This is a genomic window from Sphaerotilus natans, from assembly GCF_900156335.1.
In the GTDB taxonomy this organism is placed as follows: domain Bacteria; phylum Pseudomonadota; class Gammaproteobacteria; order Burkholderiales; family Burkholderiaceae_C; genus Sphaerotilus; species Sphaerotilus natans.
In genome coordinates this window covers 1-55,300 of the sequence record NZ_FTMZ01000007.1, presented here as the reverse complement: position 1 = coordinate 55,300, position 55,300 = coordinate 1, and the positions used below count along the sequence as shown (strand labels likewise).

Annotated in this window: 52 protein-coding genes and 1 pseudogene (1 of these 53 cut by a window edge); 23 read left to right on the top strand and 30 right to left on the bottom strand. The window is 71.1% G+C overall.

The window, feature by feature from the left end; genetic code table 11:
- Positions 1-406, top strand: partial view of a methylglyoxal synthase gene (locus BW996_RS08455; protein ID WP_051631430.1) — the 3' portion only. 11 nt of this gene lie to the left of the window's left edge; only the last 406 of its 417 coding nucleotides appear in the window; its start codon lies beyond the left edge, outside the window; its stop codon occupies positions 404-406.
- Here the strand turns inward: BW996_RS08455 and BW996_RS08450 are convergent, their stop codons facing one another.
- Complete coding sequence (locus BW996_RS08450) at positions 407-1,213, bottom strand: mechanosensitive ion channel family protein (RefSeq protein ID WP_037477362.1); 807 nt, start codon at positions 1,211-1,213, stop codon at positions 407-409.
- 78 nt (positions 1,214-1,291) lie between these two features.
- Positions 1,292-1,822, bottom strand: a complete 531-nt coding sequence (locus tag BW996_RS08445) for a HugZ family pyridoxamine 5'-phosphate oxidase (protein ID WP_037477385.1) — start codon at positions 1,820-1,822, stop codon at positions 1,292-1,294.
- Positions 1,823-1,978: 156 nt separating this feature from the next.
- Between BW996_RS08445 and BW996_RS08440 the strand changes: the two genes are divergently transcribed.
- Positions 1,979-3,178, top strand: coding sequence for a GGDEF domain-containing protein (locus BW996_RS08440; protein ID WP_051631428.1), 1,200 nt, complete (start codon positions 1,979-1,981; stop codon positions 3,176-3,178).
- Positions 3,179-3,192: 14 nt separating this feature from the next.
- Here BW996_RS08440 and BW996_RS08435 read toward each other — a convergent pair whose 3' ends face one another.
- The 11 genes from BW996_RS08435 to BW996_RS08385 form a co-directional block, all read right to left on the bottom strand.
- Positions 3,193-4,167 carry a Tim44 domain-containing protein gene (locus BW996_RS08435; protein WP_037477360.1) on the bottom strand — a complete coding sequence of 325 codons (975 nt, stop codon included), beginning with the start codon at positions 4,165-4,167 and terminating at the stop codon, positions 3,193-3,195.
- Between the two features lie 120 nt (positions 4,168-4,287).
- Complete coding sequence (locus BW996_RS08430; RefSeq protein WP_037477359.1) at positions 4,288-4,518, bottom strand: RNA-binding S4 domain-containing protein; 231 nt, start codon at positions 4,516-4,518, stop codon at positions 4,288-4,290.
- A gap of 42 nt (positions 4,519-4,560) precedes the next feature.
- Positions 4,561-4,893, bottom strand: a complete 333-nt coding sequence (locus BW996_RS08425) for a YkvA family protein (protein ID WP_051631427.1) — start codon at positions 4,891-4,893, stop codon at positions 4,561-4,563.
- Positions 4,894-5,021: 128 nt separating this feature from the next.
- On the bottom strand, positions 5,022-7,232 hold the full coding sequence (locus BW996_RS08420) for a polysaccharide deacetylase family protein (RefSeq protein ID WP_051631426.1): 2,211 nt from the start codon (positions 7,230-7,232) through the stop codon (positions 5,022-5,024).
- 69 nt (positions 7,233-7,301) lie between these two features.
- Complete coding sequence (locus tag BW996_RS08415) at positions 7,302-8,561, bottom strand: hypothetical protein (protein ID WP_037477357.1); 1,260 nt, start codon at positions 8,559-8,561, stop codon at positions 7,302-7,304.
- Positions 8,558-9,424, bottom strand: coding sequence for a hypothetical protein (locus tag BW996_RS08410; RefSeq protein ID WP_037477355.1), 867 nt, complete (start codon positions 9,422-9,424; stop codon positions 8,558-8,560). The genes BW996_RS08415 and BW996_RS08410 overlap by 4 nt, the downstream gene beginning before the upstream one ends.
- Positions 9,425-9,437: 13 nt before the next feature.
- A complete protein-coding gene (locus BW996_RS08405; RefSeq protein ID WP_162177940.1) occupies positions 9,438-10,223 on the bottom strand; it encodes a YaiO family outer membrane beta-barrel protein in 786 nt (261 codons plus the stop codon).
- Between the two features lie 32 nt (positions 10,224-10,255).
- Complete coding sequence (wecB, locus tag BW996_RS08400; RefSeq protein ID WP_037477352.1) at positions 10,256-11,437, bottom strand: non-hydrolyzing UDP-N-acetylglucosamine 2-epimerase; 1,182 nt, start codon at positions 11,435-11,437, stop codon at positions 10,256-10,258.
- Between the two features lie 50 nt (positions 11,438-11,487).
- Positions 11,488-13,425: a polysaccharide deacetylase family protein gene (locus BW996_RS08395; protein WP_083701036.1), complete on the bottom strand. Its 1,938-nt coding sequence runs from the start codon at positions 13,423-13,425 to the stop codon at positions 11,488-11,490.
- Positions 13,426-13,458: 33 nt separating this feature from the next.
- The gene (locus BW996_RS08390) at positions 13,459-15,033 is read right to left on the bottom strand and encodes a bactofilin family protein (protein WP_037482061.1); all 1,575 of its coding nucleotides are present in this window, start codon (positions 15,031-15,033) and stop codon (positions 13,459-13,461) included.
- Entirely contained in the window at positions 15,030-16,493 is a 1,464-nt protein-coding gene (locus BW996_RS08385; protein ID WP_081838110.1) for a glycosyltransferase family 2 protein, read from the bottom strand. The genes BW996_RS08390 and BW996_RS08385 overlap by 4 nt, the downstream gene beginning before the upstream one ends.
- A gap of 344 nt (positions 16,494-16,837) precedes the next feature.
- Between BW996_RS08385 and BW996_RS08380 the strand changes: the two genes are divergently transcribed.
- Complete coding sequence (locus BW996_RS08380; RefSeq protein WP_051631928.1) at positions 16,838-19,228, top strand: putative bifunctional diguanylate cyclase/phosphodiesterase; 2,391 nt, start codon at positions 16,838-16,840, stop codon at positions 19,226-19,228.
- Between the two features lie 237 nt (positions 19,229-19,465).
- On the top strand, positions 19,466-20,125 hold the full coding sequence (locus BW996_RS08375; RefSeq protein WP_037482063.1) for a PEP-CTERM sorting domain-containing protein: 660 nt from the start codon (positions 19,466-19,468) through the stop codon (positions 20,123-20,125).
- Here BW996_RS08375 and BW996_RS08370 read toward each other — a convergent pair.
- Positions 20,108-20,476: a carboxymuconolactone decarboxylase family protein gene (locus tag BW996_RS08370; RefSeq protein ID WP_037482132.1), complete on the bottom strand. Its 369-nt coding sequence runs from the start codon at positions 20,474-20,476 to the stop codon at positions 20,108-20,110. The two genes, BW996_RS08375 and BW996_RS08370, sit on opposite strands and share 18 nt — an antisense overlap.
- A gap of 208 nt (positions 20,477-20,684) precedes the next feature.
- Here BW996_RS08370 and BW996_RS08365 point away from each other — a divergent pair, with 208 nt between their 5' ends.
- Positions 20,685-23,084 carry a YgiQ family radical SAM protein gene (locus BW996_RS08365; protein ID WP_051631929.1) on the top strand — a complete coding sequence of 800 codons (2,400 nt, stop codon included), beginning with the start codon at positions 20,685-20,687 and terminating at the stop codon, positions 23,082-23,084.
- Positions 23,085-23,103: 19 nt separating this feature from the next.
- On the opposite strand, the gene BW996_RS22105 is transcribed toward BW996_RS08365, so the two are convergent.
- Positions 23,104-24,213: a hypothetical protein gene (locus tag BW996_RS22105; RefSeq protein ID WP_051631930.1), complete on the bottom strand. Its 1,110-nt coding sequence runs from the start codon at positions 24,211-24,213 to the stop codon at positions 23,104-23,106.
- 116 nt (positions 24,214-24,329) lie between these two features.
- On the opposite strand from BW996_RS22105, the gene BW996_RS08355 reads away from it, so the two are divergent.
- The 4 genes from BW996_RS08355 to minE all read left to right on the top strand — a co-directional run bounded on the left by BW996_RS08355 (position 24,330) and on the right by minE (position 28,294).
- Positions 24,330-26,189: an ABC transporter ATP-binding protein gene (locus BW996_RS08355; protein WP_037482066.1), complete on the top strand. Its 1,860-nt coding sequence runs from the start codon at positions 24,330-24,332 to the stop codon at positions 26,187-26,189.
- A gap of 143 nt (positions 26,190-26,332) precedes the next feature.
- The gene (gene minC / locus BW996_RS08350) at positions 26,333-27,145 is read left to right on the top strand and encodes a septum site-determining protein MinC (RefSeq protein ID WP_037482069.1); all 813 of its coding nucleotides are present in this window, start codon (positions 26,333-26,335) and stop codon (positions 27,143-27,145) included.
- Positions 27,146-27,210: 65 nt separating this feature from the next.
- Positions 27,211-28,026, top strand: a complete 816-nt coding sequence (gene minD, locus BW996_RS08345; RefSeq protein ID WP_037482072.1) for a septum site-determining protein MinD — start codon at positions 27,211-27,213, stop codon at positions 28,024-28,026.
- 4 nt (positions 28,027-28,030) lie between these two features.
- Entirely contained in the window at positions 28,031-28,294 is a 264-nt protein-coding gene (gene minE, locus BW996_RS08340) for a cell division topological specificity factor MinE (RefSeq protein WP_037482075.1), read from the top strand.
- Here minE and BW996_RS21900 read toward each other — a convergent pair.
- Positions 28,285-29,697 carry a CapA family protein gene (locus BW996_RS21900; protein WP_241461970.1) on the bottom strand — a complete coding sequence of 471 codons (1,413 nt, stop codon included), beginning with the start codon at positions 29,695-29,697 and terminating at the stop codon, positions 28,285-28,287. The genes minE and BW996_RS21900 overlap by 10 nt on opposite strands.
- Before the next feature lie 16 nt (positions 29,698-29,713).
- Between BW996_RS21900 and BW996_RS22100 the strand changes: the two are divergent.
- Positions 29,714-30,157: pseudogene (locus BW996_RS22100) on the top strand (hypothetical protein); the annotation flags it as partial.
- Here the strand turns inward: BW996_RS22100 and BW996_RS08325 are convergent.
- Complete coding sequence (locus BW996_RS08325) at positions 30,128-32,518, bottom strand: penicillin-binding protein 1A (RefSeq protein ID WP_076458841.1); 2,391 nt, start codon at positions 32,516-32,518, stop codon at positions 30,128-30,130. The pseudogene BW996_RS22100 and the gene BW996_RS08325 overlap by 30 nt on opposite strands.
- Positions 32,519-32,630: 112 nt before the next feature.
- Here BW996_RS08325 and BW996_RS08320 point away from each other — a divergent pair, with 112 nt between their 5' ends.
- A complete protein-coding gene (locus BW996_RS08320) occupies positions 32,631-33,788 on the top strand; it encodes a DNA alkylation repair protein (protein ID WP_037482144.1) in 1,158 nt (385 codons plus the stop codon).
- Between the two features lie 19 nt (positions 33,789-33,807).
- Here BW996_RS08320 and BW996_RS08315 read toward each other — a convergent pair whose 3' ends face one another.
- From BW996_RS08315 to pedF, 10 genes are all read right to left on the bottom strand, one after another.
- The gene (locus BW996_RS08315) at positions 33,808-34,194 is read right to left on the bottom strand and encodes an ArsC family reductase (protein ID WP_037482079.1); all 387 of its coding nucleotides are present in this window, start codon (positions 34,192-34,194) and stop codon (positions 33,808-33,810) included.
- 11 nt (positions 34,195-34,205) lie between these two features.
- Entirely contained in the window at positions 34,206-35,084 is an 879-nt protein-coding gene (gene queF, locus BW996_RS08310) for an NADPH-dependent 7-cyano-7-deazaguanine reductase QueF (RefSeq protein ID WP_051631931.1), read from the bottom strand.
- A 36-nt stretch (positions 35,085-35,120) separates the two neighbouring features.
- Positions 35,121-35,735: a response regulator transcription factor gene (locus tag BW996_RS08305; RefSeq protein WP_037482082.1), complete on the bottom strand. Its 615-nt coding sequence runs from the start codon at positions 35,733-35,735 to the stop codon at positions 35,121-35,123.
- Positions 35,713-37,176: a cache domain-containing protein gene (locus BW996_RS08300; protein WP_051631932.1), complete on the bottom strand. Its 1,464-nt coding sequence runs from the start codon at positions 37,174-37,176 to the stop codon at positions 35,713-35,715. The genes BW996_RS08305 and BW996_RS08300 overlap by 23 nt, the downstream gene beginning before the upstream one ends.
- Before the next feature lie 9 nt (positions 37,177-37,185).
- Complete coding sequence (locus BW996_RS08295; protein ID WP_037482085.1) at positions 37,186-37,533, bottom strand: protein tyrosine phosphatase family protein; 348 nt, start codon at positions 37,531-37,533, stop codon at positions 37,186-37,188.
- A gap of 53 nt (positions 37,534-37,586) precedes the next feature.
- Positions 37,587-38,033: a GatB/YqeY domain-containing protein gene (locus tag BW996_RS08290; protein ID WP_037482086.1), complete on the bottom strand. Its 447-nt coding sequence runs from the start codon at positions 38,031-38,033 to the stop codon at positions 37,587-37,589.
- A 108-nt stretch (positions 38,034-38,141) separates the two neighbouring features.
- Entirely contained in the window at positions 38,142-38,354 is a 213-nt protein-coding gene (rpsU, locus tag BW996_RS08285; RefSeq protein ID WP_037482088.1) for a 30S ribosomal protein S21, read from the bottom strand.
- Positions 38,355-38,535: 181 nt separating this feature from the next.
- Positions 38,536-39,753, bottom strand: coding sequence for a BaiN/RdsA family NAD(P)/FAD-dependent oxidoreductase (locus tag BW996_RS08280; protein ID WP_037482090.1), 1,218 nt, complete (start codon positions 39,751-39,753; stop codon positions 38,536-38,538).
- 61 nt (positions 39,754-39,814) lie between these two features.
- Complete coding sequence (locus BW996_RS08275) at positions 39,815-40,690, bottom strand: transporter substrate-binding domain-containing protein (RefSeq protein ID WP_037482092.1); 876 nt, start codon at positions 40,688-40,690, stop codon at positions 39,815-39,817.
- Between the two features lie 118 nt (positions 40,691-40,808).
- Positions 40,809-41,282, bottom strand: a complete 474-nt coding sequence (gene pedF, locus BW996_RS08270; protein WP_037482094.1) for a cytochrome c-550 PedF — start codon at positions 41,280-41,282, stop codon at positions 40,809-40,811.
- Between the two features lie 345 nt (positions 41,283-41,627).
- Between pedF and BW996_RS08265 the strand changes: the two genes are divergently transcribed.
- Positions 41,628-43,832 (top strand): sigma-54-dependent Fis family transcriptional regulator, encoded by a 2,205-nt coding sequence (locus tag BW996_RS08265; RefSeq protein ID WP_037482096.1) that lies wholly within the window; start codon positions 41,628-41,630, stop codon positions 43,830-43,832.
- 10 nt (positions 43,833-43,842) lie between these two features.
- Here the strand turns inward: BW996_RS08265 and BW996_RS21660 are convergent, their stop codons facing one another.
- On the bottom strand, positions 43,843-44,802 hold the full coding sequence (locus BW996_RS21660) for a hypothetical protein (protein WP_162177975.1): 960 nt from the start codon (positions 44,800-44,802) through the stop codon (positions 43,843-43,845).
- Between the two features lie 313 nt (positions 44,803-45,115).
- On the opposite strand from BW996_RS21660, the gene BW996_RS21655 reads away from it, so the two are divergent.
- From BW996_RS21655 to BW996_RS08210, 10 genes are all read left to right on the top strand, one after another.
- Positions 45,116-45,958, top strand: a complete 843-nt coding sequence (locus BW996_RS21655; protein WP_051631933.1) for an MBL fold metallo-hydrolase — start codon at positions 45,116-45,118, stop codon at positions 45,956-45,958.
- Positions 45,959-46,082: 124 nt separating this feature from the next.
- The gene (gene pedB, locus BW996_RS08250; RefSeq protein WP_037482103.1) at positions 46,083-46,802 is read left to right on the top strand and encodes a lanthanide ABC transporter ATP-binding protein PedB/LutE; all 720 of its coding nucleotides are present in this window, start codon (positions 46,083-46,085) and stop codon (positions 46,800-46,802) included.
- Positions 46,803-46,849: 47 nt separating this feature from the next.
- Positions 46,850-47,836: a PQQ-dependent catabolism-associated beta-propeller protein gene (locus BW996_RS08245; RefSeq protein ID WP_076458840.1), complete on the top strand. Its 987-nt coding sequence runs from the start codon at positions 46,850-46,852 to the stop codon at positions 47,834-47,836.
- A 5-nt stretch (positions 47,837-47,841) separates the two neighbouring features.
- Positions 47,842-49,035, top strand: a complete 1,194-nt coding sequence (locus tag BW996_RS08240; RefSeq protein ID WP_051631934.1) for a type 1 periplasmic-binding domain-containing protein — start codon at positions 47,842-47,844, stop codon at positions 49,033-49,035.
- Positions 49,035-49,880, top strand: a complete 846-nt coding sequence (gene pedC / locus BW996_RS08235; protein ID WP_037482107.1) for a lanthanide ABC transporter permease protein PedC — start codon at positions 49,035-49,037, stop codon at positions 49,878-49,880. Before BW996_RS08240 ends, pedC begins: the two co-directional genes overlap by 1 nt.
- A 1-nt stretch (position 49,881) precedes the next feature.
- Positions 49,882-50,589 carry a MotA/TolQ/ExbB proton channel family protein gene (locus tag BW996_RS08230; protein ID WP_051631935.1) on the top strand — a complete coding sequence of 236 codons (708 nt, stop codon included), beginning with the start codon at positions 49,882-49,884 and terminating at the stop codon, positions 50,587-50,589.
- 1 nt (position 50,590) lies between these two features.
- Complete coding sequence (locus BW996_RS08225) at positions 50,591-51,193, top strand: hypothetical protein (RefSeq protein ID WP_037482110.1); 603 nt, start codon at positions 50,591-50,593, stop codon at positions 51,191-51,193.
- Positions 51,194-51,197: 4 nt separating this feature from the next.
- A complete protein-coding gene (locus BW996_RS22455) occupies positions 51,198-51,698 on the top strand; it encodes a hypothetical protein (protein ID WP_037482113.1) in 501 nt (166 codons plus the stop codon).
- Position 51,699: 1 nt separating this feature from the next.
- Complete coding sequence (locus tag BW996_RS08215; RefSeq protein WP_037482116.1) at positions 51,700-52,428, top strand: hypothetical protein; 729 nt, start codon at positions 51,700-51,702, stop codon at positions 52,426-52,428.
- Entirely contained in the window at positions 52,419-53,447 is a 1,029-nt protein-coding gene (locus BW996_RS08210; RefSeq protein WP_037482118.1) for a tripartite tricarboxylate transporter substrate binding protein, read from the top strand. Before BW996_RS08215 ends, BW996_RS08210 begins: the two co-directional genes overlap by 10 nt.
- Here the strand turns inward: BW996_RS08210 and BW996_RS08205 are convergent.
- Entirely contained in the window at positions 53,434-53,778 is a 345-nt protein-coding gene (locus BW996_RS08205; protein ID WP_037482120.1) for a zinc ribbon domain-containing protein YjdM, read from the bottom strand. The two genes, BW996_RS08210 and BW996_RS08205, sit on opposite strands and share 14 nt — an antisense overlap.
- 71 nt (positions 53,779-53,849) lie before the next feature.
- Entirely contained in the window at positions 53,850-54,869 is a 1,020-nt protein-coding gene (locus BW996_RS21005; RefSeq protein WP_245801907.1) for a DUF3427 domain-containing protein, read from the bottom strand.
- 150 nt (positions 54,870-55,019) lie between these two features.
- Between BW996_RS21005 and BW996_RS08195 the strand changes: the two genes are divergently transcribed.
- On the top strand, positions 55,020-55,300 hold a 281-nt coding region (locus BW996_RS08195), incomplete at its 3' end, for a transposase family protein (RefSeq protein WP_139330812.1).

Here is a 55,300-nt window from a genome sequence, read left to right as displayed (position 1 = left end):
GGATCCTGCCGGCGTGTGCCGGCCGCTGCGCCTGGCCCTGATCGCCCATGACGGTCGCAAGGACCGCATGATCGCGCTGGCCCAGGAGTTTGCCCCGCGACTGCGGGGCTGCACGCTGTGCGCGACCGGCACGACCGGCGGGCGGCTGGCCGTCGAGCTCGGTCTGGAGGTGGAGCGGCTGCTCAGCGGCCCGCTCGGCGGCGACCTGCAGATCGGCGCGCGGCTGGCGGTCGGCGAGATCGATGCGGTAGTCTTCCTGCGCGATCCGATGACGCCGCAGCCGCACGAGCCCGACATCAACGCGCTGGTGCGCGCCTGCGACGTGCATGACGTGCCGTGCGCGACCAATGCCAGCACCGCGCGGCTGCTGCTCGAGCAGCTGCTGCCGCGCGCTGCTTCGGCCTGATCAGGCCTGGACCACCTTGTGGTGGGCGGCCGGCACCGGCCAGCCGGCTTCCTGGCCGACGCGGGCGATCGCCTCGTTGGTGTCGAAATAGACCTGCCAGTAGTGGTCGGTGTGGGTGTAGGGCCGCACCGCGATCACCGCGCCCTCCAGCTTGAAGTCGAGCAGGCTGACCTCGGGCGCCGGGCTCTGCGCGACATTGGGGATCTGCGCGACGGCCGCCTTCAGGCGGGCGATCGCGTCCAGCGGATCGACGCCCTGCGCCAGCTGCGCGGTGCGCTCGACGCGGCGCACCGGCAGCGCCGAGTAGTTCTGCACCGTGTCGCCGAAGACCTTGCCGTTGCCGACGATGGTCATGACGTTGTCCGGCGTGATGATCGTGGTGCCGAACAGGCCGAGCTCGTGCACCGTGCCGGTCACGCCGCCGATCGAGACGAAGTCGCCGACCTTGAACGGGCGCAGCACCAGCATGAAGGCGCCGGCGGCGAAGTTGCCCAGCATGCCGCTCCAGGCCGCGCCGATGGCCACGCCGGCGCCGGCCAGCATCGCCGCGAACGAGGTCGTCTGGATGCCGAAATAGCCCAGGATGCCGAGCACCAGGGTGATGTTCAGCGCGATGGTGATGATCGAGCCGAGGTACTTGGTCAGCGTCGGGTCGATCGAGTTGCGGTTCATGCCCGCCTGGATCAAATGCACCACTTTGGAGATCAGCCAGCGGCCGACGATCCAGAAGATCAGTGCGGCGCCGATCTTCATCAGCAGGTCGATCGCAGTGGTGCCCAGGAAGGTCTGGATCGTGTCGATGTTCATCAGAAATCCTCCTCGAATGTGCAATATTGCACGTCTCGAATGTGACGGATTTCCGGTTGTGGCGCCACCTTCCTTGGGCTAGGTCGCCGAGTTGTCGCTTTCGCGCAGCAGCTCGCGCAGGCGTGCGGCGCTGACGTCGCGTGCCGCACCGAAGCCGGCAATCTGGCGTGCCGCCTGCACCCGCAGCCGCACCACGCGGAAGTCCGGCAGGCTGGCGAGCATCTCCCCGGCCGGATGGCGCGCGATGTAGGTCGCCAGCGCCGCGCGGGCATCGTCGCTGCCGGGCTCGGGGTGCAGCGCCTCGACCTGCAGCGTGGCGCGCGCCAGCGCGTGCACGCTGTCGGTCGCCTCTTCGTCCGCGCAGATCAGGGCACTGGCACGTGGATGCGTCATCAGTTGCCGGGTGTGCGCGGCCAGGGCGCTGATCAGGACGATCAGGTCGGGTCCGGCCGGATCCAGCGCCCACGGCGCCATCGAGACGGCCGGGGCGCCGGTCTCGTCGAGCGTGCCCAGCGCCAGGGTGCGCCGGGCGCGCAGCAGCTCCACCAGCCGCCGATCCATGCGGCTGGGCGTCAGTGCTGGCTTCATGCCGTCAGGGGTATTGTTCATCGTGAAATCTCTGGCAAACAGCAGCACTCGGGAACGGTTTCTTGCACTTTTCGGGTGTGCCGCATGACTGCAGCGCCATACTTCGGCACAGGTTCACGATGAAGCGACAGACCGCAGCACGGGATGGCCCGAAGCGGCACGCAGGGAGTGCGGACCATGACCAAGGATATTGCCACGCTGCTGCTGGCGCTGCTGCTTTGCCAGCTGCTGCTGCTGTCGCATCTGACCATCGTGCGCGACACGGTGCTGGGCCGGCGTCCAGAGGTGCGGCTGCTGCTGCTGGTCTCGCTGGCCATGGCTGTCGGTGATCTGCTGCTGGCCCTGCGCACGCAGCTGTCCGGGCCGTTCTGGCTGGTGATCTCGAACGTCGTCGTGGCTGGCGGCGTGCGGCTGCTGGCGGTGGCCACTCGGCAGCTGCTGCGCGGCCAGGGAGCAGATCGCGGGGATCTTCAGTCCATGCTGCTCGGGGCGGCAGTGCTGTCGCTGCTGGTGCTGCTGTCTGCACCGTATGCCTGGATCGTCACCTGGGTCAGCCTGTGGCTGGCCCAGCCGATGCTTTGCATCGCCTTGCTGGTGTGGCGTCAAGGGCGGGGGCGCGAGCGGGCGCTGTCCATGGTGCTGCTGGGTGGCCTGTTCGCCCTGGGCGGGGGGCTTGGGCGTGCACTGGAGGCGCACCTGGGACCGGAGCGCGCTGATTCCCTGCTGCAGCCGGCCAGCGTGCTGACGACCTGGCTGTTCCTGGTGATGACCTTCGGGGCGCTGGCCGCCCAGATCGGCTTGCTGATGGCCAGCTTCGAGCGCACGGCGCTGCAGCTCGAGCAGATGGCGACCACCGACGGGTTGACCGGCTGCCTCAACCGATCCGCCGCACATGCGCTGGTGGGCCACGAGATCGAGCGCAGCCGGCGCGACAGCCGGCCTCTGGCCTTGGTGCTGCTCGATCTCGATCATTTCAAGCAGGTCAACGATCGCCACGGCCATGCGGCGGGCGACGCGGTGCTGCGTGGCTTTGCGCAGGTGGTGCGATCACGGCTGCGCCATTCGGACATCTTCGGCCGCATGGGCGGCGAGGAGTTCTGCGTCGTGCTGCCCGCCACCGACCGGGCCGGCGCGCACGAGGTGGTCGATGCGCTGCGTCATGCGGTCGAGCGTGCCGCCGTCGCGCAGACCGAGCGGGGAGAGACACTGCGCGTGACGGTCTCGGCCGGCACGGTGATCTTCGACCCGACGGTCGAGCGGCTGACGCCGTCGCCCGATCAGCTCTTTGCACGGGCCGACATGCTGCTCTATCGGGCCAAGCATGCCGGCCGCAATCAGGTCCAGACCAGCGGCTGGGTCAGTCTGAACCCGCTCTGAGTGCCGTCTCTAGCTCAGTGGCTCTGCTGGATGCCGGCGATCAGCCAGCTGCCGTCGCTGCGCGCATGCTCGCGCACCAGATGCCAGACCTCGTCGAAGGCCTGGGCATCGCGGCCGGTCTCCTCGCGGATCAGGCCGCTGTAGCGCACGCTGACGATGTCGCGGTCGCTCTCGCGGGCGAAGTCGATCGCCTCGGCACGCACCTCGACCACATCGGTCTGCTGCGCCGCACCCTGGCGGTCCTGCAGGTCGACGCGGATCGCGGCGAACATCTCCGGCGTGGTGAAGCGACGCAGGTCCTCGAGGTCGGCGCGGTCGTTGGCCGACTGCATGCGGATGAAGATCATCCGGGCCGCGCGCTCGAAGCCGGCACGGTCGAAATCGGCCGGCAGCGACGGGGCGAAGGCGGCTGCAGCCGGCGCGGCACCGAAGCTGGCCGCCGCGCTGCCGGGCATGGACACCGACGGGGTGCTGCCCGACTGGGGAGCCGCGCTCGGCCAGCTGGCCTCATGGCTGCCACGTTGCATCGGCTGGCCGCCGAAACCGGCACCCGCCCCTGCGGGGGCCAGCGTCGGGGCGGTCTTGCGATTGCGGTTCATCAGCCAGCGAATGGCGAAGACCGCCACCAGCGCCAGCAGCGCGATCATCATCATGTCGGCGAAGGCCTCGCCCAGACCGAAGTGGCTCAGCAGCGCAGCCATGCCGATGCCGGCGGCCAGACCGGCCAGCGGGCCCATCCAGGAACGCTTGCCGGCGGCCGCGGCTGCGCCGGTGGCGGCCGTGGCCGCGCCCGGCACGGCCTGCTGCACCGGCGCCTGGTTGGGCGTCTGGGCGGGCGTGCCCGGCTGCTGTGCGGGTTTTGGGGCCGGTGCGCTGCGCTGCATTCCGGAGGAGCCGCCGCCGCCCAGACGCTTGGCTTCGGCCAGCGTCGGAGCCAGGGCGGTGGACAGGGCCAGCACGCACACGGCAGTGCGCAGGAAGGTTTTCATCGCGGTCTCGTCGGGAGTGAGGTTGAACACGCCAGATGAGACCGATTTCGCGGTTCGCAAGTTCCCTGGGATAACCCTTATCTCTGCAGGGCTGACATCCAGGCGGATGTCCGAGCGGATTCAGAGCGGGGGCGCATGCACCCGGATGCGCACATGGGCGGCCTCGACCACCACCTCCTGGCCCGCGCGGATCTTGCAGGTCTTGCGGGATTCGGGTTGGCCGTCGACCCGGACCTGGCCATCGGCCACCAGGGTCTTGGCCGCGCCGCCGCTGTGCGCGACGGCGGTGGCCTTCAGCAGGGCATCGAGCGGGATGAAGTCGCCGCGCAGTTCGAAGTCGATCAGGTTCATCGGCCCGATGGTAGCCGGTGCGCGGCGCGCCTGGCGCCGGGCTCAGTCGACCCGCTTGACCAGCGGCGGCCGGACCGGATGGCGCGTGTCGCTGGCCGGATGGCCAGCAGCACGCCGACGCGCCTCCTGCAGCACCTCGGCGGGCAGCCGAGACAGCAGCCAGTGCAGCGCCAGCGGCACCAGCACCAGATCGTCGGCCAGGCCGAGCAGCGGCAGGATGTCCGGAACCAGGTCGACTGGCGAGAACAGGTAGAGCCCCAGGCCGATCACGCCGGCACGGAACCAGCCCGGCGCATGCGGGTGCCGGAAGGCATGCCACGCCACCTTGGCGTCACCGCGCACCAGCGACCAGATCAGGGTCAGACGCTTCCACATCACGCAACCTCCATGACGGCAGGATGAAGAGACGGCCGCGATTCTGCGGCAGATCGTCTTCATCCCGCCTGAAGCCGGCGGGTGTCGCCACACGCCGTCAGGTCATCGAGAGGGGGCGGGCTGCGGGTTCAGCGCTGGGCAGCGACGAACTTCAGCGCGGTGCCGCCGTTGGCGGTGATGATCCAGTTCGTGCTGTCGTAGCCGACCTGGCCGTAGCCGCTGGTCACGATCGGCAGCATGTACTTGTCGCGTGGCAGCAGCCAGGTCATGTCCTTGAGCGAGCTGGCGTGGCTGGCGCTGAAGGTCGCGAAGCCGTTGCTGGTGCTGGCCGTCCACTGCACGTCCAGACGGCGGTTGCCGAACTGGGCCATCTCGGTCATGGTGTACCACTTGAACTTGCCCATGGACTGCAGCCAGTCCGCCCGCTGCAGCATCGGGGCGAGAGCCGGCAGGTGGCCGCGCGCGCCCGGCGGATGGTTGTAGAACATCCGGTTGGTGCGCTGGTTGACCACGAAGCTCTGCAGGTCGAGCAGCCACTGGCCCGACTGCTGGTCGCTGATGCCGAACTCCTCGAACTCCTCGAAGGTGGCGTACTTGCCCAGCGGCACGATCGGGAAGCTCCACATCGAGCGCGTCAGCCGGTTGCCGGCGCGCCAGGAGCGCACGCCGGCCGCGCCGGTGTCGCCGACGAAGTACATGCCGACCACGCCGCGGTTCTCCAGCCAGTTCACCGCCCAGGTCGGGTTGTTGCCCTGCGGTGCCGAGTATTCGGTGGCGCGCTTGCCGTTCAGGCGATCGACGGCGGCATGGTTGAGCTCCAGCCACGGCAGGTAGGTGGCGGCGTTGTCCTCGCTGGCGCCCAGGCCGTAGAGGTCATGGTTCCAGCCGCCGTGCGAGCCGATCTGATGGCCGACCGGCAGGTCGCGGATGCGCTTGAACTGCGTCTGCGAAGCGGAATTCGTGTCCAGGCTCATGCCCTTGCCGTCCCCCGCGGAGACCGTGTCCGGGCCGGCGGTGAAGTGGATCGAGAACGGCCCGCGGCGCAGCACCGAGGTGCTGTCGAGCAGGTACTTGGCGTCGGCCGTCAGGTCGTCACCGTCGTCGATGTGCCAGTTGTAGATCAGGCCGCCCTTGCCGCGCGGCTGCACCGACATCGTCGGCAGCTTCACCACATCGCGGGCGAAGGCGTCGAGGAAGCCGTGCAGCGGCGCCGAATCGGTGCCGATGGCCTTGAAATAGCCCAGCGGCATGTTGACGAACAGCACCTGGCCGCTGCCGACATTGCGGGTGCCGGCCACCAGGCCGTGATCGGGCGAGGACAGCCAGACATTGCCGCCGAAGTTGCCGGTGGTGACATAGCTGAAGTAGTCGGCGTAGCCATAGCCATAGGTGCTGATGGCCTGCGGGGTGCTGTCGGCGGCGCTGGTGGTGCCGCTCTGGTCGACATAGCTGCTGCCCGACAGCAGCGCGCGCAGGAAATCGGTGGTGATCGGCACCGAGCTGAGCGACAGCAGCGGCAGCGTCGAGGTGGCGGCGCTCACCTTGGTCGACAGGCTGACGCTGGGCACCGGCAGCGCGTTCAGGCCGAGCAGGTTGCGCACCGCCAGCGTCTGGCGCTTGCGCACGTTCTGCGAGCTGGCGTCGATGCGCTTCATCGCGCGCCCCATGATGGCCGACTGCATGTGGCGGGTGCCGCCGGGGTCGCTGGCGCTGGCCGGCACGAAGGTGGTGGTGCTGCTGGTGCCGGCCGTGCTGCTGGCCGACACGTAGGGCAGATACTTGCCCGGCGGCAGCGACAGCTTCTCCAGCCGCGCCTTGGTGCCCACGACCGGGCCGAAGCCGACGACGCGGTCGCGCAGGCTGTCGTACAGGGTGTAGTCGACGCCGACCAGATCGGAGAAGCGCGACCGGGTCGGCGCGTAGAAGCCGGCATCGGTCAGCGCGCCGGCGTCATAGACCAGCATCAGCTTGCCGCCGAGGTTGGTGTACTGCTTGACCGCGGCCACCACCGCATCGCTGGCCTTGACGTGGGCGCTGTCGGGCATGATCAGGCCGGAGATCTTCGCCGCCGAGGTGCTGCCCAGCGCGAGGAACTGCGAGCTGGTCATGGTCTGCAGCTTCACGCCTTCCTCGGCGGCGGAGTCGGTCCAGACCTTGACCGGCCAGCTGCTGGCCACCGCATCGTCGGGCACCAGCAGCACCAGGGTGTCGCGCGACTGGGCGGCGGCCGGCAGGCTGGCCAGCGTGGCCAGCACCAGCGGCGCGAGCCGCACGGCCGGGCGGCGCCAGAGCCGGCTCACCAGCGCGGCCAGGGAAGGGGGGCTGAACTTCGATGTCATGATCGTCTGCTCTCTCTCTGTGGTTGTCGGAAGACTCGGGATTCGTGATGCGGGATGCGGCTGCGGGGTTCAGGGCCTGCGTCCGCTGGCCGGCGCCGCGGCGTCCAGCGGTTCGGGCAGCGGGGCCTGCGGCGGGCCGGGCTCGGCCAGCCACAGCAGCCACAGCAGGTCGCTGACCTGGAAGGGCCAGGCGAAGGGCGTGTCCGGGCGCAGCCAGGCGGTGCGCGCCCGTGCCACCCACTCGGCGGCGGCGCGGCCGTCACCGCTGCAGTGCGCGGCGACCGCAGCGGCCGGCCACCAGAAGCCGGCCGGATCGACATTGCGGCGCGGCCACTCCGGCCAGCGCGCCGAGACGCGCTGCCAGGCCTGGCGGCCGCGCTCGCGGGTGAGCCGGTCCTCGGGCAGGCTCCACAGCAGCGGCCAGGCCTGGGCCATCACGTCCGGATACCAGCGCCCGCTCTGCACCGGGGTGGCGCCAGCGCTGGTCAGCCAGAGCCCGTCCTGCGGCTGCCACAGCACCTGCTCGATGCCGCGCCAGGTGCGCCGCTCGCGCTCGCGGCTGAGCTCGGCCACCGCCGGCTGCTTCCAGACCTCCTGCTGCAGCGCGGCCAGCGCCCGCCAGCCCGCGGCCACCTCGACCGCATCCATCAGGTAGCTGACCGGGTGATCGAGCTTGGCGTGGCTCAGCCCGTCGGGCTGCTGCAGCTGCGCCAGCGTGGTGGCGGCGCGGCGAAAGGCCCGCTCGATCGTCGGGTCGCGCAGCAGCGCCGGGTCGCCGCCGTGGCGCAGATAGGCCTGCGCCAGCAGGAACATCGACGCGATGGTGCTGTCGGTGGCGTCGATCTGGCGGCAGTGGCGCGGCTCGATGTCGGGCGGGCAGACCGTCATCTCGCGGCCGTCGGCGCTGATCCAGCGGTCGAACAGCACGCCGCGGTCCTGGCCGTCGACCGGCAGATGGCGGATCTGCCAGCGCAGCCAGCGCGCCGCCTCGCTGCGCAGCGTCGGGTCGATGCGCAGCGCGCCGATCAGGCCGAGATTGGCCTCGTAGGCGGCGATGTGGTGCCAGGACCGGCCCGAGGCGTCGACATGCGCCGGCGACAGCGTGCGCCGGATCGCGCCGTCGCTGATCTGGCCGGGCGCGCGCACCACCAGCCGGCGCATCATCAGCACTGCCGCGTCGCGAAAGGCCGGATCGACCAGCGCAGCGGCGGCGCAGCCGCTCTCCAGCGGCGGTGCGCTCGGCGCGGCGCTGCTGCGGCCTGGCAGCGCCAGGCCCAGGCCCAGGCTGAAGCCCAGCGCGGCCAGGATCGGCTTCAGGCGGTTTCTCATCGCGGCTCCAGTCGCCGCAGCGTGCGGGCGTTGGCCAGGCTGATCGCCCAGCCGTAGATCGCGACGAAGCCGATGATGGCCACCATCACCCCGAACAGCAGATGCAGCAGCGGCATCGCCAGCAGGCCGGCGTGATGCAGCACCAGCGCGTGCAGGGCGTAGAGCAGCGGCGCCAGCAGCAGCAGCCAGGCCCAGGTCAGCAGCGTGACGCCGAGCCGCGCCCACCAGCTCACCTCGAAGAACCAGAAGGTCGGCAGATGGATCCAGGGCGTCAGCAGCATCAGCACCCAGATCTGCTGCAGGCCGTTGCCGACATGCTCACGGGCGGTGTGCGGAAAGCTCGCCGGCCACAGCACGAAGAACAGCACCGCCGCGCCATGGATGAGGGCCGCCAGCCGCAGCAGGTACATCGCCGGACGACCCGCGTCGGGCAGCAGCCCAGCCGCCCACCACAGCGCCACCACCCCGATCGCGTTGAAGGCCAGCGTGCGGGGCGAGGGCAGATCGACGAAGAGCTCGAGGGCCGGCGTGGCGATCAGGAAGGGCAGATCGGCCGGGTGCAGCGCGGCGGGGAAGCGGCCCGACAGCTCCAGACGCTCCAGCCACCACAGCAGCTGGCGCCCCCAGAGCTGGCCGGCCGCATCGATCTGGCTCGCCAGCACGGCCGTCAGCAGCGTGGCCAGCAGCAGGCCCTTGAACAGGCGCTGGCGTGGCAGCTGCAGGCCCCAGATCGATCGGTGCATCGCGATGCGGCCGCCACGGTGGCCATGGTGCTGCAGCTCGCCCAGCACCGAGTGCTGCAGGCTGTGGCGGAAGTCGGGCGGGGCCGGGCGGCCCAGCAGCCGGCGCAGGAGCTTGCTCATCGCGGCCCGGGCCTCACATCTGCACGAACACGCCGCCGCCCAGCGTGGTGCGGCGGTAGCTCGGATTGCGGTAGCTCTCGGCGCGCAGCACCACGCCCCAGTCGGGCGCGATCCACCAGCGCCAGTCGGCGCCGACGGTGGTGCTGGCGAAGTCGACCGGCTGCGCGGTGTCGCCCAGCACCAGCCAGGCCTCGCGGCCATGCGAGACGCGCAGCGCCAGGGTCTGCACGCCCGGCGCGCCCAGCGTCACCGCCAGCCAGGGCATGGTCGAGCCGACGTTGCCCGGGCGGCTGCGGTTGAGGGTCGCTCCCAGCTCGAAGACCGCGAAGTGGTTGGCGTAGTAGTTCGCCGAGATCTTCAGGCCGCTGTCGCTGCGGCCGGCGTCGAAGCGGGCGTGGTAGCCGCCCAGCGTGGTGATCCAGCGGCGCTCGGCGCCCCACTTGCGCGAGACCGCGGCGTCGACGCGCGTGCGGTTCCAGTTCGGTCCGCCCCAGCCGCCGGCCAGCGCGGCGCTGGCGAACCAGTCCTCGTCGATCGTGCGCGTCACGCCGGCCGAGGCCACGCCGCCGCGGGCGTCGAACTTGCGCTCGCCCAGCAGCTCGGCGTTGACCACCGTGCCCGTGCCGAAGGCCCAGCTGCCGCGCAGGTGGGCGCTGCCGCCGTCGGGCAGGCCGGCGCTGTAGCGGCTGGCGCTGCCGCCGATCTCGATCAGGTCGCCCGCGGCGGCCGGCAGCGCCGCCGCGGCGGCCAGCAGGCCGGCCAGCAGCGGCCGGCCGAGGCGGGGGAGGGATGTCTTCATCGTCAGGGTCATCGGGTTGCCGGCGGCGCGTCTCACAGGCCGAGGTCGCGCTGCAGCACGTCGGCGATCTGCCGCGCGGTGGTGCCGTCGCCGAAGGGGTTGGTGGCGTCGCGCATGCGCTGCAGGCCGGCGCCGTCCGGCTCGGCGAGCAGGCCCGAGACGGTCGAGACGATGCGCGCGCGGTCGGTGCCGACGATCAGGCCGGCGCCGGCGTCGATCAGCTCGGGGCGCTCCGTGGTGTTGCGCAGCACCAGCACCGGGCAGGACAGCGCCGCGCCTTCCTCCTGGATGCCGCCGGAGTCGGTCAGCGCCAGCACGCTGCGGTGCAGGCACCACAGCAGCGCGGGGTAGTCGAGCGGCTCGCACAGCGTCAGCCGGCCTTCGAGCGCCGGCACCTTCGCCGCCAGCTCGGCATGGACCGCGTCGCGCACCGCCGGGTTGCCGTGCACCGGCCAGACCACCGCGACGTCCGGGTGCGCCTCCAGCAGCTGCGCCACCGCCTGCGCGATCGAGGCGATGCCCTCGCCCCAGTTCTCGCGCCGGTGCGCGGTCACGGTGATCAGGCGCCACTTCGCCAGCGCCAGGCCCTGGCGCAGCGGCTCCAGCGCAGCCGGCAGCACCGGCGCGCCCGCGGCCAGCAGCGCGTCCACCCGCGCGGTGCCCTGCAGCGCGGCGTCCACCGCGGTGTTGCCCACCACATGCACGCCGGCGCGGATGCCCTCGCGCTCGAGGTTGCCGGCCGCGCGGCCGGTCGGCGAGAAGTGCCAGCGCGACAGCCGCGCGGTCAGCTCGCGGTTCATCTCCTCGGGGAAGGGCTCGCGGTGGTTGAAGGTGCGCAGGCCCGCCTCGACATGGCCGACCGGCACGCCCTGGTAGAAGGCCGCCTGCGCCGAGGCCAGCGTGCTGGTGGTGTCGCCGTGCACCAGCACCGCCGCCGGGCGGGTGCGCTCGAACACCGCCGCCAGCCCTTCGAGCAGCAGCGCGTTCAGGTGCGAGAGCTCGCCGCTGCGGCGCGCCAGCTCGACCTCGTGCTCCGGCTCGATGCCGAAGAACTCGTACAGCGGCTGGGCCATTTCACGATGCTGGCCGGTGTGCACCCAGGCCACCGGCAGGCCGCGGCGGCGCAGCTCGGCGTGCAGCGGCGCCATCTTGATGATCTCGGGACGGGTGCCGACGGAGATGAGGATCGGGGCGGGGGAGGGGCTCGGGTTCATCGGGAGGCTCTCTCTGGGTTTTCGTGATGGATTCGGGGCGGATTCAGGCTTCAGGCGGGGACCGGGTCGACGCGCACCTTCAGCGCGCGGCCGTCGGCGGCGCGCACCCGCCACTGCGTGCCGCTGCGATCGACCTGCGCGCTGCCGCTGAGCACCACCGGCCGGTCGTAGCGTGCGGCCGGCAGCAGCCAGGTCATGCCCTCGAGCGACTCGGGGTGACGCGCCTGCAGCTGCAGCTGGCGGCCCTCGGGGGCCAGCGACCAGACGGTGCGCAGGCGCCGGTTGGCGAACTGGCTGTACTGCGCCATCGTCATCCAGCGCAGCCGGCCGGCCTCGGTCAGCTCGCGGCTGTGGCGCAGCCATTCCTGGAAGGCCTGCGGATACATCACCAGGCCGAAGGGATGGAAATAGACCAGCCGCAGCGTGCCCTGCTCGGCGCAGAAGTCGGAGACCTCGTCGAGCCAGTCGGCGATGACCTGCTCCGGCGTGCCGGCCGCGCGTGCCTCCTCGAAGGAGGCATGGCGGCCGAAGCCCAGCACCGGAAAGCTCCAGATGTCGGGGCGCGGGCGCTGGCCGTCCTGGAAGCTGCGGGTCGGCGCCATGCCGGTGTCGCCGGTGAAGTAGAAGGCGCGGATCTCGCGCTGGCGCAGCCAGCCGGTCACCCAGGCCGGGTGATGACCCACCGGCGCGGAGTACTCGCGCACCGGTCGGCCGGAGAACTGCGTCAGCAGCAGCGAGTTGCGGTCGATCATCGCCTCGGCGGCCTCGCGCTCCATCGTGTCGAGGTTGGCCGCGAACCAGTTGTGGATCCAGCCGCCATGGCTGCCGATCTCGTGGCCCTCGGCGGCGAGGCGGCGCACCCAGGCCTGCGCCTGCGGGTTGGTCGCCAGATCCATGCCGCGGCCGTCGCCGGGCTGGTCGACATCCGGGCCGACCGTCAGATGGATCGAGTACGGCCCGAGCCCCTTGGCGAAGGCGCCCAGCTCGTCGGCGCGCTCCAGCGCCGGCAGTGCCTTGCGGTCGTCGATGTGCCAGTTCATCACCACCGCGCCGATGCCGTCCGGCACCGCGGCGAGCTGGGCCTGGCCGGCCAGGTCGCGGGCGAAATGCTGCAGGAAGCCGTGCAGCAGCAGGCCGTCGGTGGCCAGCTTCAGCGGGGTCAGCGGCAGGTTGACGAACAACACCTGGCCGCGGCCGGCCGCTCGCTCGCCGGCGATCAGGCTGCCGTCGGGCGCCTGCATCAGCACCGTGCCGTCGAAGGTGCCGCGGGTGACGAAGCTGGCATGGCGCATCCGGCCGTAGCGGTAGCCGGCCAGCACCGGCAGCGCCTCGCCATCCGGGCCCGGGTCGGGGCGGTAGCGGCTGTAGGGCAGGTCGTCCGCGCCGCGCACCAGCTTGCCTGGCGGCAGGCCCAGCGCAGCGATCTGGCCCGGCTGCACCTGCACCTCGGTCTCGCGCAGCATGCCGGCGCCGAGCTCGCCGTAGAGCCCGTAGTCGACGCCGGCCAGATCGGACAGGCGCGAGCGCTCCGCGCGGTAGCGGCCGTCGATGTCCTGCAGGCCGGCGTCATGCACCAGCATCAGCCGGTCGCCGGCGCGCACCCGCTCGCGCAGCGTCATCGCCAGCGCGTCGCTCATGCGGCGATGCAGGGCGTCGGGCAGGATCAGCGCGTCGCCGCGGCCCTCGCCGCGTTGGCGCACCAGCTCGGAGGCGCTCATCGGCTCGAGCTTCAGGCCGAGCTCGTCGGCGGCGTTCTGCCAGGCGGCCTGCGGCGCCGGGTCGGCCGCCTCGGTGTCCGGCAGCACCAGGATCAGCCGGGTGCTGCGGGCCGGCGCGGCGCTGTCCTGGCGGAAATGCCAGTGGGTGGCCGCAGCCGCCCCGACCAGCAGCAGCACGACGCCGACACGCTGCCAGCCCGCACGGGACAGGGCGAGCAGGGACAGGCCGGCGGAGCGGGCGGGGCGGGGCGAGGAGCGGGGGTCAGTCATGGATGCGATGGGCCGTCAGGCGGGTCGTGCGGGTCAGGCGGCGGCCTGGCCGGGCAGCGGCGCCAGCGGCGTGCGCTCGTCGAGCGCCTCGTCGTCGCGGCCGCCGGTGTCCAGCAGCGGCGAGGGCGCGTCGCCGCTGCTGCCGGCCCAGACGGTGCCGTGCACCACCACGCCGAGCGCGACTTCGATGCGCGGCGCGCAGACGGTGGCCGGCTGCTGCGGCGAGCCGACGACGCAGCCCGGGCCGAGCACCACCGCCTCCTCCGACATCACCGAGCCGGCGATGTGGCTGCCCGCGCCCAGCACGATCTCGCCGGGCGAGACCAGCGTGCCGTCGATGTGCGTGCCCGCGCCGATGGCCAGGTCGCCATGCGCCTTCAGGCTGCCCTGGATGCGGCTGCGTGCGCCGATCTCCAGGTCTCCCTGGCAGACCAGGTCGCCCTGGTGATGCGAGCGCGGCGCCAGCACGAGCGACGCCGTGGCCAGGCCGCGGCGGGCGATGTGGTCCCAGCGCACCGGCGTGTCATAGCCGATCACCGCGGCTCCGGGCGGCGCGGTGTCGATGTCGATGCGGCGCTGGCCGGCCCAGACGGTGCCGTGCACCACCGTGCCCTTGCCGACCTCGATCCGTGGCGCGCGCACCGTCGCATGCGTGCCGGGCAGGCCGATGACGCAGCCCGCGCCCAGCACGATCGTGCTCTCGGAAATCACCGAGCCCTGCACCTCGGCCCCGGCGGCGATGTAGATCTCGCCGACGGCGGCCAGGCTGCCCGCCAGCACCGCGCCGGCGCCGACCTGGACCGCGCCGGTGGCGCGCAGCCGGCCCTGGCCGTGGCAGCCCTCGCCGATCGTCACATGGCCGTCGACATCGAGGTCGCTGTCCCAGTGGCGCAGCGCGGCCACGATCAGCGCGCCCTCGACCCGCGCCGGCTGGCCCGGTGCGCCCGGGCGCAGCCCGTCGGCCCGGCCGAGCGCGGCGGGCAGGCCTTCAGGGTGCGGGCGATGCGCGGCATCGACCGCACCGGCGAAGCGGATCACCGGCGCATGCAGCAGCGAGAAGCTCACCTCGCGCCCGATCAGCAGCGAGTGCTCGGCGCTGATGCGCCCGGCCAGCACGCCGCGGTCGCCGACCACCACCTGGCGGCCGTGCGCCCAGCGCAGCACCCGCACCCGCTCGGGCAGCAGCAGCGCCTGGCGGGCGCGCAGCGCGCGGTAGGTGTGGCCGGCAGCCGCCTGCATCGTGCCGGCGCAGGACATCTCGGCCAGGCCGTGCAGGCGCTCGGGCAGACGGCAGTCGCCGTCGCTGTGCCAGATGCGGCGGCTGCGGCCGCTGCGCACCTCGCGCTCGTCGAGCGGCCAGGGCGCACGCACCGCCTCGGCCGGCAGATGCACCAGCGGCACGCCACCGATCTCGATCAGGCCGCGGTCGACCGCGTCGTCCAGGCGCTGGCCGAAGCGCTGCGCCATGTAGTCGGGCTCGAGCGCGTCGGCCTCGTCGATCGGCAGCGGGGTGACATCGCTGGGGCGGCGCCACTCCTGCAGCGCCGGCAGCAGCGGCAGCACGATGACCAGCAGCGTCAGGCCGATCAGCAGCAGCGTGATCTTCATGGCTGCGCTCCCGGCGGGGTGCCCGGCTGGGCGGCTGCGCCCGGCGCGCGGGCCGGCGCGCTGCGGTAGCGCGCGGTCTTGTCCCACTTGAGCTGCGGCGTGCCCAGGCGGTCGAGCACCACCTGCTCGAGCACCCCGCGCGAGATCGCCATCGCGCTGACGATGAAGCCCAGCCAGTTGAAGGCCAGCAGCCGCACCCGGTTGCCCGAGCGGTCCATGTGGGTGGCCGCCGCGATCTCGTAGAAGGCGGCGAAGTTGCCCAGCGCGCCGTGCGTCATGAAGGCCAGCACCACCAGGGCCGGTGCGCTCCAGGCCACCGAGACGGTGAAGTACATCAGCAGGCTCACCAGCCAGCCCAGCAGCAGCACCGGCGCCATCAGGTAGACGCCCAGCAGCAGCGCGCCGTCGGTGCGCTCGCGCCAGCTCAGGTCGGGCTGCGTCAGGCAGCCCACCGTGTGGCGCCACATCGCCTGGTTGTGGCCCTTGGCCCAGCGCTTGATCTGGCGGGTGCGCACCGCCCAGCTCTGCGGCACCTCCTCGTAGCATTCGGCCCGGTTCTGGTAGATGGTCTTCCAGCCGCCCAGCAGCAGCCGGTAGGTGAGATCGGTGTCCTCGGCCAGCACGTCGTCATGCCAGCCGCCGACCGAGTGCAGCGCCGCGATCCGGATGCCGCCCACCGTGCCGCCGTACTGCGGCACCAGCCCGAGGTTCATGCGCGCCTGCTGGTCCACCTGGTAGCCGCCGGAGCGCTCCAGGTCCAGCAGCCGCGTCAGCAGGTTGGCGCCGCAGTTCTGCGGCACCACCCGGCCCATCACAGCGCCGACCTCCGGGTCGAAGAAGGGCGCCATCAGCCGCCGGATCAGGCCCTTGGAGGGCAGGTAGTCGGCGTCGAAGACGATGATGAAGTCGGTGTCCACCGTCTCGGTGGCGTCCTTCAGCGCCGCGGCCTTGCCCGGCTTGCCGTCGGTGCGGTGGAAGGGGCGGATGCGGCCGGGATAGCGCTCGACCACCGCGTCGATGATCTCGCGGGTGCGGTCCTTCGAGCGGTCGTTGACCGGCACGACGATCATGCGGTCCTGAGGATAGTCGACGCCCATCAGGTTGACCAGGCAGTCCTCGATGACGGCTTCTTCGTTGTGCGCGGCCACGAAGATCGTCACCCGCGGCCAGTCGGCGCTGACCAGGCTGGCGTAGGGGTGGCGCTGGCGGCCGAACATGCGGTTGAGCGTGAAGCCGTAGTGGCGCACGGTGTAGACCGCCATCAGCGCGACGATCGTGGCCATCAGCACCAGCAGCGACCAGGCCCAGACCGGGCCGAGCAGGCTGTCGACCTCGAGCTGCCAGCCGGGTGCGGCACTGGCGACCGCGGGGGTCGGCGCGAGCGCGATTGCGCCCAGCCGCAGGCGCCGCCGTGGGGCCGCTGGCAGGATCGGAAATGGGGACATCAGGGGGCGGGACATCGTCGGGGGGCGTGTCGGCATGGGAGAGATCAACTTTGCCGACTTGTTTCTCTTTGTAAGAATAACCGCAACAAAGTATCTTTTTGTGATTGCCGCATGAGCGATCCCCTGCTGTTAAGGGTGGGCAGACCGGCGCCTGACCGGTTTCAGGCGAGCTTCAGACCGGATCTGCGCGGTGATTGCCCGCCATATCGCCCGATCGGGTGGCGGACTTGAACGACTCCGTTCCGGTGCGTCCGGCTCGACGGGCCTCGGGATTTCAGTGGCGGCAGGCCTGCGCCGACAATCGCGGCGTGTCGAGCATTTCTCCTTCTTCCTCTGCGGGTTCATCGGATTTGCCGGATTTGTCGGCCGGCGAAGGGTCCTTCCATCATCCGGTGGCGGCTGGCGTGCTGGTGCTGGGCCTGCTGCTGTCGCTGGTCGCCTGGTGGGTGCTGGCCCGGCATCAGGCGCAGGAGGCCGATCGTCGCTTCGAGATGCAGGTGCAGGTGCGCCAGCAGCATCTGGTGCGCCATGTCGATCATCTGCAGCGTCTGGCGCGCAGCTTTCAGGGGCTGTTCCTCGCCAGCCGGCAGGTGTCGGCCCAGGAGTTCGCTGCGCATTTCGATGTGCTGCAGGTCGCTCGCGGTCTGCCGGAGGTGCTGTCGGTGCGCTACGAGAACTGTCCTGCGGCTGCCGTCTGCCCCGGGCCGGTCTTCCTGAGCGCGAACGGCCTGGGCGCGGCGGGCCGTGATCTGCCGGCATCGCCAGGTGATGCGGCGCAGGCCGCGGCGGTCGACGAGGACAGCCGCGACCGCAACCTGACGGTCATGCATGCGCCGCTGCATCTGGCCGATGGCCGGGTGGCGCTGCAGATCAGCGCGCCGGTGTATGTGGGCGGCGAGGGTGATCCCGGCTCCGTCGAGAGCCGGCGCGAGAACCAGGCCGGCCACCTGCGGGTGCTGGTCGATGCGGCGCGGCTGATGCAGGTCAGCCGGGTGGGCGAGGCCGAGTTCGACGGACTGCGGCTCCAGCTCAGCGATGTGGGCGGGGTCGCCGATGGTCGCGCGGTCCAGCCGGTCCGCTGGGTCCATGCCGATCCCGGCGGGCTCGTGCCGGTGTCATCGCGCGATCGGCGTGATCTGACCTTCGAGGTCGGCGAGCGGCTCTGGCGCCTGAGCCTGGTCCGCCCGCCCTCCGAACCGCTGCTGGGCGCGATGCCCCTGCTGGCGCTGATGTCCGGGCTGGCGCTGACCGCCGCGGCCGTCGCGCTGGTGATGCGGCTGCTGCGGCGTGCCAGCCGCAGCGAGGCCGAATGCCGCCGGCTCGACAGCATCGTCGCCGACGATGACGCCCGGCTGCGCAGCATCGCCCGCCAGGACGGGCTGACCGGTCTGCTCAACCGCGAGGCCTTTCAGGAGCTGCTGGCCGAGCGCTTGCATCTGTGGGCGCTGCAGCCGGCCTCGGCCGGGCGGCTGGTGCTGGTGCAGCTCGACCTGGACCGGTTCCAGAAGATCAACGAGATGCTCGGCCACGGCGCGGGCGACCAGGTGCTGCTGGCGATCGGCGAGCGGCTGTGCGGGCTTGGCGGCCTGAACGGAGCGCCGAGCGGTCTGCCGGCCGAGCCGACCCTGCTGGCGCGACTGGGCGGGGACGAGTTCATGCTGCTGTTCCAGAGCCCGGTGCTGAGCGACGCGGCGGTGATCGAGACCTTGGCGCGCCAGCTCATCGACCGCCTCGGCCAGCCGTTGCAGGTCGGCAGCCACACCCTGCGCCCGGGATGCAGCCTGGGGCTGGCCTGGGTCGACGCCGGCGCGGTGGCGGACCTGAGCATCGGCGCCGACGACATCGGCCTGATGGTGCGCACCGACCGGGCGCTGCACCAGGCCAAGCGTGCCGGCCGCGCCCAGTTCCGCATCGATGCCGGGCAGGACGTGCCGGTCCCGGTCGATCAGCTTCGCCTCGAGGTCGATCTGCACCATGCGATCGAGCGGCGCGAGCTCGAGCTTTTCTTCCAGCCGCAGTTCGATGGCCGCACGCTGCAGGTGGTGGGCGCCGAGGCCCTGCTGCGCTGGCGCCATCCGCAGCTGGGCATGGTGCCGCCGGACCGTTTCATCCCGCTGGCCGAGGAGTCCGGCCTGATCGTGCCGATCGGGCGCTGGGTGATCGACGAGGCCTGCCGCCAGGCGGCCGAATGGTCGGCGCTGGCGTGCCGGCCGATCGGGGTGGCGGTGAATGTGTCGGTGCGGCAGATGCTGGGCGACGACATCGCGTCGGTGGTGGCGCAGGCCCTGCGGCGCCACGCGCTGCCGGCGCAGCGCCTCGAGCTGGAGATCACCGAGAGCCTGGCGGTGGGCGATGTCGCCCAGGCGCGGCTGCTGCTGGCGCGGCTGGCGGATCTGGGCGTCGGCGTGGCCATCGACGACTTCGGTGTCGGCTACTCCAGCCTGGCCTATCTGCGCGACCTGCCGGTGCAGCGGGTCAAGATCGACCGCTCCTTCCTGCGTCAGGTGCCGCAGGACGCCGGCAGCTCCCGGCTGGTCGGCGCGATGGTGTCGATGGCGCGGGCGCTGGAGATCGGTCTGGTCGCCGAGGGTGTCGAGACGGTCGAGCAGCTCGACTTCCTGTGCGAGCAGGGCTGCGACGCGATCCAGGGCTATCTGCTCGGTCGTCCCATCGCTGGCGACGACTTCCTGCATCGCCTGATGGCCGACGACTTCGGGCACCGCGGCAGAAATGCGGCAGCAAAGTCGTGATCTTTGGTCAACCCTGAAACACGGGGTTTTTTACGTGCAATATTCCTCTTTCGGGGCGAATCATTGATTAAATATTAAGAGTCAATCCCGCATATGCGGGTGTTCTGGCGGTGATTTTCGAGATTTTTCTAGGTACGGTGCAGATCAGGGGAATGCGACACCCGGCCCACGCAGAAAGCAAGAAGCTCGTCCGACGAGCCTCCGCGTGTCGTCAATGCACCACCAAGAAGGTCCGACATGATCCGCACGAAGATCGCCTCCCGCTTCACTGCCGCTTCCACCTCCGCCTTGCTGGCAGCGCTCCTGATCGGCGCGGCCGCGCCGGCGCCGGTCGCCGCCGAGACCCGCCATGCGGCGGTCATCACGCTCGATGGCAACTGGTACCTGCAGTCCGGCCAGGTCCGCAACGATTCCTCGGACGGCATCACGCTGACCGGGTTCTGGTACTCGATGGGCGCCCAGGAGGCCGGCATCGGGGTCTGGGAGCGCTACGAGGGCAGCCACCAGACGCTCGATCCGCTGGCCGGCACCAGCGATCACTATTCGACCGCCTACTGGAGCGGCCTGAGCCTGGACAGCGGCCAGTCGATGCGCTTCGGCGGGCTGGATCTGGACCGCATCGCCTCGACCTCGCCCGTGCGCATCGACAGCGAGACCATCGACAGCACCGGCAGCTCGCTGCGCAATGCCTATGTCGAGGTGCTGTTCAGCGACGGCCTGCGCGGTCGGGTGGCGCTGGCGGCGCAGTCCTGGAACACCACCCAGGTGCTGACGATCCAGGTGGCGTCGCCGGTGCCCGAGCCGGCGGCCGCGGCGATGTTCGGCGCCGGTCTGCTGGGCCTGGCCGCCATCGGCCGCCGGCGCCAGCAGACGACCCGTTCAGGCCGCTGGGGCTGAGACCGGTGCCGGCGCGAACTGCGTCCAGGCCTGCAGTGCCTCGGCGCAGTACATCAGCGCCGGGCCGCCGCCCATGTAGACCGCCACGCCGAGCATCTCCTCGAACTCGGCCCGTGTGGTGCCCAGGCGGACCAGTGCCTTGACGTGAAAGCCGATGCAGCCCGCGCAGCGCTGGCTGACCGCGATCGCGGTGGCGATCAGCTCCTTGTGCTTTTCCGACAGTGCGCCGTCGGCCATCGAGGCCGCAGCCATCGCGCCGAAGCCCTGCATCGTGCCCTTCTGGGTCTGGCGCAGGCTGGCGAGCTCGCGGCTGATGTCGCGGGTGAGGTCGGGATAGTGGATCTCGGACATGGCGGGCAGGGCCGGCAGCGCAGGCCCGGAGTGGTTGATACCGGCCATGGTATGTCGGGCGACGTGATCGGCCTTGATGATGGTCAAGGCGGTTGAATCCGTCGCTGTCTGTGGCCTTCGGCGGTCCGGCTGGCGGCTCGAGGCGGACTGCGGCGACAATGGAGGGTTTCCCCTTCGCCCCGCCAGATCCGCCGAGAGGGCCCGACCCGTGACCGCCTCCACCCTGACCGCGCCGCCCAGCCCCCCGAAGCTGCTGAACCAGTACCGTCCGTACTGGCCGAAACGCTTCGGCACCGCGCCCTTCCTGCCGATGAGCCGCGCCGAGATGGACCAGCTCGGCTGGGATTCCTGCGACATCATCATCGTCACCGGCGACGCCTACGTCGACCATCCGAGCTTCGGCATGGCGGTGATCGGCCGCACGCTGGAGGCCCAGGGATTCCGCGTGGGTATCATCGCGCAGCCCGACTGGAACTCGGCCGAGCCCTTCCGGGCGCTGGGCCGACCGAACCTGTTCTTCGGCGTGGCCGCCGGGAACATGGATTCGATGATCAACCACTACACCGCCGACCGGAAGATCCGCTCGGACGATGCCTACACGCCCGGCGGCGTGGCCGGCAAGCGCCCGGACCGCGCCACGCTGGTCTACACCCAGCGCTGCCGCGAGGCCTTCAAGGACGTGCCGGTGATCGCCGGCGGCATCGAGGCCAGCTTGCGCCGCATCGCGCACTACGACTACTGGCAGGACAAGGTGCGCCGCTCGATCCTGGTCGACGCCAAGGCCGATCTGCTGCTCTACGGCAATGCCGAGCGCGCCATCGTCGAGATCGCGCACCGCCTGGCCGCGCGCGAGCCGGTCGAGCGCATCACCGACGTGCGCGGCACCGCCTTCCTGCGCCGCACCGATGATGCGACGGCCGCCGGCTGGTTCGAGCTGGACTCGACCGAGGTCGACCGGCCGGGCCGCATCGACGCCTTCATCAACCCCTACCAGACCACCGAGGAGCAGGCCGCCGAGCAGGGCACGACCTGCGCGAAGGCGTCCGGCGACGCCCCGGCGGCCGACGGCGCGCAGCCGATCCGCATCGTGCCGTCGGCGCGGGCGCTGTCCGGCCGCATCCAGCTGCCGCCGCGCGAGCGCACCGTGATCCGGCTGCCGTCCTACGAGCAGGTCAAGTCCGACCCGGTGCTCTACGCCCACGCCAGCCGGGTGCTGCACCTCGAGACCAATCCCGGCAACGCCCGCGCGCTGGTGCAGCGCCACGGCGAGCGCGACGTCTGGATCAACCCGCCGCCGATCCCGCTGACGATGGCCGAGATGGACCAGGTCTTCGATCTGCCCTACGCGCGCAGCCCGCACCCGAGCTACGCCGACGAGCACGGCGGCCACGACGGCGCGACCAAGATCCCGGCCTGGGAGATGATCCGCTTCTCGGTCAACATCATGCGCGGCTGCTTCGGCGGCTGCACCTTCTGCTCGATCACCGAGCACGAGGGCCGCATCATCCAGAGCCGCTCGGAGGACTCGATCATCCACGAGGTCGAGGAGATCCGCGACAAGGTCAAGGGCTTCACCGGCGTGATCTCCGACCTGGGCGGCCCCACGGCCAACATGTACCGGCTGGGCTGCTGGTCGCCCGATATCGAGGCGGCCTGCCGCAAGCCGTCCTGCGTCTACCCGGACATCTGCACCAACCTGCGCACCGACCACGCGCCGCTGATCCGCATCTACAAGCGCGCGCGCAACCTCAAGGGCATCAAGAAGATCCTGATCGGCTCGGGGCTGCGCTACGACCTGGCGGTGAAGTCGCCCGAGTACATCCGCGAGCTGGTCAGCCACCATGTCGGCGGCTACCTGAAGATCGCGCCGGAGCACACCGAGAGCGGGCCGCTGTCGAAGATGATGAAGCCGGGCATCGGCACCTACGACCGCTTCAAGGCGCTGTTCGAGAAGTTCAGCGAGGAGGCGGGCAAGAAGCAGTTCCTGATCCCGTACTTCATCGCCGCCCACCCCGGCACCCGCGACGAGGACATGATGAACCTCGCGCTGTGGCTGAAGGAGAACGGCTTCCGCGCCGACCAGGTGCAGACCTTCTACCCCAGCCCGATGGCCACCGCGACGGCGATGTACCACTCGGGGCTGAACCCGCTCAAGGGCATCAGCCGCGACGCCGCGCGCGCCGAGAAGGTCGACATCGTGCGCGGCGAGCGCCGCCGCCGGCTGCACAAGGCCTTCCTGCGCTACCACGACCCGAACAACTGGCCGCTGCTGCGCGAGGCGCTCAAGGAGATGGGCCGTGCCGACCTGATCGGCAACGGCAAGCACCACCTGATTCCGACCTTCCAGCCCGCCACCGACGGCAGCTACCAGAGCGCGCGGCGCAAGAACTCGACGCCGGTCGGCGTCAAGGCGGCGCCGAACCGGCCGGTGGCCAAGGCCGGCGCGAAGAGCGGCGCGGCGCCGGCGGGACCGAAGATCCTCGTGCCGGGCAGCCGCGCTCAGGCGGCACCCGCGGCCAAGGCCGCGCCGAAGCCCGGCACGATCCTGACCCAGCACACCGGCCTGCCGCCGCGTGCCACCGGCACGGCCAAGCGCCGGCCGCGCTGAGGCGCAGGCCGACCAGGCCTCAGCCCTTGACCAGGCCGGTCAGCGTCAGCACGTCGAAGTGGCTGCCCTTGACCGTCTTCAGTTCGGTGATCAGGCGGCTGTTGTTCCAGCGCTCGTCGGGCGCGCCGCTCAGGTAGAAGGCGCTGCCATGGTCGGCGACGAACATGCCGTAGGTCTTCAGCGCGGTCAGGATGGCCTTGGCCTCGTTGCTGAAGGTGCTCGGGATCACGAAGGTCGACTTCAGGCGCAGCCGCGCGCCCATCGGCGGCAGCGCGGTGCTGGTGCTGCTGGAGGCCCAGTGCGTCGCCGGCGGCACGTAGGCCTTGCGGGTCTTCGGCACGGTGAAGCGCAGTGCATGGCGGATGCCGCCGGCGCCGCGCATCGCCTCGTCGTAGCGCACCAGGCCGGGAAAGATCGGCAGGCCGGCGGCGTCGGCGCTGGTCCAGCCGGCCTTGGCGGTCGGGCGGATCGTCAGGCTGTCGAGGTGGAAGACCGCGCCGCAGTCGGCCGACCAGCTGCCGTCGGCGTTGGGGAAGGCGCGGTAGAGCTCGTACAGGCGGTTGTTGTCGCGGTCGATGACGATCACATGACGATCGCCCGAGCTGCTGGCGCCGCCCTCGATCGGCGCGGTGCGCGGCACCGGGTAGGGGCCGGGCTCGCTCTCCGAGGCATAGGCGGTGAAGCGGATCGCCACCTTGGCCTGGCTGCCCGAGACCACCACATAGGGAATGCCGATCGGGCCGCCGTCCCAGGTGCCCGAGCCGAAGTCCGGCCGCAGGCTCGCGGTGCTGCCGATGCTGGCGATCATGGCCGCCGAGCCCGGATCGACCGCCGCCTTCGAGATGTCGGTGTTGAAGGCCTGTCCGGCCGGAAAGGGCAGGGCGCCGTTGAGCGCGGCGTTGTTGCCCAGGCTGGCGCCCTTCAGGCTGCCGTAGACCGGGGTGACGGTCTGCGCCTCGGCGCGGGCCGGCCACAGGCCGGGGGCGCCGCCCAGCGCGGCCAGCGCCACCAGCAGCTGGCGCCGCTGCGAGGCGGTGTGTGTCAGGGCTTCGACAGGGCCGACGGCGATCGGGGCATCGATCGGCGCATCGGTCAGGGCGGCGGAGGTGGGGGCGGTGTTCTTCATCATGGGAGCCATTGTTCCGGGGCTCGCCGCAAGTGTCTGTGTTCATGGCGTCGGGCCCGGTAAGGACCGTTTCCCGGTCGCACAATCCGCCACTGGCGCGTATCAGAGAGAAGCAAGACGTGTTTTTCGTTTTTCGGGCCCTCTTTCAGGCCTTCGAGCGGCGGGTCGATCCGTTTCCTGCCGAGGAAATCGCGCCGCCGCGCCCCGGGCTGTGGCGCTTCGTCTGGGACAGCAGCGCCGGCATGCGCGGCCACATCCTGGTGATGGCGCTGTGCACCGCGCTGATCGGTGCCTTCGAGGCCTGGATGTTCGGCGCGCTCGGCACGGTGGTCGACACGCTCGGCCAGGCCGATCCGGCCGGGCTCTGGCACACCCACCGCACCGACCTGCTGCTGCTGCTGGCCATCGTGCTGGGCAGCGTGGCGCTGGTGGCACTGCAGACGATGCTCAAGCACCAGACGCTGGCCGGCAGCTTCCCGATGCGGCTGCGCTGGAACTTCCACCGGCTGATGCTCGGCCAGAGCCTGGCCTTCTATCAGGACGAGTTCGCCGGCCGGGTCGCGGCCAAGGTGATGCAGACCGCCCTGGCGGTGCGCGACACCACCTTCATCCTGACCGACATCCTGGTCTTCGTGACGATCTACTTCGTGACGATGACGCTGCTGGCCGGCGGGCTGGACCGCTGGCTGCTGCTGCCCTTCGGGGTCTGGCTGCTGCTGTATGCGGCCTCGGTGGCCTGGTTCGTGCCGCGGCTGGCGCGGGTCGGGCGCACGCAGGCGGACGCGCGCTCGCTGATGACCGGCCGGGTCAGCGACGCCTACACCAACATCGCCACCGTCAAGCTGTTCTCGCACGCACGGCGCGAGGCCGACTTCGCCCGCAGCGCGATGGGCGACTTCCTGGTCACGGTGCACGGCCAGATGCGCCTGGTCAGCCTGTTCGAGATCGTCAACCATCTGCTGAGCATGGGTCTGATCGCCGCCACCGCCGGCATGACGCTGTGGCTGTGGAGCCAGGGCCAGGTCGGCATCGGCGCGGTGGCGGCGGCCACCGCGATGGCGCTGCGCCTGAACGGCATGTCGCATTGGGTGATGTGGGAGATGACCGGCCTGTTCGAGCACATCGGCACGGTGCAGGACGGCCTGGCCACGCTGTCGCAGCCGCGCCGGGTGGTCGACCGGCCGGGCGCGGGCACGCTGGCGGTGCCGCGCGGCGAGATCCGGCTGGAGCAGGTCACCTTCGGCTACGGCGGCGCGACCGACGCGCCGCTGATCCGCGATCTGGACCTGCACATCCGTCCGGGCGAGCGGGTCGGCCTGGTCGGGCGCTCCGGCGCGGGCAAGTCGACGCTGACCAACCTGCTGCTGCGCTTCCATGACCTGCAGGGCGGGCGCATCCTGATCGACGGTCAGGACATCGCCGCCGTCACCCAGGACAGCCTGCGCGCGCAGATCGGCATGGTCACGCAGGACACCTCGCTGCTGCACCGCTCGGTGCGCGACAACATCCTCTACGGCCGCCCGGACGCGGGCGACGCCGAGATGATCGAGGCCGCGCGCCGCGCCGAGGCCGACGGCTTCATCCGCCAGCTCTCCGACCCGTCCGGGCGCAGCGGCTACGACGCGCAGGTCGGCGAGCGTGGCGTCAAGCTCTCGGGCGGGCAGCGCCAGCGCATCGCCATCGCCCGGGTGATCCTGAAGGACGCGCCGATCCTGCTGCTCGACGAGGCCACCAGCGCGCTCGACTCCGAGGTCGAGGCGGCGATCCAGGCCAGCCTGGACACGCTGATGCAGGGCAAGACGGTGGTGGCGATCGCGCACCGGCTCTCGACCATCGCGGCGATGGACCGGCTGGTGGTGCTCGACCGCGGCCGCATCGTCGAGCAGGGCGATCACGCCACGCTGCTGGCGCGCGGCGGGCTCTATGCCCGACTCTGGGCGCGGCAGAGTGGCGGTTTTCTGGGTGAAAATGAAACCTGATGTATCGGCGTCCGGATTTATCCGGTAATTCGTCCTCAAGTTCCGGTTGATCCCGGCGGGTGGGGCGGTGGTGCGTGGGTACACTCGTTCCTGCAGGTTTCTTCATAAATCGATCACCAGACGGTACCGACTCGCTCTCCACAATGGCCGCATCCTCCCCGGCAAATCCGTCGAACGCCTTCGACCTGAAAAGCGCCTCGCTGGCGCTGGTCGCGCTGGTGCTGCGAACCACCCGTCTCGACGAGCTGGAGGCGCAGTTCGAGGCGCGCATCGCGCCGTCGGCCGACTTCTTCAACCGCGATCCGGTCGTCATCGACCTGACGCATGTGCGCGATCAGGTCGAGCTGGTCGACTTCGCCGGTCTGGCCGCGCTGCTGCGGCGCTACAGCATGGTGCCGGTGGCGGTGCGCTCGGGTTCGCCCGAGCAGCTGGAGGCGGCGCTGGAAGCCGGCCTGTGCGAGGCGCCCGATTCCGGCGCCGACCTGCCCCATGCCCGGGTCGCGCCGCCGCCGGAGCCGGTGGTGCCTGAACCTGAGCCTGAGCCGGTCGCGCCGATCGAGACCGCGGCGGACGCCGCCGATGCGGACACGCCGTCCGAGGACGAGCCGGCGGTGCCGGTGCCGACGCTGCTGGTGGTCGACCGGCCGCTGCGCTCGGGCCAGCAGGTCTACGCGAAGAATGCCGACCTAGTGGTGCTGGCGCTGGTCAGCCACGGCGCGGAGGTGATCGCCGACGGCAGCATCCATGTCTACGCGCCGCTGCGCGGCAAGGCGATCGCCGGTGCGACCGGCGACATCAGCGCCCGCATCTTCTCGACCTGCATGGAGCCGGAGCTGATCTCGGTGGCCGGCATCTACCAGACCACCGACCCGCCGCTGCCGGCGGAGGTGCGCGGCAAGGCCGCGCAGGTCCGGCTCGACGGTGACACGCTGGTCATCGAGGCCATCAAGGCCTGAAGCCCCCACAAGGGCTGCAGGCGGGACAACGACAACAGACAAAGACGAAGAAAGGACCACGACGGATGGCCAGGATCATCGTAGTGACCTCCGGCAAGGGTGGAGTCGGCAAGACCACGACCAGCGCAAGCTTCGCGTCGGGGCTGGCGATGCGGGGGCACAAGACCGCAGTGATCGACTTCGATGTCGGTCTGCGCAACCTCGACCTGATCATGGGCTGCGAGCGTCGGGTCGTGTACGACCTGATCAACGTGATCAACGGCGAGGTCAATCTCCACCAGGCGCTGATCAAGGACAAGAACTGCGAGCACCTCCATGTGCTGGCGGCCTCGCAGACCCGCGACAAGGAGGCCCTCAACAAGGAGGGTGTCGGCCGCGTCTTCCAGGAGCTGGCCGAGCAGGGCTTCGAGTACATCGTCTGCGACTCGCCGGCCGGCATCGAGACCGGCGCGATGATGGCGATGCACTTCGCCGACGAGGCGCTGGTGGTGACCAATCCCGAGGTGTCCTCGGTGCGCGATTCCGACCGCATCCTGGGCATGCTCAGCTCCAAGACGCTGCGCGCGATCGAGGGCCGCGAGCCGGTCAAGGAGCATCTGCTGATCACCCGCTACAACCCGAGCCGGGTGCAGGGCGGCGAGATGCTGTCGCTGGCCGACATCAACGAGATCCTGCGCATTTCTCTGATCGGCGTGATCCCGGAGTCCGAGGTGGTGCTGCAGGCCTCCAACCAGGGCGTGCCGGTGATCCACATGAACGGCAGCGACGCCTCCGAGGCCTACAAGGACGTCGTGGCGCGCTTCCTCGGCGAGGACAAGCCGATGCGCTTCATCGATGTCGTCAAGCCCGGCTTCTTCAAGCGGCTCTTCGGCGCGAGGTGACCCGATGGGGTTTCTTTCCTTCATGCTCGGCGAGAAGCAGAAGTCCGCGACGGTGGCCAAGGAGCGGCTGCAGATCATCCTGGCGCACGAGCGCAGCTCGCGCAGCTCCAGCCCCGACTACCTGCCGGCGCTGCAGCGCGAGCTGCTGGCGGTGGTGACCAAGTACGTCGCGATCCATCCGAACGACGTCAAGGTCCACCTCGAGCGCCATGACAACCTCGAGGTGCTCGAGGTCAAGATCGAGCTGCCCGAGTCGCCTCAGCGCTGAGCGCCGGCCTGGCAGCGCAGCACCGTGCCGACGCCGCGCCGTCCGCACGGTGTCCAGGCCTGCAGGTCGGGATGCGGCGTGCCCTGCAGGTCGATGTCGGCCTGCACCGTGTCCCAGTCGCGCACGCCCTGTGCATCCACCGTCATGCGCAGCAGCCAGCCGCGGCGTGCTGGCGCGAAGTCCTCGAAGCCGTCGAAGACGAAGTTGCCCAGGCTCCAGACCACTGGCCGGCCGGCCACCAGGTCGGCGCCCTGGGTGACATGCGGGTGGCCGCCGACCACCGCGTTGGCGCCGGCCTCGATCATGCGCCGCGCCAGGCGGCGCTGTCGCTCGCCCGCTTCCGGCTCGCGCTCCCAGCCCCAGTGCATGAAGGGAATCACCACGTCGGCGCCGGCCTGGCGTGCGGCGCGGATGTCGGCCACCACCTGCGCGTCGTCGCTCCAGGCCACGCCGGGCGTGGACGGGCCGGCGCGGAAGCTGCGCGGCTTGAACTCGTCATAGGCCAGCAGCGCGATGCGCAGCCCGGCGCGCTCGATCCACAGCGGCCGGTGCGCCTCGCGCAGGTCGCGCCCGCCGCCGAAGGGCGTGATGCCGGCCGCACGCACCCGCTCCAGCGTCTCGACGAAGGCCGCCGGGCCCTGGTCGCCGGCATGGTTGTTGGCCACCGACAGCGCGTCGAAGCGGCCCTGCAGCACCCGCAGCGTCGCCGGTTCGGCCCGGAAGCTGTAGATCTTGTTCGGCAGCGGCGTGCCGCGGGTGGCGACCGGGCATTCGAGGTTGCCGATGCGCACGTCGGCCTGGCGCAGCAGCGCGTCGAAGGGCGCCAGCGGGTCGCCGCCGGCGGCGATCAGCCGCCCCGGCCCGTCGTCGAGCATCAGGTCGCCGGCGAAGATCAGGCGCACGCGGGCGTCGGGGGCGGCGCGCCGGGCCGGGCGCGGAGCTGCCGCTGGCCGGGGCGGTGGTGGCAGCGGCGTGGCGGTGCGCTCGCAGGCGTACTGCAGCTCGCCGTCGCGCAGCGGCTCATGCACCCGCTGCCAGCCGGTGAAGCCGCCGTCGGCCGCAGCGGCCGAGACACGCTCCGGCAGCCGGAAGCGGCCCTGGTGCAGCGGCAGCGGCGACTGCTCGGCGTCGCGGTCGGCATCGGTGTCGATGCGCAGCTCGATCCGGCGGCCGTCACGCTGCAGCACCGCGCGCCACAGGAAGTAGGATCCGACCGGCTGCGTCGGCGTGGCCAGCGCCTCGGCGCGCTCGTCAAGCTCGACGACGCGGGTCTCGCCGCCATAGTCGACATGGCAGCGCACCAGCGGCGCGGCACCGGCCGCGCCGGCCAGAGCGCTGGCGGTCAGCAGCAGGGCGGCCCGGCGGGCAGACCGGGCCATCATCATCGGCATCGTCGTTGTCATCGGGAGGATCTTCATTATGGGCGCAGGCATCACGCAACGGGCGGCGCGCATCTTCGCACTGTCGTCGGCGATCCGGGGCGGCCGGGTGCTCGGGCTGGGGCTCGGGCTGGCGCTGGCCTGGGCGCTGTCGGGCTGCGATGCACAGCGCGAGGCCCGGCTGCAGCCGGGTCAGGCCACCGAGCAGGAGGTGCTGCGCGAGTTCGGCACGCCGGTGACGATCCAGGTGCGGCCTGACGGCCTGCGCCGGCTGGAGTTCTCGGCCCAGCCCGAGGGATCGACCAACCATGTCGCCACGATCGGCACGGATGGCCGGCTGGTGCAGCTGCGCCAGCTGCTGCAGCCCGAGAGCTTCGCGCAGATCCGCCCCGGCATGACGGTCGAGCAGGTGCGCGAGCAGCTCGGCCCGCCGGCGCTGAAGGAGGCCTATGCGCTAAAGAAGGAGGAGGTCTGGGACTGGCGCTGGCAGGACGGCCCGACGCGGCGCATCTTCCGCGTGACCTTCGACTTCGACGGCCGGGTGCTCTCGGCCGCGGCGATGGACGATCCGCGCGATCTCTACCGCTGAGTCCGGTGGCAGCGCGCCGATGTAGCTCGGCGCGGGCTCCTCGGCCTGTTCGACATAGCGCCAGTCCTCGCCGACCGGCTGCAGTCCGGCCGGCACCGGCGGGGCCGGCGCGATGGCGCTGCCGGCCAGCGCGCTGGCCATGAAGTCCATCCAGCTCTGCCGTGCCAGCGCGACCGGGTCGAAGGCGCCGGCATCGGGCGCCAGCGTGGCGGCGCGGCCGATCCAGGTCACCGTGACCAGCCGCTGCTGGTAGCCGGCGAACCAGCCGTCGCCCTGGTCGGAGCGACCGGCCCGGGCGAACAGGTCGGGGCGCTGCAGCCGGTCGAGCACCGGCGCGGCCTGGCCGGCCAGCAGGTGATCCTTCAGCAGCGTGCCCATCAGGAAGGCATTGCGGGCCGGCACCATCCGCTGGCCGGGATCATGCGGGGGCAGCGCGGGCGGGCGGTAGATCACCACGCCGGAGGCGTCGGTGATGCGGTCGACGAAATTGGGGGCGACCGGATCGCCGCCGTCGCGCGCCAGCACGCTGTAGGCGCGGGCGAGCTGCATCGGCGTGGTGCCCGCCTGGCCGGAGGCCAGGGTCAGGTCGCTGGGCAGCCGGTCGCGGTCGAAGCCGAAGCGCTCCAGCCAGTCGCGGGTCGTGTCGATGCCCACATGCCGCAGCCGCTGCACGGCGGCATGGCGCGCGTCGATCAGCTGGGCCTGGCGCAGCGTCAGCACCCGGGCCTCGCCGGCTGGCGCCTGCGTCAGGGTGGTGCCTTCCTCGGGCAGCGGCGCGTCGCTGATCAGGCTGTCGGGCATGACCCCGTGCTCGAGCGCGGCCGAATCGATGAAGGGCTGCAGCGCCGAGCCGGCCGGCCGCCAGACCGCGGTGGCCCGGTCCAGCGCGCTGCGGTGATGGTCGAAGCCGCCGACCAGCGCGCGCACCCGACCGTCGACCGGATCCAGCGCCACCAGCGCACCCTCGGCCTGCGGCCATTGCGCCAGGCTCCAGAAGGTGCCGCCATCCTCGCGCTGCAGGCGCTCGAGCCGGATCACCGCGCCCCGGCGCAGCGCGGGCGTGCCCGGCGGCGCCTCGTGCAGGCGCTGCAGGCCGATCGGCCCGAGCGCCACCGCCCGCCCGTCGGCCAGCCGCGCCTCCAGACCGTCGACCCGCACCGTGGTCACGACCGCCAGACGCAGATCCTCGTCATCGCGCCGGTCGCGCAGCGCCTGCGCGGCGATGCGGTCGAGCGCGCTGCCCTCGACGCCTTCGGGCAGATCTTCCTGACCTTCCGGGCCGCGCCAGGGGCGAGTGCGCTCCTGGGCCATCAGGCTCTGGCGCAGCGCGGCATGGGCGGCGCGCTGCTCGGCCGCGGTCACGGTGGTGTAGATCCGGTAGCCCTGGGCATAGACCGATTCGCCCAGCCGCGCCGCCGCCCAGCGCCGCGCCATGTCGGCCAGATGGCCGGCCTGGACCTCGGTCTGGCTGGGGCGTCGCACCACCAGCACCTCGGCCTCGGCGCTGGCGCGCTGCGCGGCGCTGATCAGGCCGTCGCGCTCCATGCGCTGCAGCACCTGGCGCTGCCGGGTGCGTGCGCGTTCCGGGTTGACCACCGGATTGGCCCAGGCCGGGTTCTGCGGCAGGCCGGCGAGCATCGCGGTCTCGGCCAGCGTCAGCGCCTGCAGCGGCTTGCCGAAATAGGTCCGCGCCGCCGCGGCGAAGCCGTGGCTGCGCTGGCCCAGGTCGATCTGGTTGAGGTAGAGCTCGAGAATGCGCGGCTTGTCGAGCTCGCGCTCGATGCGCAGCGCCAGCAGCGCCTCGCGCAGCTTGCGCTCGAGCGTGCGGTCCTGGTTGAGGAAGAAATTGCGCGCCACCTGCTGGGTGATGGTCGAGCCGCCCTCGCGCAGCTCGCCGCCGAGGTTGGCCAGCATCGCGCGCGCGATGCCGATCGGGTCGATGCCAGGGTGGCGCAGGAAGCGCCGGTCCTCGACCGCGATGACCGCCTGCTGCAGCAGCGGCGGGATCTGCGCGATCGGCACGAACTCGCGGTTCTCCTCGCCGAACTGGGCGATCGGCACGCCGTCGGCGGTGAAGACCTGCAGCGGCTGCTGTGGCTGGTAGTGCAGCACCCGGTCGAGCGCGGGCAGCTGCGGCCACAGCCGGGCCACCGCGATCGCGACCGCCGCCGAGCCGGCCAGCAGCAGCAGCGTGAACAGCACCGCCAGGGTGAGCAGGATGCGGCGGCAGGACAGGACGAGAGACTTCTTCGTCACGACAGACGGGCGAGCCCGGACCTCTCGATGGTGAAACGATGCAAGCTGAGCACTGTAACCGCCTGTACCGCTTCCCGACCTCGGCCAAGGCATGGGTTGCTATGCTGCGATCATGGCCGAAGCCTTCAGGAACCTGCTCGACGAAGTGGCCGTCGCACAGATCGGATTTCATCTGGCGCGGGTGCTGCCCGGGCTGGATCGCCACGCCTTCGAGCGCGAGGCCCGCACCGGGCTGGCGGCGCTCGAGCTCAAGGCCCGCGTGCAGCATTTGTCGGCGGTGCTCGAACGCCACCTGCAGCAGGTGCTGGCCGAGGACTTCGCAGCGGCCTGCGACGCGCTGGAGGCGGCGCTGGCGCCACCCGGCCTGCTGCCCTGGGGAGAGGCGCCGCGCGGGCCGGCTGATCCGGCCGCCGGCCTGGCGGGCTGGGCGGTGTGGCCGTTGACCGACTGGGTGGCGCGCTGCGGCCTGCATGCGCCCGATCGTGCGCTCGACGCGCTGCACGCGATGACGCAGCGCTTTACCGCCGAATGGGCGCTGCGGCCCTTCATCGAGGCGCATCCGGAGCGGACCTGGGCGCGGCTGGCCGCCTGGTGCGAGGATCCGAGCGAGCATGTGCGCCGGCTGGTGAGCGAGGGCAGCCGGCCGCGCCTGCCCTGGGGCCGGCGGCTGCAGGGCCTGATCCGCGATCCCTCGCCGACGCTGCCGCTGCTGGCGCGGCTTCAGGATGACACGAGCGCCTATGTGCGCCGCTCGGTCGCCAATCACCTCAACGACCTGTCCCGCGACCATCCGGAGCAGCTGGTGCGCTGGCTTCAGACGCATCTGCCGCAGGCGCCGGCGCCGCGCCGCGCGCTGCTGCGCCACGCCAGCCGCACGCTGATCAAGGCCGGCCACCCGCAGGTGCTGGCCGCCTGGGGCCAGGGCGAGCCGCTGGCCGGGCGCGCGACGCTCACGCTGCGGCCTGGCGCGATCGCGCTGGGCGAGGCGGTGGAGCTGCGCGTCGGGCTGCAGTCGCAGGCCGGGTCGGCGCAGCCGCTGGTGATCGACTATGCGGTCCACCATGTGAAGGCGGACGGCCGCGCCTCGCCGAAGGTCTTCAAGGGCTGGACCCTGACGCTGGCGCCGGGCGAGGCGCGCGTGCTGACGCGCCGCCACGCGCTGCGCCCAATCAGCACGCGGCGCTACCACCCGGGCTGGCACCGCATCACGCTGCAGGTCAACGGGCAGACGCTGGCCGAGGCTGGCTTCGAGCTGCTGACCGACGGGTGAGCCGCGGCCGGGCGCCCGCTCAGCGGGCCAGCCGCGCGGCGAAGTCGGCCGCGTCGAAGCCGACGCTGAAGCGGCCGTCCGGCCAGCGCACCAGCGGGCGGCGGATCACGCTGGGCTGGGCCTGCATCAGCGCGGTCGCCGAGGCGGCGTCGGTCACGGCCGCGCGCTCGGCCTCGTCGAGCCGGCGCCAGGTGGTGCCGCTGCGGTTGATCAGCCGCTCCCAGCCCAGGGCCTCGCCGGCCTGAGCCAGCAGCTCGGGCGGCACGCCCTGCTTCCTGAAGTCGTGGAAAAGCACATCGACGCCGGCGGCCGGCGCCTGCGCGGCCAGCCAGGCGCGCGCCTTCTTCACCGTGTCGCAGTTCGGGATGCCGTGCAGCGTCAGCACGCGGAGCGCGGGGTTCCGCATCGTCGCGTCCTTCACTGGCGCGCGGTGCGCACGTTGGCCGGCAGCGTCGCCGGATGGCTGGTGCGCCAGGGGCTGATGTCCAGGCCGCCGCGGCGGGTGTAGCGCGCGTAGACCTGCAGCCGCACCGGCTGGCAGCGCTCCAGGAGGTCGGTGAAGATGCGCTCGACGCACTGCTCGTGGAACTCGTCGTGCTCGCGGAAGCTGATCAGGTAGCGCAGCAGCCCCTCCTGGTCGATCTGCGGGCCGGTGTAGCTGATCTGCACGCTGCCCCAGTCGGGCTGGCCGGTGACCAGGCAGTTGCTCTTGAGCAGGTGCGAGGTCAGCGTCTCGGTCACCGGCTGCTCGTCGAAGGCGGCGGTCAGCAGCTCTGGCGAGGGCGGGCCGTAATGGCCGCAGTCGATGTCCATGCGGTCGAGCAGCACGCCCGACAGCTCGTGGATCGGCTGGGCGTCGAAGTCCTCCGGCAGCACCAGGCGCACGCCCACGCGGGCGCCGGCCGCGGCGCTCAGGTCGCGCACCAGCATCTCGCGCAGCACCTCGGGCGACTCCACCCGGGTCATGTTGAAGCTGTTGAGGTAGAGCTTGAAGGACTTGCTCTCGATGATGCAGGGCGAGTCGCAGGGCACGGTGAAGGTGGCGATGGCCACCTGCGGCTTGCCGCGCGGCGTCAGCCACGACAGCTCGTAGGCGGTCCACAGGTCGGCGCCCATGAAGGGCAGGCGCCCGGCGGCGATGCGCTCGGCCGTCAGGCCGATCTCCTCGCGCTTCGGGGTGCGCGAGATCGGATAGAGCAGCTCGGGCGCGTAGGTCGCGCGGTAGCTGGCGGTCTTGCCCAGCAGCGAGCCGCTCGGGTCGCGGGCCGGGGACGGGGAGGAGGGGGTGTCGCTCATGGCCGCAATGGTAGCGGCGCGCTCCGTCCCGGGCGTTCAGCCGGCGGTGCGGCAGTGCTCGACCGCGTAGCGGATCAGCTCGGCCTGGCCCTCGATGCGCAGCTTGCGGCGGATGTTCTGGCGGTGCGTCTCGACGGTGCGCACGCTCAGGTCGTGCTCGGCGGCGATCTGCTTGCTCGACAGCCCGCGCGCCAGGCAGGCGAGGATCTCGGCCTCGCGCTCGGACAGGATCGGGCGCGGGCCGTCGCTGCGTGCGCTCTGGCGCGACAGGCTGGCGCTCAGGAAGGTGTCGCCGGCAGCCACCGCGCGGATCGCGTCGACGATGTCCGACGAGGGCGCGTCCTTCAGCACATAGCCGCGTGCGCCGGCCTGCATCGCCTGGTGCACATAGTCCGGGTTGTCGTACATGCTCAGCACGATCACCTGGATCGCCGGCCAGCGCTCGCGGATCTGCGTGGCCAGCGCGATGCCGCTGACCTGCTTCATGCCGATGTCGGTCAGCACCAGCGCAGGCTCGAGCCGCGCGATCGCCTCGAGCGCGCTGTCGGCATCGGCCGCCTCGCCGACGACCTCCAGGCCGCTCTGGTGGTTGATCAGCGTGCGCACGCCTTCGCGCACGAGCGGGTGGTCATCGACGATCAGGATGCGCATCGGATCGGGAGGAGGGCGGGTGAAGGACAGGGGCTGGCGACGCCAGCCGGCGGATGGCGTCGGCGCCGATCTGGGCGACGACGCGGGTCGAGCCCGGGCGCGACTGTACCCGCAACACGCCGCCGATGGCCTCGACGCGCTCGTGCATGTTGAGCAGGCCGATGCCCCGGCGCGGGTCGGACTGGATGCGCTCGGCGTCGAAGCCGTGACCGTCGTCCGCCACCGTGAGCCGCACCTCGCCGCCGAGGTAGATCAGCCGCAGATCGACACGGCTGGCCTCGGCGTGCTTCTCGATGTTGGTCAGTGCCTCCTGGGTGATGCGGAACAGCACGGTGTTGACCGCCTCGGGCAGATCGCGCTCGCGGCCGCCGATGCGCATGAAGAAGGCCATCTGCGCATGCTCGGCGAATTCCTCGCCGAGGTGGCGCAGCGCGCTGGGCAGGCCCAGCGTGTCGAGCACCACCGGGCGCAGCCGGTGCGAGATGTCGCGCACCTCGGCCAGGGCCTCCTCGATGCGGCCGCGGGCGCGCTCCAGCGCCACCGGCACCCGGCCGTGCTCGCCGCGCAGCTGCTCCATGCTGCTGTCGAGCAGCAGCTTGATCGACACCAGCGTCTGGCCGGTGCCGTCGTGCAGCTCGCGCGAGAGGTGGGCGCGCTCGCTTTCCTGGGACTGCACCACCTGGCGCGCCAGCTGCTGCAGCTGCGCATCGGCGGCGCGGTGGTCGCCCAGGTTCATCGCCAGCGTGCTGCCGCCCACCAGGGCCAGCGCCATCAGCGCGATGATCGCGATCCAGCCGGTGGTCTTGTCGATGTTGGCGCGCCCCTGGCGCTCCAGCGCGTCCAGCGTGGCCTGCACGTCGTCGAGGTAGATGCCGGTGCCGACCATCCAGCCCCAGCGCTGCAGACCGACGACATAGCCCAGCTTGGGCGCGACCTCGCGGGCGCTGGGCTTGTTCCAGACATAGCGGAAATAGCCTTCGCCCTCGCGCGCCTTGGCGATCAGGGCCTGCACCACCGGCTGGCCGTCGCGGTCGCGCACCTCCCACAGGTTCTGGCCGACCAGCTCGGGCTGGTGCGGCAGCACCAGGCAGCGGCCGCTGTAGTCGTAGGCGAAGAAGTAGCCGTCGCCGTTGTCGTAGTCGAAGGCGTTGAGGATGCGGATCGCCTCCTGCCGGGTGGCCTCGTCGTCGCGCCCGCTGTCGTAGAGCGGGCGGATCATGTTCATCGCCATCTCGACATGGTGGCGCAGCTCGGCTTCCTTGCTGGCGAGGTAGGCGGTCTCGACCAGCGCCCGCTCCTGCCTCGCCAGATCCTGCGCCTGCGAGCGCACTGCCAGCGCGATCACCGCCACCGCCGCCAGCAGCGGCATGACCGCCAGCAGCAGGATGCGCCGGCGCAGCCGCCGCGGCCCGATCGGATCGGCAGCGGGGACGGCCGACATCGCTCAGGCTCAGGCCTGGGTGGCCTGGACGTAGAGCCGGGTTGCGCGGGCGCCGCTGCGGCAGAAGGCCAGGATCGGCCGAGGCAGCGTCGCCAGCAGCTCCGCGAAGCGGGCGATCTCCTCCGGGCTCTGGTAGCCGCCGGCCACCGGCAGGTGCACGTACTGCAGGCCTGTCGACTGCGCGGCCGCCGCGATCTCGGCGCTGGTGGGCTGGTCCGGGCCGTGCTCGAAGTCCGGGCGGTTGTTGATGACGCTGCGGAAGCCCGCGGCGGCGGCCTCGGCCATCGCGGCCGGGGTCAGCTGCGGTGCCACGCAGAAGTCCGGGGCGACTTGCTGGATCGGCAGGGTGGTGCTCATCGGAAACCTCGCTGAAGCGGGAGTGGAGAAGACCGTGCAGGCCGTGAAGCGGGTCAGCTGGCCAGCGCGCGCTTGACCGCAGCCGACACCAGCGCCATGTCGGCCTTGCCGGCGAGCTGCTGCTTGACCGCGCCCATGACCTGGCCCATCGCGCCAGGACCGGTGGCGCCCAGGCCGGCGACGATCGCCTGCACCGCAGCGTCGATCTCCTCGGCGCTCAGGCGCTGCGGCAGGTAGACCTCGAGCACCTTCAGCTCGGCCGATTCCTTGTCGGCCAGGTCAGTGCGGCCGGCGGCGGTGAACTGGCTGATCGAGTCCTTGCGCTGCTTGATCAGGCGATCGACGACCGCCACGACGGCGGCGTCGTCCAGCGTGATCTGCTCGTCGACTTCCTTCTGCTTGACCGCGGCCAGCAGCAGGCGGATGGTGCCCAGGCGCTCGCTGTCCTTGGCGCGCATCGCGTCCTTCATGTCGGCGGTGATCTGGTCCTTGAGGCTCATGGTGAATTCCTTGATGGTCTGAAAACGACAAAACCCGCAACGGCGTCCCGTGCGGGTTCTGGCAGTGTCTGACGGGACGGTATCCGCCGAGGTGGCGGACCCTGCCGATCAGTACAGGCGCTTGGGCAGCTGCATCGAGCGCACGCGCTTGTAGTGGCGCTTGACGGCGGCAGCCTTCTTGCGCTTGCGCTCGGCGGTCGGCTTCTCGTAGAACTCACGGGCGCGCAGCTCGGGCAGCAGGCCCAGCTTTTCGATCGTGCGCTTGAAGCGACGCAGGGCGACGTCGAACGGCTCGTTTTCCTTGACTCGGATGGTCGTCATGAACTGAAGGATCCTTCGGTTGTGTCCTCGGTGGCCGGCGCGGGGTTTCCGGAAAACCCAGATGTCGTCGACTCGAACGGACTTCTTTGCCAGCAAAGCCGCGGATTGTAGCCCAGTTTTGCAGGCAGTGGCGAATCCGCGAGTGTAGCACCGCGCCAGTCCGGCGCCGCTGCGGCCGCGCTCAGGCGCGAGCGGCCGCCATCGCGTCGGCGCAGGCCGCGGCGCTGGCCCAGGCCCACTGGAAGTTGTAGCCGCCCAGCCAGCCGGTCACGTCCACCACCTCGCCGATGAAGTGCAGGCCCGGCACCTGGCGGCTCTCGAGCGACTGCGAGCTCAGCGCGCGGGTGTCGACGCCGCCGGCCATGACCTCGGCCTTCTTCCAGCCGGCGTCGCCGGCGGGCTGGATCGACCAGGCGCGCGCGCGCTGCGCCAGCGTCTGCAGGTCGCGGTCGCGGCATTCGGGCATCGGGCGTGCCGCGTCCAGGCCGGCACCGGCCAGCCAGGCCTCGGCCAGCCGGCTGGGCAGCAGCGTGGCGAACTCGTTGCCGAGCTGGCGCCGCGAGCCCTGCTTGGCCGCGAGCAGCCGCGCGGCTAGGTCCAGACCCGGCGTCAGGTCGATCTCGATGGGCTGGCCGGGGCGCCAGAAGCTGGAGATCTGCAGCACGCCGGGGCCGCTCAGGCCGCGGTGGGTGAAGAGCAGGTCCTCCAGGAAGGTGGTGCGGGCCTTGCCGGTGCCGGTGGAGATGCCCACCGGCAGCGCCAGCCCCGACAGCGCCGCGAATGGCGCCCAGGTGTCGGCGGCAAAGGTCAGCGGCACCAGCGCCGGCCGCGGCGCGATCAGGTGCAGGCCGAACTGCTCGGCCACCTTCAGGCCGAAGTCGCTCGCGCCGATGGCCGGCACCGGCAGGCCGCCGGTGGCGATGACCAGGCGCGGCGCGGCCACCGGGCCGGCGTCGGTGTCGAGCTCGAAGCGCGGGGCCTCGCCCTCGGTGCGGCGGATGCCGCGCACACCGCAGGGCTGGCGGCGGGTGACGCCACCGGCCTCGGCCTCGCGCAGCAGCATCGCGATGATGTCCTCGGCGCTGTGGTCGCAGAAGAGCTGGCCCTTGTGCTTCTCGTGGAAGGCGATGCGGTGGCGCTGCACCAGCGCGACGAAGTCGGCCGGCGTGTAGCGGCTCAGCGCCGAGCGCGCGAAGCGCGGGTTGTCGGAGAGGTAGTTGGCGGGGCCGGCGTCGCGGTTGGTGAAATTGCAGCGACCGCCGCCGGAGATGCGGATCTTCTCGGCGATCTTGGCCGAGTGGTCGAGCAGCAGCACCCGCAGGCCCTGCTGGCCGGCGCGCGCGGCGCAGAAAAGACCGGCCGCGCCAGCCCCGACGATGATGGCGTCGAAATGTTCCATCGGGCGGATTATCCGGGAGTGGCCCGGCGCCGCCCGGTCGCGCCCGGTGCGGGCCGCGGCCTCAGACCGGACGCCACTCCAGCCGGCCCTTGGCGAACATCGCCTTCAGCGCGCCGGAGGCCGCCAGCTCGTTGACCACGCGCTGCAGCGCCTCGGCCAGATCGGTGGCGTTCTTCTTCGTCGCCATGCCGACGGCCCAGCCGTCCTTGGGCGCGCGCGGCATCGGCAGCGGACCGATGGCGAAGCGCGGGTCGCCCTGCAGCGTCGATTCCAGCTCCGAGCGCAGGCCGGCGGCGGCCACCACCTCGCCGCGCTGCAGCATCTGCGCGGCGATCACGCCGTTGTCCATCTTGGTCTGCAGCGAGTCGCGCAGCATGCCCGACTCGGCGCCGATCATCAGCCAGCCGGCCAGCGACTGGCCCGGCACCGCCACCGGCCGGCCGCGCAGCGGCTCCAGGCTGTCGAGCTCGGGCAGCTTCGAGAGGTCGCGGGCGACGGCCACCCGCTCGCGCCAGTAGGGGCCGAAGATGCTGACCTGCGGGTTCTCCATCATCAGCGGGCGGTCGACCGGCACATGCAGCAGCACGTCGGCCGGACCGTAGCCCAGGTAATGGCCCTTCCAGACCATGTTGCGCAGGTCGTCGTTCATGTTCTCGCCGGCATTGAAGGGCAGCGGCGAGAGCTCCACGCCCAGTCCCTTGGCCAGCGCCTGCGCCAGCTCCGTGTCGATGCCCTGGCCCTTGACATGGAAAGGCGGCAGGTCGTGGTAGAGCCCCACCACCAGGCGGCCGCGCTCGCGCACCCGGGTGAGCGCGCTCTTCTCGTCCTGGGCCTGGGCGCTGCCGCCGACGCCCAGCAGCGTGCCCAGGGCCAGCGCCGGCGCCGCAGTGATCAGGCGGCGGCGCAGCGGGTTGGCGTTCTCGTCACGATCGGTCATGGTTCTTGTCTCCGTCTCCCGGAGCCTGTCCGGATGAAAAAAGCCGGCCGGCACCCGAGGGTGGCGGCCGGCGTCGATTGTGCCGCCGAGCAGGGCGATCCCTCCGGCGTCAGCCCGTTCAGGGCAGCGGCTTCTCGCGGCGGGTCTCCAGGTAGGCCTTGATGGCCCACATGGCTTCCTGGTTGAAGGTACCCTCGAACGGCGGCATGTAGACCGCACCGTTGCGGACCTTGCCGCGGCGCACGCTGGTCAGGTAGTAGTCGTCGACGTCCTTCACGCAGGCGGCCTGGCGGGCCGGGGCCTTGATGTTGGCGCAGTCGTTGTCGAGCTTGCGCAGGTCCGGGGCGATGCCGCCGGAGATGGCATCCAGGCCGTGGCAGCGCGCGCAGTTCTGCGTGTAGGCCGAGGTGCCGACCTCGATGGCCTTGTCGTTCTTGCGATAGGGGTTCTCTGCGCGCCACTCCGTGCCCAGCTGCGGCAGGCCCGAGGTGTCGACCGACTGCGGCGTCACGTCGCCGTGGGCCAGCGCCTGTCCGGCAAGGGTTGCAAGGGCGGCGAGGGCCGCTGCGCGGAAGAAAGTGCCACGTGCCATTCGTGTCTCCTTGGGGAATGCGGTGGAATGGATGCCTGCAGGCATCGGCTGATTGTTGCTGGCATTGAATCTGCAATCACTGTGCCAAGCACGGAAATCGGGGCGGATCGGGTGGCAAAACCAGGGTCTGTCCTGATCTGGCGGGTGTCGGATGCTTCCGATTTGCGCGGCATCATGGTGTTTTCCAGCGCCCTGTGACATGTGACCGGGTCATGTGTTCGATTTGATGACAACCCGGATGGCTGTGTTCGATCCCGCCGCGAACATGTCCGTCCACTGGCAGGAACGCGAGACAATGGCGTCTCGCGCCCACCGCCCAGAGACCAGAGAAGATCAGGAGACAGCATGGCAGGTCCCTATACCCCGGCATCCGCGGGTTTGCGCATGCGCCCCGGCGCCAACGATCCGCGACGCCCGATCGCCTCGGCGCTGCCGCTCGACAACGAGCATGTGCACAAGATCGACCAGTCGCACCAGCGCTGCGCCGCCTTCGGGCTGTCGCGCATCGAGCGGCTGGACTATTCGCCGCTGGGGCGGTCCGACCTCGGGGTGGTGCGCGAGCGCAACCAGCGCCTGTACGCGCATGCCGCGCCGGTGATGGAGATGCTCTACGAGCAGATCGTCAACAGCGAGTCGATGGTGCTGCTGTGCGACGCCACCGGCACGATCCTGCACTCGATCGGCGATCAGGACTTCCTGAACCGGGCCTCCAAGGTCGCGCTGCAGCCCGGGGTGAACTGGTCGGAGCAGGCCAAGGGCACCAACGCGGTCGGCACCGCGCTGATCGAGGAGTCGCCCACGCTCGTGCATGCCGACGAGCACTACATGCACGCCAACCACTTCCTGACCTGCTCGGCCGCGCCCATCCTGGATCCGCGCGGCAACATCCTGGGTGTGCTCGATGTCTCGGGCGACCAGCGCAGCTATCACCAGCACACGATGGGCCTGGTGAAGATGAGCGCGCGCATGATCGAGAACCACTGGCTGACCGACGACTACCGCAACGTCATGCGGCTGCACTTCCACAGCCGGGTCGAGTTCATCGGCACGCTGATGGAGGGCATCCTGGCGGTGAGCCAGGACGGCAAGCTGGTCGGCGCCAACCGCGGCGCGCTCGAGCAGCTCGGCCTGTCGGGGGCGGCGCTGCGCATGCACACCATCTCGTCGCTGTTCGGCACCACGGTGGCGGCGCTGGTCGACCGTTTCCGCTCGCCGCTGGCCACGCCGCTGCCGGTCGAGCTCTCCAGCGGCCGGCAGTTCCATGTCTACGCGCGCTTCAACTGGCCGGTCTGGCATGCCGCCTCGAGCGGATTTGCTGCCGAGGCGGCGGCCTCGGCAGCCCCGGTGGGCGCGGCCGAGGCGGGCGCTGCGGAGGCCGCCGGCAGCAGTGCGGCCGGCAACGGCGGCGGCGTGGGCGGCGGCACGGCAGCTGGCGCCGCGCCGGCCACCGGCCTGGCCAGCCTGAGCCTGGGCGACACCCAGTTCGCCGCGCTGATCGACAAGATCCGCCGTGTCCTGAACCGTGACATCCCGATCCTGATCCTCGGCGAGACCGGCACCGGCAAGGAGCTGCTGGCCCGCGCGATCCACCAGGACTCCGAGCGCGCCCGCCAGCCCTTCGTTGCGGTCAACTGCGCCTCGATTCCCGAGACGCTGATCGAGGCCGAGCTGTTCGGCTACGAGGAGGGCGCCTTCACCGGCGCGCGGCGCAAGGGCGCGGTCGGCAAGATCGTGCAGGCCAACGGCGGCACGCTCTTTCTCGACGAGATCGGCGACATGCCGATCAGCCTGCAGGCGCATCTGCTGCGGGTGCTGCAGGAGCGCCAGGTCACGCCGCTGGGCAGCGCCAAGTCGGTCTCGGTCGATGTGACGCTGGTCTGCGCGACCCACCGCAACCTGCGCGAGATGATCGAGCAGAAGGCCTTCCGCGAGGATCTCTACTACCGCCTCAACGGCCTGGCGGTGCGCCTGCCGCCGCTGCGCGAGCGCTCCGACCTGATGGCGCTGGTCGAGCGCATCCTGGACCGCGAGAGCCCGGATCGGCGCCTGCGCCTGAGCCCGGAGGTGGTGCGGCTGTTCCAGGGCTACCACTGGCCGGGCAATGTGCGCCAGCTCTTCAACGTGCTGCGCACCGCCTGCGTGATGGCCTCTGGCGAGACGCTGATCACCCGCGACCATCTGTCGGACGACTTCATCGACGACGCGCGCCGGGTGGCGCAGCAGCGCGCCGCCAGCGCCGAGCCGGTGGCGGCACCCGTCTTTGCCGCGTCGCCCGGGTCGGCGCAGGCCGCCGCCGTGCCGGTGCCGCCTGTGGCCGTGCCGGTCGAGCCGGTACCGCCCGCCGTGTCGATGCCGGCGCCGCAGGTGCCGACACCGGTTGCCGCTCGCCTGCCCGACGAGCCGGCGATGTCGCTCGAGGACATCGAGCTGCGCACCATCCAGCAGGCGGTCGATGCGGCCGGCGGCAACATCTCGGTCGCGGCCAAGCGCCTGGGCATCAGCCGCAACACCATCTACCGCAAGCTGCGCTGGCGCAGCGACGGCCGCTGAGCGGCGGCGGTCAGCGCGGCGCCGTGGCGCCGAACCAGCGCGCCTCGGCCTCGCGCCAGGCGTGCTGCCAGTTCAGGCCATGGCGCAGGCCGGCGGCCATCGCGGCGGCCTCGGGGGGCGGAGGTGGGTCGCTCTCCTGCGTGCCGTCTTCCATCGCCCGGTCGGCCTGACGCTCCAGCGTTTCCAGATAGGCCAGATGGCCGTCCGGAGCCTCCACGCCGAGCATCTCGCCCTGTTCCGGAAGCCACTGCAGCGGGCCGTCCGGCTGCTGCTGCAGCGCCGACAGCGCCTGCAGCGAGGCCTTCATCGCCGCGATGCGTGCGTCGCGCAGGTCGGGCGCGCCGTCGCTCCACAGCAGGCCGTGCGCGGTGGCGATGCGCTGGCGCGGCAGCTGCCACACGGTGACCGCGGTGCTGTCCGAGCGCATCAGCCGGTGCCAGCGCCAGGGGCCGAGCTGGCCGCTGGCGCCGCGCAGCAGCCGGTTCGGCAGCACCACCGGCTCGGCCGGCGTGCCGGCGGGCAGGTCGCGGCGCTGCGCCAGCCGCTCGACGCACTGCGGACAGCGCTCCCGCATCGCTGCGGCGACCTCCTCATGCGCCCAGCGCCGGGCGGTCGGCAGTCCGCCCTGGCCGAGCACCAGCTCCGGTCGCGGCCAGGGCGCGATCACGTCGCTCACCCGTCGGCCGGCATGGCGCGCGAGCTGGCAGTCCAGCGCCCGCGCGAAGCGTGCATCCGGGCCGCTGCCCAGCAGCCACAGGCGTCGGCCCTCCCGCACCGCCAGCAGATTGGAAATGCGCCCCTGGTTGATCGCATGGCTGTCGCCGGCGCTGCTGGAGATCCGCCAGACGCCGTCGGCCAGCGCGTGGATCGGCAGCGCCGGGCCGGGGCAGGGCGCTGGCGCGGCGCTCGCGGCGCCGGCTGCCGTCAGCAGCATGGCCAGCGCGGCGGTTTTTGTGTCAGGCCCAGGCATTCGGGTTGCCCCTGTGTCAGCGTGTGGATGTGGACTGTGCCCAAATGGAGCAATGCATGACATGTCACCGCAAGGGCTCGATCTGGGCTCGGTCCGGGCTCGGGAATGCCCCTGTCGTGCCGGTCGGGCCGCGGCTTTGACGGGCCGCGTGCGTCGCTTGCGCGACATTGCGTGTCCGGCACGCGTCTTGCACGAAACAGGCCAGCGTCCGAAACGACCTCGGATCCATTTTTTCTCATTCCATCATGACCGAACTCGAAGCGCAGCAGGCCTGCCGCATTCTTTTCCGAGAGGTCGGGCAGCCGGAGATGCCATGAAGCTGGTCGTACTCAAGGGGGGCGGCGACGCCGTGCCGTTGCAGCCGATCGCGCCGGCGCTCAACTCGACCCGCGCGCCCGGCGTGCTGGCGCTGTCGGGCGACCAGATGCGCTGGGTGCTGATCAACATGTCGCCGGCGGTGGCCGGGCAGCTCGGCACCGATGCCCGGCTGCTGCGCCACCGTGGCCTGGCCGACGCGCCGGTGCGCGCGGTGGTGCTGACCGATTCGCAGGTCGACCATGTGACCGGCCTGCTGAGCCTGCGCGACGGCGCGCCGATCCACCTCTACGCGACCCCGGCCGTCTTCGAGGAGCTGACCCACACCCTGCCGGTGCTGCCGCTGCTGCAGCACTACTGCAGCGTGCACTGGCATGTGATCCCGGTGGCGGGCGAATCGCGCGAGGCGGTGTTCCGGGTCGAGGGCCAGCCGACGCTGGAGTTCACCGCGGTGGCGACCGACGGGCCGCTGCCGCTGCATTCGGCCCGGCCAGCGGCGCCGGCGGTCGGCGAGACGATCGCGCTGGCGGTGCGCGACGTGGTGACCGGCCAGCGCCTGTTCTGTGCTCGCAGTCTGCTCGGGGCTGGACCGGAGGCGCTCGAGTGGATGCAGCAGGCCGACTGCCTGCTGCTGGGCGACGACGCGATCGATCCGCGGCTGGAGGCCGGCGAGCAGGTCGAGGCCGGCGAGCAGCTGCTTGCGCAGCTCGACCAGGTCGGCGCGCGGCGCAAGCTGCTGATGCCGGTGCCGGAGTCCGGCCTGAGCACTGCGGTGCCCGCTGGCGTGCTGGCCCGCCACGGCATCGAGCTGACCGCCGACCGGATGGAAATCGACCTCTGAGCGTCCTTTGAGCGTTCTTTGAGCCCACCCCGGGCAATCTGCCTTGGTGAAAGCCCGGACGGGACAGCCGGGCGGGTCCTGGGTACAAACCGGACCTCTTCCTTCCGATTCCGATTCCGATGCCATGCTGAAGATCCAGAGCCTGATCAAGCGCTACGGCGAGCGCACCGCGCTGGCCGGTCTGACGCTGGCGCTGCCGGCCGGGCAGTTCGTCGCGCTGCTCGGGCCCAACGGCGCGGGCAAGTCGACGCTGTTCCAGGTGCTGACCGGCCTGTTCGTCGCCGACGAGGGCGAGGTGACGGTGGCGGGGCGCTCGCTGCGGCATGACGCGGTCGGCGCGCTGGCCGACATCGGCGTGGTGTTCCAGCAGATGTCGCTCGATCTGGATCTTTCGGTCGAGCGCAATCTGCGCTTCCATGCCGATCTGCACGGCCTGCCGCGCCGGGTGGCGGGCGAACGCATCGCCGAGGGCTGCCGCGCGCTGGGCCTCGACAAGGATCTGGCGCGGCCGGTGCGCGAGCTCTCGGGCGGCAACCGGCGCAAGGTCGAGCTGGTGCGCGCGCTGCTGCACCGGCCGAAGGTGGTGCTGATGGACGAGCCGACCGTGGGGCTGGACCCGAAGTCACGCCGCGATCTGCTCGCCGCCATTCGTGCCGACATCGCCGCGCGCGGCACCACCGTGCTGTGGGCGACGCATCTGGTCGAGGAGGCCGAGGCCGCCGACCGGGTCGTCGTGCTGCACAAGGGCCGGCTGCTGGCCGATGGCTCGCCGGCGGCGGTCACGGTGGCGCTGGGCGGCGAGCGGCTCGAAGAGGCCTTCATTCGCGCCACCCACGCGCCCTGAACTTCAACAGGCACGTCGACGTGCAACCGATCCAGGAGACAAGAACCATGACTGCTCGTTCTCACCGCCGCCCTCTGCTGTCGCTGGCCGCCCTGCTGGTCGCTGTTGCCGCCGCGCTGCCTGCGCAGGCCCAGACGGCCTTCATCTCGAGCGAGAAGGACCACAAGCTGACGGTGCTGGACCTGAAGACGCAGGCGGTGACGGGCACGATCGCCACCTGCAAGCGGCCGCGCCACATGGTGTTGACCGACGGGGGCCGGCAGCTGCTGGTGGCGTGCGGGGACTCGGGCCAGGCCGACCTGATCGATCTGGCCACGCGCAAGTCGGTGAAGAAGATCGGGCTGGGGGATGACCCGGAGATCTTCGACCTGACGCCGGATGGCAAGACGCTGTATGTGTCGAACGAGGAAGACGGCGTGGTCGGGGTGATCGACGTGGTCAGCGGCAAGCGCAGCGCCGAGATCAAGGTGGGCGAGGAGCCGGAGGGCGTGCTGGTGAGCCGTGATGGGCGGACGGTGTACGTGACCTCGGAGGTGGCGAGCCTGGTGCATGTGATCGATGCGGCCAGTGGCAAGGTGACGAAGAACATCAAGGTGGGCAAGCGGCCGAGGCGCTTTGCGCTGACGCCGGACGGCAGCCAGCTGTGGGTGACGAACGAGCTTGGGGCAAGCGTGACGGTGATCGGGACGAAGGATCACGAGGTTGTGGACACGATCCGGTTCGAGGTGAAGGGGGCGCGAGCGGCGGACATCACGCCGGTGGGCATTGCCATGAGCGCGGATGGCAAGCGGGCGTTCGTGGGGCTGGGCAAGGCCAACCATGTGGCCTTCGTGGACGTGGGGAGCCGCAAGGTGACGGACCTGGTGCTGGCGGGCAAGCGGGCGTGGGGTCTGGGGCTGAACAAGGCGCAGGACCGGCTGCTGGTGGCCAACGGGCTGTCGGATGACCTGACGATCATCGACGTGGGCGCGGCCAAGGCGCTGAAGACGGTGCCGGTCGGGCGCGTGCCGCACAGCGTCGTCGTCGTGGAGTGAGGGCGATGCCGGTGCAGTTCATCTCCTCCCGGAGGTTCTCCCGGGCCTGGCGTGACCGGGCGATTGGCGTGGCGCTGCTGGGCGTGGCGACGCTGGCGCCGGCGGCGGCCTTCAAGGCGACGCTGCTGGTGCCGGCCGGCGACGAGCGCCTGGATCGCACTCGGGTCGAGCGGGCCTATCTCGGCCATCCGACCGGGCCGGCCTCCGACGGCGTGCAGGTGGCGCTGAAGGAGGCGCGGCTGGAGCTGGAGTCGGCCGGCGCCTCGCTGGCGGTCGAGACGGTCGAGGTCGGCTCGGCCGCCGAGGCCCGCGCGGCGGCGCAGAAGGCCGAGAAGGGCGGGGCGGTGGCGCTGCTGGCCGACCTGCCGGCCGACTGGCTGCTGGCCGGCGCGGATGCGGTCAAGCTGCCGGTGCTGAACCTGGGCGCGGCGGAGGACCGGCTGCGCCAGCAGGACTGCCGCGCGCGCCTGCTGCATGTCATCCCGAGCGAGCGCATGCGCGCCGACGCGCTGGCGCAGGCCCTGGTCAGCCGCAAGTGGACGAACGTGCTGCTGCTCGCCGGCCCGTCGACGCAGGACGCCCAGCGCGCCGCCACCGCGCAGGCCGCGATCCGGCGCTATGGCCTGAAGCTTGTCGGCCCCAAGCCCTTCAAGCTCTCGGGTGATCCGCGCGAGCGCGATCTGGCCAATCCGCTGCTGCTGACGCAAGGCTCGCATGATGTGGTCTGGGTGGTCGACAGCGACGGCGAGTTCGCCCGCATGCTGCCTTACCGCACCGCCACGCCGCGCCCGGTGGTGGGCGACGCCGGCCTGACCGCGCTGGCCTGGCATGCGCAGTACGATCGCTTCGGCGCGCCGCAGGTCTCGCGCCGCTTCACGAAGACGGCGCAGCGCCCGATGTCGGCCGCCGACTGGAGCGCCTGGATGGGCGGCAAGGCGCTGGCCGCCGCGGTGGTCGCCGCGCCGAAGGGGCCGGCCGCCGCGGTGCACAAGGCGCTGCTGGAGGCCGAGCTCGACGGCTCCAAGGGCGTGGCAATGAGCTTCCGCCCCTGGGACGGCCAGATGCGCCAGACGATGCTGCTGACCGACGGCCAGGGCGTCATCGGCACCGCGCCGGTCGACGGCGTGCTGCATCCGAAGAACAGCCTCGACACCCTGGGCGTGGACGCGCCCGAGAAGCTCTGCAAGGTGGCGCGCTGATGGCCGGCCCCGCCCACGCTCTGCAGGCCCTGCGCGCCATCGTCTGGCGCGAGGTGGCGAAGTTCTCGCGCCAGACCGGTCGGCTGGTGTCGGCGCTGGTGCGCCCGCTCCTGTGGCTGGCGGTGTTCGCCGCGGGCTTTCGCAACGTCTTCGGCATGGCGATCGCCGAGCCCTACGACACCTACATCGCCTACGACGTCTACATCGCGCCGGGCCTGATCGGCATGGTGCTGCTGTTCAATGGCATGCAGTCCAGCCTGGCGATGGTCTACGACCGCGAGATGGGGCTGATGCGCCTCTTGCTGACCGCGCCGCTGCCGCGCTGGTGGATCCTGTTCTCGAAGCTCACCGCCACCGCGGTGCTGTCGCTGCTGCAGGCGCTGGCCTTCGTGCTGATCGCCTGGGCGATCGGCACCGAGCTGCCGCTGTGGGGGCCGCAGACGCCGCATCTGCTGCTGGCGCTGGTCAGCGCGGCGCTGATGCTCGGCGCGCTGGGCCTGCTGCTGAGCGTGCATGTGAAGCAGCTGGAGAACTTCGCCGGCACGATGAACTTCGTGATCTTCCCGATGTACTTCATGTCCACCGCGCTCTATCCGCTGTGGAAGCTGGAGGAATCGGGGGCGGCCTGGGTGTACCAGATCGCGCGCTTCAACCCGTTCACCCACGCCGTCGAGTGGATGCGCTACGCGATGTACGGCAAGGATCCGGGCGAGGCGCCCTGGATCGTGCTGGGCACGCTGGCGCTGTGCTTCGGCCTGGCGGCCTGGGGCTATGACCCGCAGCGCGGCTTCGGCGCGCTCACCAAACGCGGCGGCGGCGGCCCGCCCGGCGGCGCAGGAGGCTGACATGTCCGGTTTCTGGCAATCGATGCGCGACCGCAACCGCGCAGGCACGGCCCTGCCCGCCGACTACGCGCCGCCCGGCGGCGTGGCGGGTGCGGCGGGCGCGGCCGATCTGCCCGCGCTGGCGCAGCGCCTGTTCTGGGGCTGGGCGCTGCTGGCCGGAGTGGCCGTCTTCCTGATCTGGTGGATGCAGCGCCACGGCTGGTGGGCACGGCTGATCGAGGGCGATCCCAGCGGCATCAGCCTGCTGATCGTGCTGCTGGGCGGGGTGGTGACCGGCTGGTGCGGCCGGCGTGCCTGGCGGCTGCAGGCCGAGGCGCAGCCCGGCCGGACGTCGGGCTGGCGCGCGAGCTACCTCGACGAGCTGCGCCGCGGCCAGCCCGAGGCGACCGCGCTGCTGTCTGAGCGCACCCATGGCCCGCACGAGACCGCCTGGTGGTTCGCGGCCGCGACGATCAAGCTCGGCCTGCTCGGCACGGTGGTGGGCTTCATCCTGATGTCGATGCAGATCGGCCAGTCGCAGGGCTTCGAGCTGGCCGAGGTGCAGAAGCTGCTGCAGCAGATGACCGGCGGCATGGCGATCGCGCTCTACACCACGCTGGCCGGGCTGGTGGTCAATCTGTGGCTGGGGCTGCAGCTGCTGCTGCTCGACCGCCTGGCCGACCGGCTGGCGGCCGACATCCTGGCCGACGCTGCGGCCGTGGGGCGCTGACATGGCGGTGCTGCGCCCGCGTCGCACCGACGAGATCGACCCGTTCAGCGACCTGCTGTTCAACACGCTGCTGATCTTCGTCATGCTGTTCACCGTCGCGCTGCTGGCGATGAACCCGAAGGCCAAGACCGGCGTGATCGATGCCAAGGCCGAGTTCATCGTCACCGTGACCTGGCCGGACATGAACCCGAACGACATCGACACCTGGATCGAGGATCCGGGCGGCAACCGGGTGTGGTTCCGCCAGCGCGAGGGCGGAATGATGCACCTCGACCGCGACGACCGCGGCCTGTCGAACGACGCGATCGTGGTCAACGGCCAGCAGGTGGTGAACCCGCTGAACCAGGAGGTGGTGACGATCCGCGGCTTCGCGCCGGGCGAGTATGTCGTCAACGTCTTCTACTACGACAGCAAGGACGGCCAGCCGGTGCCGGTCAATGTCTCGGTGGTCAAGGTCAATCCGCGCGCCGAGGTGGTCTTCTACGGCACCGTGAACCTCCCCCGCAAGGGCGACGAGGCGACCGCGGTGCGCTTCTCGGTGGACCGCGATGGGCGGGTCACCGGGGTCAACACGCTGGCCAAGACGCTGGTGGAAAGGATCTGAGGCGATGACGACGACCGATGGCGTGCTGTGGGCCTTTGTCGCGGTGCTGTTCGTGCTGGGGCTGGCGCTGGTGGCCTCGCGCTGGCCGGTGTGGGCCAAGGGCCTGCTGGTGACGGTGGTGACGGCGCTGTATTTCTGGAGCGACGCGGCGCTGGAGCAGGTCTGGGGCTGGCCGAGCCGGCATGCGCTGCCCGAGCGCTTCGTGCTGCTGGCGGCGGTGTTCGACGAGCCGGCCAAGGGCCGCGAGGGCGCGCTCTACGTCTGGGTCAACGAGATCCGCGACGGCAAGCCGGTGCCGCAGCCGCGCGCCTACCAGCTGCCCTACAGCAAGGATCTGCATGCGCTCCTGGGCGAGGCGATCAAGAAGACCCGCCAGGGCGTGACCCAGCTGGGCAGCTCCGAGCCCAAGCGCGGGCCGAAGGGCCTGAGCTGGCTGCGCCCGGGCTCGGACGAGCAGGTGGTCAAGATCCGCGACCTGCCCGCGCCGCAGCTGCCGGAGAAGTGAGATGAGCCGCCGCATGTTCTCCCGTTCGATCGCTGCGCTGCTGGCCGCCTCGGCGGTGCTGGCGCTGCTGAGCGGCTGCAAGGAGCCGCCCGGCAGCTCGCTCTTTCCGCTGGAAGAGGGTCGGCGCTGGACCTACCGCCTGAGCAGCGAGTGGGAGAACGACACCCGCGAGCGCGAGACGGTGGTGCTGAGCAACCTCGGCCGGGATGGCGCGCTGGAGTCCGGCAGCGCCTGGCGCCGGCGCAGCGACACCGGGCTGGACTACTGGCTGCGCGCCGACGCCAGCGGCATCTACCGGGTCGCGTCCAAGTCCGACATCGACACCGAGCCGAAGCCCGACCCGGCGCCGCGCTTCGTGCTCAAGGCGCCGATCGCGGTGGGCACGAGCTGGCAGACCACGACCACCACCTACCTGATGCGGCGCAACGCCGAGTTCCCGCCGGAGATCCGCCACACCCACCCCTCGGTGCCGGTGGTCTGGACCATCGAGGCGCTGGACGACCGGGTCGAGGTGCCGGCCGGGCGCTTCGAGCACTGCACGCGGGTCAAGGGGGCGGCCTTGCTGCGGCTGTTCGCCGATCCGGTCAACGGGTTCAAGGACATGCCGCTGACGACGCTGGAGTGGTATTGCCCCGGCGTCGGGCTGGTCAAGGTCGAGCGGCGCGAGCCGGCCAACTCCACCTTCCTGACCGGCGGCACGATGACGATGGAGCTGATGGAATGGCAATGAGCAACGAGCACGACCCGAGCCGCCGGCAGCTGCTGCGCACGCTGGCGGCGGCGGTGGCGACCGGGCCGGCGGCGGCGCTGGCCGCGCGGGCGCAGCCGGGCGGCGCGGCGTCCGGCGCTGGCGCCGAGACACGCTTTCCGCTGCGTCCGATCACCTTGTGGGTGCCCTGGCCGGCCGGCGGCGCCACCGACCTGACGATGCGCCTGCTGGCCGAGCTGGCCGGGCGCCATCTGGGCCAGAAGGTGGTGGTGGAGAACCGCGCCGGCGCCGGCGGCACGCTGGCGATGCCGATCCTGCAGCAGGCCGCGCCCGACGGCTACACGATCGCGCAGCTGCCCTATCCGGCGCTGCGCGCGCCGCACATCCAGCGGGTGCTGTGGGATCCGATCCGCGACACCACGCCGATCCTGCAGATCTCGGGCGTGACCTTCGGCATGGTGGTGCCGGCCGGCAGCACGCTGCGCAGCGTCGCCGACATCATCGCCTTCGCGAAGTCGCGCCCGGGCGAGCTGACCGTTTCCACCAACGGCGCCGGCACCACGCCGCATGTGGTGATGGACGAGCTGGCCGCGCGCCACGGCTTCAGCTACATCCACGTGCCCTACAAGGGCACCTCCGAGCAGATGCTGGCGGTGGCCTCGGGCCAGGTGATGCTGGGCATCAACTCCAACGGCTTCGCGCCGTTCGTCGATTCGGGCCGGCTGCGCCTGCTGGCGACCTTTGCCGAGCACCGCACGAAGCGCTGGCCGAACGTGCCCACGCTCAAGGAGCTGGGCCACGGCATCGTCGCCACCTCGCCCTACGGGCTGGTGGGGCCCAGCGGCATGGCGCCGGCGGTGGTGGCCGCGCTGCACGAAGCCTTCCGCGCCGCCATGAACGATCCCGCGCATGTGGCCGAGCTGGCCAAGTACGACCAGGAGCCCGACTACCTCGGCCCGGCCGACTACGGCCGCAGCCTGCGCGAGAGCTACGCCGCCGAGAAGCGCGCCGCCGAGCGGCTCGGGCTCAGGCCTTCCTGACGAATTCCGACTTCAGCTGCATCGCGCCCACGCCGTCGATGCGGCAGTCGATGTCATGGTCGCCCTCGACCAGCCGGATGCCACGCACCTTGGTGCCGACCTTGATGACCAGCGAGGAGCCGCGCACCTTCAGGTCCTTGATCAGCGTGACGCTGTCGCCGTCGGCCAGCACCTGGCCATTGGCGTCGCGCACCACCCGCGCGGCCTCGACCTCGGGCGCGGCCTCCGCCGCCTGGGGCGACCACTCATGGGCGCATTCCGGGCAGACCAGCAGCGCGCCGTCCTCGTAGGTGTAGGTGGACTGGCACTGGGGGCAGGCGGGCAGGGTCATGGTGGAATCCGGCTTGTCGGTGGGGAGAAGGAGGCGGGACTGTACGCTCACGCCGTACCGACCCTGATCCGTCATGCCCGCGCAGGCGGGCATCCAGCCGGTGCCTCAACGTCGAAGACCACGCTCATCGGTGCGCTGCCCTGGTGAGAGCGGTAGACGGCCGGGCCGTGATAAACGAAGGGGGCGGCTTTGCCCGCGGCCAGTTTGTGGTCGCGCACGAACAGATGGATCGTGATGCCCAGGGCCGCGTGCCGGATGATTTCCTGGCCGCGAGAACTGCTGGGTGTGGTGCTGTTCTGGCTTTGCCAGTGGAATGTGTGATCGTCGATCCAGTGATCGATGTAGCGATGTTCCTCGGCTTTGCCTTGCTTGTTCAGCGTGACCAGCAGGACATGCGCGCGCCGTGAGGGCAGCGTGACATGGCCGACATTCCATTTGCCTGGGTTGAATTGATCCCCGAAGAGTGCAGGAATCTCCTCGCGCATGAAGGGCTGGCCGCGCGCCAGATCCAGGGGATCGATCACGGCGCGCAACCGGGCCAGTGTGCGCATGTCGTCGGTAGCCGGCAGGTCGGCGTAATCCGGATTCTGGGCTTTCAGGATGTACTGGCCGGCGGCGTTCTTGCTGACCACGCGCAACAGATACTGGTTGTCCCCACTGTCGTCTTGTCGCTCAATGGCCATCACGCTGCCGGTGATCGAGCCGGCGCGCTGGGGTGTGATCAGCTCGAGCAGCAGCAGATCGCCATCACGGATCGGATGCTTGCCGCCATCCATCGAATGTCCGGAGGCCGGTGCAATGAAATGGCGCTCTGGGTCCAGCGTGCCGTAGCTGGCCGGCAGCCAGCGTTGTTCGACGGATTCAGTGCGAGCGGCGCGGAAATGGCCGCAAGCGATCCTGAGGTCAGGGAAAAAGGGGATCACCGTGCCGGTGGGGCGGTGTTGTGTGGGCAAAGCGATGACCGAAGCCCCGACGGTTTCCTGCGCTTCGGTCGCTTGCCGACTGGTATAGGTGGCCAGTCGGAAGTCGACCAGTTCCTGCAGCCATTCCGCCAATGGCGCGGCCTGCTCGGGAACGAGCGGGCGATTCAAGCCAAAAAGTGATCCGTCCAGCCGAAAGTGCCCGCTGCTCCGGGTGTCGCCAATCCAGGCTTGAACCGGGTTACGGCGCAGGGCGATTGCATTAGCCACCACCCCGATTGAGTGGTAACAATCCAGCCCGACCTCGCAGCCCAAGACACGATGCAAGACCACCCGACGGCCCCCGGCGATGAGCTGATGCAGCACTTTGAAGACCTGGCCGATCCGCGCCGGCAGACCGGCCGCTTCCAGTACCCGCTGCAGGAGCTGCTGCTGACGGCGCTGTGCGCGGTGGCCGCGGGCGCCGAGGACTGGGTCGATGTCAGCGAGTGGGGCGAGTTCAAGCTGGAGTGGCTGCGGCGCTTCCTGCCCTTCGAGCAGGGCATCGCCTCGCACGACACGTTCAGCCGGGTGTTCGCCCTGCTGGACTCGGTGCGGTTCGA

Bases quoted from the DNA above. Each gene is read 5' to 3' on its own strand.
- BW996_RS08230 (WP_051631935.1), top strand. From the start codon at position 49,882: ATGTCCGGTTTCTGGCAATCGATGCGCGACCGCAACCGCGCAGGCACG.
- BW996_RS21900 (WP_241461970.1), bottom strand. From the start codon at position 29,697: ATGACAACGACGATGCCGATGATGATGGCCCGGTCTGCCCGCCGGGCC.
- BW996_RS08405 (WP_162177940.1), bottom strand. From the start codon at position 10,223: ATGAAGACATCCCTCCCCCGCCTCGGCCGGCCGCTGCTGGCCGGCCTG.
- BW996_RS08440 (WP_051631428.1), top strand. From the start codon at position 1,979: ATGACCAAGGATATTGCCACGCTGCTGCTGGCGCTGCTGCTTTGCCAG.
- BW996_RS08395 (WP_083701036.1), bottom strand. From the start codon at position 13,425: ATGACTGACCCCCGCTCCTCGCCCCGCCCCGCCCGCTCCGCCGGCCTG.
- BW996_RS08430 (WP_037477359.1), bottom strand. From the start codon at position 4,518: ATGAACCTGATCGACTTCGAACTGCGCGGCGACTTCATCCCGCTCGAT.
- BW996_RS22455 (WP_037482113.1), top strand. From the start codon at position 51,198: ATGACGACGACCGATGGCGTGCTGTGGGCCTTTGTCGCGGTGCTGTTC.
- BW996_RS08300 (WP_051631932.1), bottom strand. From the start codon at position 37,176: ATGTCGGCCGTCCCCGCTGCCGATCCGATCGGGCCGCGGCGGCTGCGC.
- BW996_RS08215 (WP_037482116.1), top strand. From the start codon at position 51,700: ATGAGCCGCCGCATGTTCTCCCGTTCGATCGCTGCGCTGCTGGCCGCC.
- minC (WP_037482069.1), top strand. From the start codon at position 26,333: ATGGCCGCATCCTCCCCGGCAAATCCGTCGAACGCCTTCGACCTGAAA.
- BW996_RS08375 (WP_037482063.1), top strand. From the start codon at position 19,466: ATGATCCGCACGAAGATCGCCTCCCGCTTCACTGCCGCTTCCACCTCC.
- BW996_RS08245 (WP_076458840.1), top strand. From the start codon at position 46,850: ATGACTGCTCGTTCTCACCGCCGCCCTCTGCTGTCGCTGGCCGCCCTG.
- BW996_RS08225 (WP_037482110.1), top strand. From the start codon at position 50,591: ATGGCGGTGCTGCGCCCGCGTCGCACCGACGAGATCGACCCGTTCAGC.
- BW996_RS08240 (WP_051631934.1), top strand. From the start codon at position 47,842: ATGCCGGTGCAGTTCATCTCCTCCCGGAGGTTCTCCCGGGCCTGGCGT.
- BW996_RS08275 (WP_037482092.1), bottom strand. From the start codon at position 40,690: ATGACCGATCGTGACGAGAACGCCAACCCGCTGCGCCGCCGCCTGATC.
- BW996_RS08280 (WP_037482090.1), bottom strand. From the start codon at position 39,753: ATGGAACATTTCGACGCCATCATCGTCGGGGCTGGCGCGGCCGGTCTT.
- BW996_RS08290 (WP_037482086.1), bottom strand. From the start codon at position 38,033: ATGAGCCTCAAGGACCAGATCACCGCCGACATGAAGGACGCGATGCGC.
- pedC (WP_037482107.1), top strand. From the start codon at position 49,035: ATGGCCGGCCCCGCCCACGCTCTGCAGGCCCTGCGCGCCATCGTCTGG.
- BW996_RS08385 (WP_081838110.1), bottom strand. From the start codon at position 16,493: ATGTCCCGCCCCCTGATGTCCCCATTTCCGATCCTGCCAGCGGCCCCA.
- minE (WP_037482075.1), top strand. From the start codon at position 28,031: ATGGGGTTTCTTTCCTTCATGCTCGGCGAGAAGCAGAAGTCCGCGACG.
- BW996_RS08425 (WP_051631427.1), bottom strand. From the start codon at position 4,893: ATGTGGAAGCGTCTGACCCTGATCTGGTCGCTGGTGCGCGGTGACGCC.
- BW996_RS08410 (WP_037477355.1), bottom strand. From the start codon at position 9,424: ATGAGCAAGCTCCTGCGCCGGCTGCTGGGCCGCCCGGCCCCGCCCGAC.
- BW996_RS08305 (WP_037482082.1), bottom strand. From the start codon at position 35,735: ATGCGCATCCTGATCGTCGATGACCACCCGCTCGTGCGCGAAGGCGTG.
- BW996_RS08315 (WP_037482079.1), bottom strand. From the start codon at position 34,194: ATGCGGAACCCCGCGCTCCGCGTGCTGACGCTGCACGGCATCCCGAAC.
- wecB (WP_037477352.1), bottom strand. From the start codon at position 11,437: ATGAACCCGAGCCCCTCCCCCGCCCCGATCCTCATCTCCGTCGGCACC.
- rpsU (WP_037482088.1), bottom strand. From the start codon at position 38,354: ATGACGACCATCCGAGTCAAGGAAAACGAGCCGTTCGACGTCGCCCTG.
- BW996_RS08450 (WP_037477362.1), bottom strand. From the start codon at position 1,213: ATGAACATCGACACGATCCAGACCTTCCTGGGCACCACTGCGATCGAC.
- BW996_RS08205 (WP_037482120.1), bottom strand. From the start codon at position 53,778: ATGACCCTGCCCGCCTGCCCCCAGTGCCAGTCCACCTACACCTACGAG.
- queF (WP_051631931.1), bottom strand. From the start codon at position 35,084: ATGAGCGACACCCCCTCCTCCCCGTCCCCGGCCCGCGACCCGAGCGGC.
- BW996_RS08415 (WP_037477357.1), bottom strand. From the start codon at position 8,561: ATGAGAAACCGCCTGAAGCCGATCCTGGCCGCGCTGGGCTTCAGCCTG.
- BW996_RS08265 (WP_037482096.1), top strand. From the start codon at position 41,628: ATGGCAGGTCCCTATACCCCGGCATCCGCGGGTTTGCGCATGCGCCCC.
- BW996_RS08420 (WP_051631426.1), bottom strand. From the start codon at position 7,232: ATGACATCGAAGTTCAGCCCCCCTTCCCTGGCCGCGCTGGTGAGCCGG.
- pedF (WP_037482094.1), bottom strand. From the start codon at position 41,282: ATGGCACGTGGCACTTTCTTCCGCGCAGCGGCCCTCGCCGCCCTTGCA.
- BW996_RS08320 (WP_037482144.1), top strand. From the start codon at position 32,631: ATGGCCGAAGCCTTCAGGAACCTGCTCGACGAAGTGGCCGTCGCACAG.
- BW996_RS08445 (WP_037477385.1), bottom strand. From the start codon at position 1,822: ATGAACAATACCCCTGACGGCATGAAGCCAGCACTGACGCCCAGCCGC.
- BW996_RS08210 (WP_037482118.1), top strand. From the start codon at position 52,419: ATGGCAATGAGCAACGAGCACGACCCGAGCCGCCGGCAGCTGCTGCGC.
- BW996_RS21660 (WP_162177975.1), bottom strand. From the start codon at position 44,802: ATGCCTGGGCCTGACACAAAAACCGCCGCGCTGGCCATGCTGCTGACG.
- BW996_RS08435 (WP_037477360.1), bottom strand. From the start codon at position 4,167: ATGAAAACCTTCCTGCGCACTGCCGTGTGCGTGCTGGCCCTGTCCACC.
- BW996_RS21655 (WP_051631933.1), top strand. From the start codon at position 45,116: ATGAAGCTGGTCGTACTCAAGGGGGGCGGCGACGCCGTGCCGTTGCAG.
- BW996_RS22105 (WP_051631930.1), bottom strand. From the start codon at position 24,213: ATGATGAAGAACACCGCCCCCACCTCCGCCGCCCTGACCGATGCGCCG.
- BW996_RS08390 (WP_037482061.1), bottom strand. From the start codon at position 15,033: ATGAAGATCACGCTGCTGCTGATCGGCCTGACGCTGCTGGTCATCGTG.
- pedB (WP_037482103.1), top strand. From the start codon at position 46,083: ATGCTGAAGATCCAGAGCCTGATCAAGCGCTACGGCGAGCGCACCGCG.
- minD (WP_037482072.1), top strand. From the start codon at position 27,211: ATGGCCAGGATCATCGTAGTGACCTCCGGCAAGGGTGGAGTCGGCAAG.
- BW996_RS08370 (WP_037482132.1), bottom strand. From the start codon at position 20,476: ATGTCCGAGATCCACTATCCCGACCTCACCCGCGACATCAGCCGCGAG.
- BW996_RS08295 (WP_037482085.1), bottom strand. From the start codon at position 37,533: ATGAGCACCACCCTGCCGATCCAGCAAGTCGCCCCGGACTTCTGCGTG.